Raw genomic sequence first — 55831 nt, 5'->3', positions numbered from 1 at the left:
GGCGACGGCTCGCGTCAGCTCGACGTCGTCGACCGCGCCGAGGGCGTGGTTGCCCGGGAAGGAGGAGCCGTTGCGCACCTCCAGGCGGGTCACGTCGCCGCCTTCCTCGTCGATGGCGACGAGGACGTCGTCGCGCTCGGCCCGCAGCTGGGCGGTCAGGGCGGTCAGTTGGCCGGGGGAGGCGATGTTGCGGCCGAACAGTCCGACGGAGGCGAGGCCCTCACCGAGGCGGCGCAGCAGCCAGTCGGGGGCGGTGGTGCCGGTGAAGCCGGGCTGGAGGACGGTGAGGGCGTCGCGGGTGAGCGTGTCGGTGCCGCTGGCGAGTGTCGTCATCGGGTGGGGTCATCCCTTCACGGCGCCCGCGGTCAGGCCCGCGGCCATCTTGCGCTGGACGAGGAGGAAGAGGGCGACGATGGGCACGGCCATCATCGTGGCGCCGGCCATCATCGGGGCGTATTCGGTGCCGTGCTTGGTGGTGAAGTTGCCGAGCCAGACGGTCGCGGTCTGGTTCTTCTGGCTGAGCAGCATCAGGGCGTAGAGGTACTCGTTCCAGGCCTGGATGAAGCCGTAGACCGAGGTGGCGACCATGCCGGGGGCCAGGAGCGGGAAGACGACCCGGAGGAAGGCGCCCGTGCGGGAGCAGCCGTCGACCATGGCCGCCTCCTCCAGTTCCTTCGGGATGTTGACGATGAAGCCGCGCAGCGTCCACACCGTGAACGGGAGGATGAAGGTCAGGTACGTGATGATGAGGCCGGTCAGCCGGTCGTATTGGCCCAGGTCGTTGAGCAGCAGGAACACCGGGATGATCATGGCGACCAGCGGGACCATCTGGACCGCGAGGATGCCCACGATCACGATCTTGCGGCCGCGGAAGGCGAACCGGGAGATGGCGAGCGCGGCGAGCAGCCCGACGACCATGCCGATGACGACGACCGCCAGCGACACCACCATGCTGCGGCCGACCGGGCCCCAGAAGTCGGCGATGTCCAGCGCCCGGCCGAAGTTGGCGAAGGTGATGCCGGTGGGCAGCAGGCCCGGGTCCGGGTCGATGGCGTCCTTGGCGGGCTTGAACGCCGTGTTGAGCATCCAGTAGAGCGGGAAGCCGGCGACGACGAAGACCAGGAGACCGAGGAGGTTCCAGCCGAGCCGCGACCTGCGGCGGCCGACTGCCTTCCGGCCGCTGGCTGTCCCCCGACGACCGGCTCCGGCGAGCGTGCTCATTCGACCTCTCCGATCTTCAGCATCTGCCGCATGTAGACGGCGACCACGCCGAGCAGCAGCAGGACGGTGATCAGCGCGATGGCCGAGCCCTGGGCGTAGTCGTTGACGACGAACGCCCTGTCGTAGGAGTAGGTGTTGAGGACCTGGAACTCCGGCTCGGGGTGGCCGTTGCGCATAACGAACACCTGAGGGAAGACACCCATGTCCCAGATGACCGACAGGGTCGTGAGCATCACGATGATCGGCTTGAGGACGGGCAGGGTGACGTAGCGGAAGACGCCCCAGGAGCCGGCCCCGTCCAGGCGGGCCGCCTCCTCCAGCTCCTTCGGCACCTGGGTGAGACCCGCGCTGAGCGTGATGACCACGAACGGCACGGCTCCCCACACCACCAGCAGCATGATCACGGCCAGGCCCTCGGGCCCGCTCGCGAACCAGTTGTGGCCGATCATCTCGACGCCGGGCAGCTTGCTCAGCAGCGCGTTGAAGACGCCGTAGTCCGAGTCGAAGAGCCACTTGAAGACCGTGGTCGCCACGATCACCGGCATGCCCCAGCTCGCCACCAGCACGATGTTGATGAGCACCTTCAGCCAGCCGGAGACCCGCTGGAGCAGCAGCGCGAGCGCCATGCCGATCACCATCGTGAAGATGACGGCACCGGCCGCGAAGACGATGGTGCGCAGGACGACGGCCCAGAACTCGCTGTCGCCCAGCACCTTGGCGAAGTTGTCGAACCCGACCGACTCGGCCGGCTGGAAGCCCCACAGCTGGGACTGCCCGAACTTCTGGAAGGAGAGGGTGACCAGCCGGGCCAGCGGATAGCCCATGACCAGGGCGAGGATCAGCAGGCAGGGCGCGAGCAGCAGCCAGGGGGCCGTGGCCCCGCCCGACGGCCGCTTCACCCGTGGCGGCGCGTCGGCTAGGGGTGACGGTGCCTGCCGCGGTGGCGGCACCTTGGCGGGGGTGGTGGTGTCTGCGGCACTCATCGCGTGCTCCTCGGCGCTCCCTCAGGTCTGACGACGGCGGGGCTCCGCGACAAGGGAGCCCCGTCCCCTGGGCCTGTCGTGCGGACCACGCCGCGGACGCGGGGTCCGCACGGCGCCGCGGTATGAGCCCGCGACCTGATCCGCACGACAGGCCCGTAGGTCACTTCGTGTTGATGACCTTGTCGATCGCGGCGTCCGCATCCTTGGCGGCGGCCTCGACCGACTTCTTGCCGGTGCCGATGCTCTGCAGCATGGTCTGCAGGATCTGCGCCTTCTCGACCTGCCCCCAGCCGGGGGCCATCGGGACGAACCAGTTGGACTCGGCCGCGGTGGCGGGGACCGCCGTCGCCGGGTCGTTCTTCAGCGTCGCCAGGTCGGTCTTGTTGTTGGGCAGATTGCCCTTGGCCATCAGGCCCTTCTGCCCGGAGGAGCCGGTGTACGCGTTGATCCACTCGGCGGCCAGGTCCTGCGCGCCGGACTTCACCGGCACGGCGAGGTCGGAGCCGCCCAGGAAGACGGGCATGTTCTTGCCGGACGGGCCGGGCATCACGAAGTTCTCGAGGTTGCCCTTGAGCTTGCCGGTCTTGTCGTTCTTGGGATCCTCGGCGGTCGCGCCCTCCCAGGCGGCTGCGAAGATCATGGCGGACTTGCCCTGGCCGTAGACGATGTAGCGGTCGGACTCGTCCTTGGTCTTGTCGCCGTGCATGTACGAGTCGACGACGTTCTTGAACTCCGTCAGGCCCTTGAGGGACTCGGGCGAGGAGAGGCTCGCCTTCCACTGGCCGCCCGACTCGGTGGCGATGGCGCCGCCGGCGTCGTAGACGAAGGACATGGCCGCGTACCAGTCGCGGGTCGGCTGGTACCAGGCGTTGAACTTGCCGCCCTGCTTCTTCTGGATCTTGTCCAGGGCCGCGGTCAGTTCCTTGTACGTCTTCGGGGGCGTCTTCACACCGACCGAAGCCGCGATGTCCTTGCGCCAGTTGGCGACGCGGCCGCCGGCGTAGTACGGGACGCCGTAGGTCTTGTCCTCGTAGGTGACGGAGGCCTTGAGGCCGTCCAGCCAGGCGTCGGAGTTGTCGAACTTCGCCGGGTCCAGGGGAGCGAAGGCGCCCTTGACCATGTAGCCGAGCATCTCGGTGTTGCCCATCTCGACGACGTCGGGCGCCTTGTCGGTGGCGAGGACGGCGTCGAGCTTGGCGTTCTTGTCGGGCCAGCCGTAGTACTCGTGGTTGATCTTGAGACCGGGGTGCTTCTTCTGCACCGCGGCGTCGGCGGCCTTCACCAGCTGCGGCCAGTTGTTCTGGGCGTCGACGGTGAGCCAGACGGTCAGTTCCTTGGCGTCCGCGCCGCCTTTGTCCGAACCACCGCCCTCGCCCCCACACGCCGCGATGGAGACCATCATGCCCGCGATACCGATCGCGGATATCAGCTTGCGCTTCACGCCACCCTCCTCAGCTGGACCATTGGTGTAGACCAGTAGGGAGGAGCTTGGCCTGGACCACGAGACCTGTCAAGAGGCCCGATAAAGCTCTGACCAGCCGTTATGCGACCTACATATGCAGGAACCTTTAAGTAATAAGCCAGCGAAATACCGGCTGTACACGCCATACTTCAGGTAGACCACTGGATGTTGTGGACTAGACCAAAAGCGGCGCCGACGGTATACAAGTGGGATCGTGTCGGCGGACCGAGCCGGGAAGGCGGAGCATGAGCACCGACGTCAGCAGCGCGGAGAACGAGAACGGGGCGCCCGTCCGTACCGCACGCGTGCCCAAGTACTACCGCCTGAAGAAGCACCTGCTCGACATGACGGACACGCAGGCGCCCGGCACGCCGGTCCCGCCCGAGCGCACGCTGGCCGCGGAGTTCGACACCTCGCGCACGACCGTGCGCCAGGCGCTTCAGGAGCTGGTCGTCGAGGGCCGCCTGGAGCGCATCCAGGGCAAGGGCACCTTCGTCGCCAAGCCGAAGGTCTCCCAGGCGCTGCAACTGACCTCGTACACCGAGGACATGCGCGCCCAGGGCCTGGAACCCACCTCGCAGCTGCTGGACATCGGCTACATCACCGCCGACGACCGCCTCGCCGGCCTGCTCGACATCGCGCCCGGCGGACGCGTGCTGCGTATCGAGCGGCTGCGCATGGCCAACGGCGAGCCGATGGCCATCGAGACCACCCATCTGTCCGCCAAGCGCTTCCCCGCGCTGCGCCGGTCACTGGTGAAGTACACGTCCCTGTACACCGCGCTGGCCGAGGTCTACGACGTCCATCTCGCGGAGGCCGAGGAGACCATCGAGACCTCGCTGGCCACCCCGCGCGAGGCCGGCCTGCTCGGCACGGACGTCGGCCTGCCCATGCTGATGCTGTCCCGGCACTCGCTGGACCGGGAGGGGCAGCCGGTGGAGTGGGTGCGGTCGGTGTACCGGGGGGACCGGTACAAGTTCGTGGCACGGCTGAAGAGGCCCGTCGAGTAGCGCACGCCGCGCGGACCGCTGGTGAGCCCGGTTTCTATTGGGTGTCGCATTGCGGACGAGGGGTTCCGTTCCCGCCGCCCCCTGACCTAGATTGCCTGCGCATTACACAGGTGATCACTGAGGGGACGGAGCCGCCTGATGTCGCAAGCCCCAGAAGCCAGTAGAGGTCCGGTGGTGACGCCGATGCGCGTCGTCATCGGCGTCTGCCTCCTAGCGCCCTTCGTGGCCATGCTGTGGGTCGGCTCGTACGCCAAGACCGACCCGGCCTTCATCGGCATCCCGTTCTTCTACTGGTACCAGATGGCGTGGGTGCTCATCTCCACCGCGCTGACGATGATCGCCTACAAGCTGTGGCAGCGTGACCAGCGCGCCCGTAAGGAAGGTGCGCGGTGAAGGACGGCGTGAACGGCGTCGCACTCGCCGTCTTCATCTTCTTCTTCCTGCTCGTCACTGTCATGGGCTTCCTGGCCGCGCGGTGGCGCAAGGCCGAGAACGAGAACAGCCTCGACGAGTGGGGCCTGGGCGGCCGGTCGTTCGGCACCTGGGTCACGTGGTTCCTGCTCGGCGGCGACCTGTACACGGCGTACACCTTCGTGGCCGTACCGGCGGCGATCTACGCGGCGGGCGCGGCCGGCTTCTTCGCGGTGCCGTACACGATCCTGGTCTACCCGCTGATCTTCACCTTCCTCCCCCGCCTGTGGTCGGTGTCCCACAAGCACGGGTACGTGACGACGTCCGACTTCGTGCGCGGCCGCTTCGGCTCCAAGGGCCTGTCGCTGGCCGTGGCCGTCACCGGCATCCTCGCGACCATGCCGTACATCGCGCTCCAGCTGGTCGGCATCCAGGCCGTGCTGGACGTGATGGGCGTCGGCGGCGGCGAGGACACCAACTGGTTCATCAAGGACCTGCCGCTGCTGATCGCGTTCGGCGTGCTGGCGGCCTACACGTACTCCTCGGGCCTGCGTGCCCCGGCGCTGATCGCGTTCGTCAAGGACACCCTGATCTACATCGTCATCGCGGTGGCGATCATCTACATCCCGATCAAGCTGGGCGGCTTCGACGAGATCTTCGCCAAGGCGGGCGACGCGTACAGCCAGACCAACCCGGCCACGGGGGCGGCGCGCGGTGCGCTGGTGCCGCCGGAGGCGGGGCAGTGGACGTACGCCACGCTGGCGCTCGGCTCGGCGCTCGCGCTGTTCATGTACCCGCACTCGATCACGGCGACGCTGTCCTCGCGCAGCCGTGAGGTGATCCGCCGCAACACCACGATCCTGCCGCTGTACTCGCTGATGCTGGGCCTGCTCGCGCTGCTCGGCTTCATGGCGATCGCGGCCGGGATCAAGGTGCAGAACGGGCAGCTGGCGATCCCGCAGCTGTTCGAGACGATGTTCCCGGACTGGTTCGCCGGCGTGGCCTTCGCGGCGATCGGCATCGGAGCGCTCGTGCCGGCGGCCATCATGTCCATCGCGGCCGCGAACCTCTTCACCCGCAACATCTACAAGGACTTCCTCAAGCCGGACGCCACGCCGGAGCAGGAGACCAAGGTCTCCAAGCTGGTCTCCCTGCTGGTGAAGGTGGGCGCGCTGGCCTTCGTCCTCACCATGGACAAGACCGTCGCCATCAACTTCCAGCTGCTCGGCGGCATCTGGATCCTGCAGACCTTCCCGGCCCTGGTCGGCGGTCTGTTCACCCGCTGGTTCCACCGCTGGGCACTGCTCGCGGGCTGGGCGGTCGGCATGATCTACGGGACGGCCGCTGCGTACGGGGTCGCCTCGCCGACCCAGAAGCACTTCGGCGGCTCCTCGAAGGAGATCCCGGGCATCGGCGAGATCGGCTACATCGGCCTCACGGCGTTCGTCCTGAACGTGGTGGTGACGGTGGTCCTCACCTTCGCCCTGAGGGCCCTCAAGGCCCCCGACGGCGTCGACGAGACCAAGCCGGAGGACTACACGGCGGACGCGGGCGACCCCGGGGTGCAGGTGGAACTGCCGCCGGCCACGGCGGGTACCTCGCACTGATCCCAGCGCAGCACGGGCCGTCGGGAGAGCACCCGGCGGCCCGTCGGCGTATCCGCCCGCCGTCCTAGTCGCGGGTGCGCGCGGCCATCGCATGCCAGAAGCGGTCCAGCTCACGGACGCGCATGCTCACCCAAGGCGGTGTCTTCCGGCGCAACAGCCTGGGGAACCAGCGGCGCAGGCGTCCGGGCAGCAGGGCCTGCTGCTGGCGGCAGAACGGCTCCCGGATCTCTCCACGGGGCACGGAGTCCTGGGGAGGGTACGGGCAGAGCTGGAACTTGCAGTCGGGCAGGCATGTGGTGCCGGGTGCGGGCGGGTTCGCGGTACCGACCCGGGCGCCGGGCCGCAGCGGCTCGCGGTCGGTGCGCAGGCACGGTGGGAGAGGCATGCCGGACTGCTCGGCGCGGGCCATGCGCTCCTCGACCTCGTCGGGCTTTCCCTCCCGTTCGATGAGGTTCAGCATCACCAGCACGTCGGCGACGAGACGTTGGGCCCTCCCGTCGAGGGTGCTCCAGCCGACCGAGGGCGGGATCCACAGGTTGTGCTTGCGGTAGGCGCCGGAGTGGTCCGTACGGGAACCGATGTTGTCGGCGACGCCCTTCTCGTCGATCCAGAGGAAGCGCTCGGGCTGTCCGGTCTCCAGGGCGAGGGCCACCAGGTCACCCGCCTCGGCGACGAACGGGTGCAGCAGCCGCCGCGGCGAGTCGCCGTTCGCAACGGGCGGGCCGGGCGGTGCGTTCACCGTGCCGGCCATCGCCAGCCAGCGCCGGACGGTCTGCACGGCGGTCGAGCCACCGATCGTCAGGAGCGGCTCGCGCGACCCGTGGTGATCGTCGCTCGGCGCTGCCGTGGTGTCGCCGTCCCGCTCATGGTGGCCGAGCCGGTCCGGAAGCTTCCACAGGCACAGCGCCTGGAGCAGGCTGAGCTGCGAGTACCAGCACCGGGTCTGCTGCAGTACGGTCTCCGCCTGCCGGATCAGGTCGACGCTTCTGCCGGGGTCCGTGTTCGGATGACGTTGGCGCCGGTTGGCCGCGTACTTGAAGCCCTGGGCCAGCGCCGCCTCCAGGGCGAGCGGCATATCGGGGGCGCCGTCCGTATGGGCCGGGTCGAGGTGGAGCAGCCATTTGGTGAGGCGCTCCCGGGCCTCGCCGCGGTGGGAGTCGTCGACCGACCCCAGCAGCATGGGCAGCATCCAGGCCCGCATCACGAACTCACGCAGCAGTTCGACCCGTTGGTTCTCGTACCGCTGGTTGAGTTCCTCCCGCTCGATCTGCAGCCGGTCGATGGCCTCGAAGGACGCGGCGGGCGAGGACGCACGGGCGGACCTGGCCCGCCCCATTCTCGAGGTCCACTCTTCGAATTCCCTCGTGTTCTCGGCTTTCATGTCGCGGATCTTGGCGTTGTACTCCCCTATGGGGTCGCTGTTGAGACCGACCCGCTCACGGATCACGGCGAACGCCTCGTTGCCGCCGCTGCCGAACTCCTGGGCGACGGCCAGGCGGATGGAGTACGAGGGCTCGGCGATGCCCAGCTCGAAGATCTTCTCGTACATCGCGGTGGTGTCGATCTTCTTGGAAGCCTCCCGCGACGCCGCGCCCAGCTGCTTGAGCAGCCGCAGTTTCGCGTCCTCGAGAGTGCGCTGATCGCCCTGGATGCCCGACCAGTCGGCCGCCACCTTCTCGACGATGTCGCCCAGCCGTCCCGGGTCGGCTTCCACACTCTCGACTTCGAGGGCAGCCGCGTAGAGGTCGAGGGTCTTCGGGTCGTCCGGCCGGTGTTGCGCGGCCGCGCAGAGCCGCTCGGACAGGGCGCGCCCACGCACGGGGCTGCTCCGCGACAGCTCGTCCTTCCCCTCCTGGAACCCGGCCCCGACGCCGCCGGCTCGGGGAGGACGTCTGGCCACCCGCCCGCGGGACATGAACACGACCGCGACCAGCAGCTCACGTCCGGGGCCGGGCGGCCGCAGCGCCTGCTCGATCAGCTCGCCGGCGTCGGCCTCCTCCAGGTGGCTCAGCAGACGGAAACCGAAGTAGGCCTGCAGGATGCTGTGCGGGAAGCGCGCCTTCATCTCGGAGCTCTCCAGCAGCCCGAGCTTGTCCGCGTTGCCCACCAGACGGGCTAGCACGGCGTGACACTGCGCCATGTTCCCCCTGTGCAGCCGCCTCCCCTCCTGGTCGCCGAGCCTTTCGCGGAGCGCTGCCCAGATCTGTTCCCGGTGCCACTCGCAGAAGGCGTCCCCGTTGTCGCCGTACCGGTCGGTGCCGGGCACCCTGACCCACAGAGGCCCACCGGGGTGACTGTCCGGGCCGAGCAACTCGGCGCAGTCCACCTCCAGCTTGTCCTGGAGCAGTCCCACACAGGCCAGTGCGGACACCACCTCGAGGGTGTCGCGGCGCTCTTGCGGGGCGAGCGCGACGTCCTCGCGCAGCCTGCCTTCGAGCAGGGCACGGCCCCAGGTGTCCAACAGCCACAACCGAAGCGTGCTCCGGTCCCGGCTGCGGGTGTTCAGACGCTTCGGGTCGTCGGTCGGGCGGTCACGTTCGAGGGCGCCGTGCCGGTGCAGTTCACGGGCGATCTGCAGGTAGACGGGTGATTCGGTCACCTCCGCCGTCTCCACGATCCAGTCCACGCGGCGCTCGTCCGTCTCCGGTACGGAGGCTTTGACGAATTGCAGCGCCTCCTCCTCGCTCAGCGGTTCCAGCTCCACGATCGCGGCGGGCGTGGTGTCCAGAGGACTGTGCGGCCGGGAGGCGATGACCACCGGCAGCCGCTCCTCATAGGCGCGTTCGATGGCACACCGGATGATGTTGTCACGGTTCTGCTGAAGACCGCCGTCGAGAAGAGCCTCTTCGAGTCCGTCGGCGATGACGACCAGCTTGTCGTCGGCGAGCAGTTGCTGCCAGACCCGCTCGATCTTGGTACGGGCCAGAATGCCCTGCGGCGCCACCTCGGCGAAACGCTGCTTGGCCATGCGCTCGAAGTTCAGATCGGTCCCGCCGTCGGCGTCCCGGAGCCGGATCGGCACGGGCACGGCACGCTGCCGGGCCAGTAGTTCGGTGAGCCGCACAAGGACGGCGGTCTTCCCCGTGCCGACACCGCCCACGAGCAGATAGGGCCGACGGGTGCCGCGCTCCCTCAGCCGTTGGGCGATGACCTGCGCGAGCTCCTCGCGACCCACGATCTCGGTGGAGTCCTGCCCCGCCGTGAGCACGAGCTTGTGCGGGTCCTTGCGGGCCTTCACGAGGTATCGCCGTTTGTTCCAGCTGTACCACCAGAACAGGAAGAGCGCGGCGGCGACCGAAGCGGTGAGGGCCGGGCCGATGAAACGCACCAAGGCGTCGAGCCCCGGCTCCTTCTGCCATCTCTCGACCGACGTCTCCCCGTCGGTGACCAGCATGTGCACGCCGGCCCCGATCCAGCCGAAGACAACGAGGGCGCCGACCGCCCACACCATCCGGAGCACGTTGGTGTAGGAGAACCACCTGCGCCACTTCCTGGGCCGGGTGGTGCCGCGGCGTGCCTCGAGGCGGATGGTCACGCTGTGCCAGTAGCCGACGACGACGCGGCTGGTCCATCTCGCCGCCCGTCGCAGATCCAGCGTGGCCATCGGCGCGTTGTGGGGCCGCTCCTTGCCCGGTGTGCGACGGACGACCCTCGTCATGGTGAGTACTCCCTCCGAGGGCGATCTTCTTCCCAGTACGGAGGACCCGCGGACGTCGGCACCTACTTCCATGGAAGCACTCCCCGCACGCCGCGCAACCCGATGGAGAAACGCCGACAGGGCATCACTCTTCTCGCCTGTCAGCTGACGCTCCGACACCAGCGCGACACAACATCTGGGGGTGCCACCCGAACCCAGCACAAGATGTATGCTCGTGCTCGCTGTCGCCGCAGGGGAATCCGGTGCGAATCCGGAACTGTCCCGCAACGGTGTACTTGTGCATGTTTCGTGCACGAGCGTCAGTCCGAGGACCTGCCGACAGCGCACCCGGCCGTCCGGCCGGGGTGCCCTGACGTCCGGGCCTCGTGGAATGGGCCGGTGGACGCGACGCCGTGTGCGCTCGTGTGCTGCCCCTGCCCTGCGCGAGGCCCCTTGCCGAGCGAGGGAGAGCCCCACGTGACCATCGCGCCAGCCGAACCGGTCTCAGCTTCCGAAGACGAGCACGACGGTCCCGGTGCCGCGCTGCTGCGGACCCTGACCGAGCTGACCGCCGATCTCCCCGACGCCGACCCCGGCCGGGTCGCCGCCGCCGCCCTGCGCGGCCGGTCCGCGCGGGCGGACGAGACGGAGCTGCGCGAGCTCGCGACGGAGTCGGCCGCCGGCCTCATCTCCGAGGACCCCGCCTACTCCCGGCTGGCCGCGCGCCTGCTGACGATCGGCATCCGCGAGGAGGCCGCCTCCCAGGGCGTCACGTCCTTCACCGAGTCCGTCGCGGCCGGCCACCGGGAGGGCCTGATCTCCGACCGGACCGCCGAGTTCGTGCGCGTCCACGCCGCCCGGCTCGACGCGCTGATCGACCGGGCCGCCGACGACCGCTTCGGCTACTTCGGCCTGCGGACGCTGCACAGCCGCTACCTGCTCCGCCACCCGATCACCCGCAAGGTCGTCGAGACGCCCCAGCACTTCATGCTGCGCGTCGCCGCCGGCCTCGCCGAGGACGACACGGCACATTCCGTCGACGAGGTCGCCGCGCTCTACGGCCTCATGAGCCGCCTCGACTACCTCCCCTCCTCCCCCACCCTCTTCAACTCCGGCACCCGGCACCCCCAGATGTCGTCCTGCTACCTCCTCGACTCCCCCAAGGACGAGCTGGACTCGATCTACGACCGGTACCACCAGGTGGCGCGGCTGTCGAAGCACGCGGGCGGCATCGGTCTTTCGTACTCCCGTATCCGTGCGCGCGGTTCGCTGATCCGCGGCACCAACGGCCACTCCAACGGCATCGTCCCGTTCCTGAAGACCCTCGACGCCTCGGTCGCCGCCGTGAACCAGGGCGGTCGCCGCAAGGGCGCGGCCGCGGTCTATCTGGAGACCTGGCACTCCGACATCGAGGAGTTCCTGGAGCTGCGCGACAACACCGGCGAGGACGCCCGCCGTACGCACAACCTGAACCTGGCGCACTGGGTGCCCGACGAGTTCATGCGGCGGGTGAACGCCGACGGGCAGTGGTCGCTGTTCTCCCCCTCGGACGTGCCCGAGCTGGTCGACCTGTACGGCGAGGAGTTCGACGCCGCGTACCGGGTGGCCGAGGCGAAGGGCCTGGCGAAGAAGAACCTGCCCGCCCGTGAGCTGTACGGCCGCATGATGCGCGCCCTCGCGCAGACCGGCAACGGCTGGATGACCTTCAAGGACGCCGCCAACCGCACCGCCAACCAGACGGCCGAGCCGGGCCACGTCGTCCACTCCTCCAACCTCTGCACGGAGATCCTCGAGGTCACCAGCGACGGGGAGACGGCGGTCTGCAACCTGGGCTCGGTCAACCTGGGTTCCTTTGCCGACACATCGACCGGCGACCTCGACTGGGAGCGTCTGGACGAGACCGTCCGTACGGCCGTCACGTTCCTCGACCGGGTCGTGGACATCAACTTCTACCCGACCGAGCAGGCGGGCCGCTCCAATGCCCGCTGGCGTCCGGTCGGCCTCGGCGCGATGGGCCTTCAGGACGTCTTCTTCAAGCTGCGCCTGCCCTTCGACTCGCCCGAGGCCAAGGCGCTCTCCACCCGTATCGCCGAGCGCATCATGCTCGCCGCGTACGAGGCCTCCGCCGACCTCGCCGAGCGCAACGGACCGCTTCCCGCCTGGGAGAAGACCCGTACGGCCCGGGGCGTGCTGCACCCCGACCACTACGACGTGGAGCTGACCTGGCCGGAGCGCTGGGCGGCCCTGCGCGAGCGCATCGCCACGACCGGCATGCGCAACTCCCTGCTCCTCGCCATCGCGCCCACGGCCACCATCGCCTCCATCGCGGGCGTGTACGAGTGCATCGAGCCGCAGGTGTCCAACCTGTTCAAGCGCGAGACGCTGTCCGGTGAGTTCCTCCAGGTCAACTCCTACCTGGTGGACGAGCTGAAGCGGCTCGGCGTGTGGGACGCCCGCAGCCGGGAGGCCCTGCGCGAGGCGAACGGCTCGGTGCAGGAGTTCGCCTGGATCCCCGAGGACGTACGGGCGCTCTACCGCACGGCGTGGGAGGTCCCGCAGCGCGGCCTGATCGACATGGCGGCGGCCAGGACACCGTTCCTGGACCAGTCCCAGTCCCTGAACCTCTTCATGGAGACGCCGACGATCGGCAAGCTCTCCTCGATGTACGCGTACGCCTGGAAGGCCGGGCTGAAGACGACGTACTACCTGCGTTCGCGCCCGGCGACCCGCATCGCCCGCGCGGCACAGGCCGCTGTCCCCGCGCAGGCCACCACCCCGGACCCCGAAGCGGTCGCCTGCTCCCTGGAAAACCCCGAGTCCTGCGAGGCCTGCCAGTAATGACCACCCAGAACCTTCTCGACCCCGGCTTCGAGCTCACCCTGCGCCCGATGCGCTACCCGGACTTCTACGAGCGCTACCGGGACGCCATCAAGAACACCTGGACCGTGGAGGAGGTCGACCTCCACTCGGACGTCGCCGACCTCGCCAAGCTGTCACCGGAGGAGCAGCACCTGATCGGCCGGCTGGTCGCGTTCTTCGCGACGGGCGACTCGATCGTCGCGAACAACCTGGTGCTGACGCTGTACAAGCACATCAACTCCCCCGAGGCGCGGCTGTATCTGAGCCGGCAGCTCTTCGAGGAGGCCGTGCACGTCCAGTTCTATCTGACGCTGCTCGACACCTATCTCCCCGACCCGGAGGACCGTGCCGCCGCGTTCGACGCGGTGGAGAACATCCCCTCCATCCGCGAGAAGGCCGGGTTCTGCTTCAAGTGGATGGACTCGGTGGAGAAGCTGGACCGGCTGGAGACCCAGGCCGACCGCCGCCGCTTCCTGCTCAACCTGATCTGCTTCGCCGCGTGCATCGAGGGCCTGTTCTTCTACGGTGCCTTCGCCTACGTCTACTGGTTCCGCAGCCGGGGCCTGCTGCACGGCCTGGCCACCGGCACCAACTGGGTGTTCCGGGACGAGACGATGCACATGTCCTTCGCCTTCGACGTGGTCGACACCGTCCGCAAGGAGGAGCCGGAGCTGTTCGACGACCAGCTCGAGCAGCAGGTCACGGACATGCTGCGGGAGGCCGTCGAGGCCGAGCTGCAGTTCGCGCGCGACCTGTGCGGTGACGGCCTCCCGGGCATGAACACCGAGTCGATGCGGCAGTACCTGGAGTGCGTCGCCGACCAGCGGCTCACCCGGCTCGGCTTCGCTCCGGTCTACGGCTCCGAGAACCCCTTCTCCTTCATGGAGCTCCAGGGGGTTCAGGAGCTGACCAACTTCTTCGAGCGGCGCCCCTCGGCGTACCAGGTGGCGGTGGAGGGCACCGTCGACCTGGACGAGGACTTCTGAGCCCGCTCGCTCTCCCGGGCCTCCTGGGCCTCCCTGATCTGACGGTCGACGCGCCTGTCGCGCACGATGCCGATCACTGACGGGAGGACCAGGAGGACCAGCGTCCCGAGTACGAAGATCATTGCGATGAGTGTCTGTGCCTGGTTCGTTTCCATGGACACCACTGTCGCGCCGATGACTCCTTACCGTCAGTGGCAGTACTGCCGTAGACCCTCGAATTACTGCCACCGGCGAGGCACACTGGAGACATGCTCCAGAACGTGGCCGTCGCCCTCCTCGACGGCGTGAACCCCTTCGAACTGGGTGTGGTGTGCGAAGTCTTCGGCACCGACCGCAGCGACGAAGGCCTGCCGGTCTACGACTTCGCCGTCGCCTCGGCCGAGGGCCCGGCCCTGCGCATGAACTCGGGCTTCTCACTCCAGGTCGAACACGATTTGGAGCGCCTGGAGACGGCCGACCTGATCGCCGTGCCGGCCGGGCACACCTACGCGTCCCGGGACTTCCCGCCGGAGCTGCTGGACGCCCTGCGGCGCGGTGTCGACCGCGGCGCCCGGGTGCTCAGCGTCTGCTCCGGCGTCTTCGTGCTGGCCGCGGCCGGGCTGCTGGACGGCCGCCGCTGCGCCACGCACTGGAAACATGCGAAGGATCTCGCCCGGCAGTACCCACGCGTGATCGTCGAGCCGGACGTGCTCTACGTCGACGAGGACCCGGTGATCACCTCCGCCGGCACGGCCGCCGGGATCGACGCCTGCCTCCACCTGGTACGCAAGGAGCAGGGCTCCGAGGTCGCCAACAAGATCGCCCGGCGGATGGTGGTGCCACCGCACCGCGACGGCGGCCAGGCCCAGTACATCGAGCGCCCGCTGCCGCACCCCGAGGGCGACACGATCGGCGAGGTGCTGACGTGGATGGAGCACCATCTCGACGACGAGGTCACCGTCGAGCAGCTCGCCGCCCACGCCCACATGTCCCCGCGCACCTTCGCCCGCCGCTTCCAGCAGGAGACCGGGACCACTCCCTACCGCTGGGTCCTGCGCCAGCGGGTGCTGCTGGCCCAGCGACTGCTGGAGGCGACGGACGAGACGATGGACGCGATCGCCGGCCGAACGGGGTTCGGCAACGCGGCCACGCTGCGGCACCACTTCGTCCGGGCGGTCGGGACCACGCCGAACGCCTACCGGCGCACGTTCAGGGGCCCCGAAGCGGCCTGACGATCACGGCCCGTCACCTCGGCACCGGCCGCACCCGCAGGTCGTTCGGCCGAAGCGTGATGCCGACCCTCGTGGCGTCGTCCGAACCGGCCACCTGCTCGAACCGGTACTTCGTGGCCAGCGCCGCCGTGATCAGCGTCAGCTGGGCCATCGAGAAGTGATCACTCGGGCACTTGCGGTTGCCCGTGCTGAACGGGCTCATCGCGTGCTTCGGGATGTCCTTGACCCGGTCCGGCAGCCACCGGTCGGGGTCGAAGTCGAGATGCCCGTCGTACGACTTCGCGTCGCGCTGGATCGCGTACGGGCTGTAGACGATGTCCGCCCCGGACGGAATCCGGTATCCGCCGAGTTCCGTGTCCCGTACCGCCCGGCGCGTCAGAATCCAGACGGCGGGGCGCAAACGCATGGCCTCGACGACGACATTGTTGGTGTGCCTGAGTCCCCGGACGTCCTCGAATGCCACCGGCCTCCCACCGGTGACGGCTTCTACTTCGTCACGCACCCGGTCCGCCTGTTCAGGGTGTTCCGCGAGCATATGCAACAGCCACATGATCGTGGAGGCGATGGTTTCGCTGCCGGGGGTCAGGATCGCGACGACCTGATCGTGGATCTCCTGTTCCCCGATGGGGTCGCCATTCTCGTCCTTCGCCTCCAGCAATGCCGTCAGCAAATCGTCCGGCTTTTGACCGGATGCCCGGCGCTCGGCGACGATCTCGTCGACCAGGAGATGCAAATCGGCCAATGCCCGGTTGAATTCGCGGTTGGCCGGGAGCGGGAGCTTGTAGAGCGGCCCGAGCGGGACCACCATCCGCCGGTACATCCCGCGGAACACGGTGGCGAGCGCGACGCACAGCCGCTCCGCCCGCTCGTCCATGGAGGCGCCGCGCAGCAGACAGCGGGCCGCGACGCGCACGGCCACCCGGAAGGACTCGGAGGTGCAGTCGACGGTCTCGCCGGGCTTCCAGCGCTCGGTCAGCGCGTGCGCCTCCTCCTCCATGATCGGCCCGTAGGCGGGGATGGCGTCGAGCCGGAAGGCGGGCTGGATGGTGCGTCGCTGGCGCCGGTGCCGCGGCCCGTTCGCCGTGGCCACCCCCTCCTTGCCGAGCAGGCCCTCCAGGGACTCCCAGAGCGGTCCGGCGATGATGAAGTCGTTGCTCAGCGCCAGTGCGCCGGTGAGGTCCGGGGTGGTGACGGCGTACACGGTCTTCGGCCCGAGCTTCAGGCGGACCACGTCGCCGTGGTCGCGCAGCCGGGACATGAACGCCAGCGGGTCGCGCACGAGCTTCCAGCCGTGACCGAGGCCGGGGACTCCGCCGCCCGCCCGGGGCGGCTCACGCAGATCCGGTGCCAGGGCTTCGGGTTGCACAGACTCGACGGTCATTTCTCACCTGCCGCTTCGTTGTTGACGTACGGGGGCGTGGACCGGTCGTCCCAGCTGTCGACCATGTACCGGCCGGACTCGTGGTGGAACCAGTAGACGGAACTGAACCAGTTGCGCATATTGCTCAGACAGGCCCGCACGGCGGCGCTCAGTTCCTTTCCCCGCACGGTGCCGTCGGCGAGTTCGTCGGCGAACCGTAATGCTTCCTGTTCGACATCGAGGAATTCATTGATGCAATTCTCGACACGACACCTCAGGTCCACGACCGCCTGCTCCAGCGTCAGCCCCTCATGGGTGATGAGGCTGATTCCGAGATTGTGCACCTCGTCGCCCGCTATTTCCTTGGGAAGGGAGCAGAGGTCGTTGTACCAGGCGGCGAATTCCTGACTCAGCAGCGCCGCCCGCCGGTATGCCGGATGCTTCCGGACGGGGTCGGGTATTTCACATCCCGCGGCCGGCTCCAGTAGGTCCGTCCATATCCAGTGGGCGAAGGTGAGCCGGCGCAACCGGAGATATTCGTCGACCGTGGGCACGATTCCGTGGGTACGGTTGTGGAACTCCCGGTCGTACGCGTCGACCACCGCGTGGAAGTGCCGGGCGAACCGGAGGTTCCACGTCCTCGGCAGGAACGCGTAGAGCCGCAGCACGCTGTCCGCGAACCCGGCGACCAGTGGGTCCTCGTGGTGCAGGTGCGCCCCGGGGAAGTCGAGGGCCGTGTGCAGTTGGTCCCGCAGCCGCCGCCAGGCGACCGCACGGCCGTGCACGATGTCGCGGTCGTGCCGGTCGTCCCAGACGAAGAACCAGGCGCTGTAGTCCGCGATCGCCTGGAGGACCTCGTCGGGGGCACCGATGTAGTACCCGGCCATGAGGTCGGTGTAGCAAAGGCCGTCGGCATATTCCTCCACCTTGTCAGCGGGCATGAGCCGCTTTTCGAGCAGCCAGGCCCGGGTCTTCTCCTGGCACTTCGGCCAATACGGGTGGAGTTGCCGGGGAAACGCCGCCTCGATCACCGGTAGAGAGAGCGACGGTGGAACTGCGATGGTGGTCGGTGTCGATGTGGTGCCGTCTGGCAAAGCATGCACGAACTAACCCCTCTCAGCCGCCAGTTGGCGCGGGCGCCCCTCCCTTCGTGCCGGGCGTGCGCCGTTGCATACCCCGCTCATCCCATTCAGCACTACAACTGACCGTTCTGGGAACGCATTTGCTTCATTCACTACCCCACAGTGCCGGGATCCTCCCGGTGTGTGGCTGGTAACGGATCACCAGGAGAGCAGAAGCGATCGAACGTGCGACGGACAGACGAACGGCACAGGCGAACGGCGCCTGTTCGGGACGGGAATCCCGAACAGACGCCGTTCGCCTGGTGCTCGTGAGGTCTCAGTCGTTCGCGACCACGGGGTAGCGGGGCTCGTTCTCGGCCATCTGCCGCAGCGCGTCCTTGCGCTCCCGCTTGGAGAGCCGGTCGATGTACAGGTAGCCGTAGAGGTGGTCGGTCTCGTGCTGCAAACACCGAGCGAAGTATCCGGTGCCGCGCACCTTGATCGGGTTGCCCTTCTCGTCCTGCCCGGTCACCTCGGCGTAGTCGGGCCGGGCGAGCGGCGCGTACGCGGTGGGCACGGACAGGCAGCCCTCGTTGCTGTCGTCCAGCCGGCGCTTCTCGGCGGGCAGTTCGACGAGCCTGGGGTTGCAGACCACGCCGGTGTGCCGGACGCCCTCGTCGTCGGGGCAGTCATAGATGAAGACCTTCAGGTCGACACCGATCTGGTTGGCGGCCAGGCCCACGCCCTCGGCGGTGCGCTGGCTGGCGAACATGTCCGCGACGAGCTGCTGGAACTCCTCGCCGAAGTCGGTGACGTCCTTGCACTCCTTGTGCAGCACCGGGTTCCCGACCACCGTGATCGGCCGCGAGCTCCCCCGCTCCCGCCAGGCCGCCTCGCGCTCCTCGCAGTCCTCCGTGTCGATCACGTACCCCTCGTCATCGACGGGGAGCACGCCCGCGTGCTGCTGATCGGTGTCCTGCTGAGCCATGACGTTACGTACGCCTTCCTGAACAAATCCAAGCCGGGATGCTGATACAGGGTACGCGGGTACCGGCTCTCGGGGGCGCGGGGAACTGCGCGACCAGCCACGCACCCGCACCCGACAACGGCGCTAACAGACCTCTTCCAGATCCCGCCAGTCACGAGAATCCGGGCTGTCCGCCACCCACCCGTCCAGCAACCCCCTCACCAGCGAAGCCGGCGCAGCCAGCCCGCACTCCCGCTCGGGAACCCACAGCTGCCCGTCCGTCCGGTGCCCCAGCGGCCCGGGATGCCCGGGCTCACTGTGATCATGCGGATCGAGATGCTCCCCGTCACCCTCGTCCGACGGCATCCGGGACTCGGAACACATCCGGCACAGCAACCGCACCGAGGAGGACCAGTCCTCCGCGGCGAACCCGGCATCCCCGGCCAGCTGCTCCAGTGCGTCCCGGTCCGCCTCGGTCGCCGCCTCCAGCAGCACCACCCACGTAGGCACCGGCGACGGCGCCCACAGCTCGATCTCGTCGAACACCGGGTACGTGTGCCCCGCGGCTGTGGTCCGCTCCCCGTGCGGCACCCCGTCGTGCAGCACGACCTCGCCCCAGCGCCGCCCCGACGACGGCAGCGGAATGGACAGCACCTCGATCCGCGCGGGATCCAGCCGCCGCCCCCACACGACCTCGGCCTCCCCCTCCGGGGACAGCCGTACGGCCGCGCTGCCGAGGTCCATGCCGACGGGCTCGCCGGCGGCCGTGGCGGAACCCGGCATCCGCAGCCCGTAGGCCTGCCAGGCGCGCCGGGCCAGCGGCCAGTCCTGGAGGGCGGTCGCCGCGATGCCCACGTTCCACCAGTCGGGCGCACCGGTGTCCCGGTCGAGCAGGGCCACGGCCCTGAGGCCCGCCGCCCTCGCCTGCTCCCAGTCGTGCCGGAACTTGTGCAGCAGGGCCAGGTTGAACCATGACTCGGACAACCAGGGCTCCAGGTCGGCGGCACGTGTCAACAGTGCGCCCGCGTCCTCGTACCGGCCGTCGCCGATAAGTGTGAACGCCCGGTCTGTGGCCTGCCGCCAGGAGGCGGAGGGCCGGTGCCGTCCCTTGCCGAAGATCCTCACGATTCCCGCCTGCCAGTTCCGTGCGGTGGGCTGGCCGTAGCTGTGTTTCGAGCCCCCGGACACCTTCTCCTTCGCATCCAACCACGTACGGCCTCCGAGGCGCTCATTACCCATGGGTTACCCAGCCACGGGCAGAGTCAGACTGCTCCTTGCCAGTACCCGGGCCAGTGATTCCACCACCTCCGGCGCGTACTTCCCGGCGGTGGCGAGCCTGAGTTCCTCCAGCGCCGTCAGCGGCCCGCCGGGCCCGCCTTCCCTGGACTTCTCCTCGTACGCGTTCACGACCCGCACGATTCGCGCGGCCGGCGGCTGCTCGGCGTAGGGGTCGGCCTGCCGCTCCACGACCACGGCGACCGCCTCGTCGACCCCCGTATGCCGTACGACGGCGCCGCCGAGCAGCGCGATCCGCCGCTGTTCCGCGGCGGGCAGGTCGGCGGTGGCGCCCGCCGGCACCGGGTCGACGAGGCTGAGCTGGCCGATGTCATGCATGAGCGCGGCGTACTCCAGCACGGCCAGTTCGGGCTCGGTGAGGCCGAGATCACGTCCCACTGCCTGGCTGAGCGCGGCGACCCGGCGGGCGTGCCCGCAGGGGGTGTAGCCGGCGACCTCGGTGGCCCGCGCGAGGGAGGCGATGGTCTGCCGGTAGGTGGCCCGGACGGCGGCGTACCGCCGGAACGACATCTGGGCGAGCAGCAGCGGCACGGAGAAGACGGGCAGCGCCCACAGCCCCACCACGGCGACCGCGAGCGCCATCACGGCCCCGGTCGCGATGACGGCGGACCCGATGCCGCACACGGCCCGCAGCTCGTCCCGCAGCACCGGGCCGAAGGGCCAGCCGGTGCGGGAGTGGGCCAGGGCGGCGGCGAGCACCGCGTCGCACAGCGCGGTCAGGGACAGCAGCGCGAGCAGCAGCAGCGCGTAGGCGGGTCCGCCCCAGTCGTCGAACATCCCCCGGTTGTAAGGGGGCTGGAAGCACACGGCGACGAATCCGACGGTGAGCATGCGGCGCGCCAGGTGGTCGAGCGTGGGCCCCTGCCCGCGCGCGACATGCGGCACGCTGCCGAGCAGTGAGGCGGCCAGTACGACGGCGACGACCTGGGCGAGGCCGTGGTGCGTGGCCCGCCCGCCGGCCTCTCCCAGCAGTGCGTACGACAGCGCCGCCGCGGCCCCGAGCGGTGCCGGTTCCCGGATCCGCGCGCCGTTGCGCCGGGTGAGCTCCCCGACGGTGACGAGGACCCCGAAGGCGAGGGCGACGCGGCGTTCCTCGAGTCCGTCGTAGAGGGTGACGGCGAGGGAGCCGGTGGCGAGGAGGGCGGCGGAGGCGTGGACCAGGGTGCGCAGGAGCGGCGCCCCGCACGCGCTCATCGGTGTGCTCCCGGCCGGCTGGAGACGGGTGCGCCGGGCGCGGGCACCCGGGGCGTGTGGGCGTCGTCGGCGGTCACCGCGGGGTGCCAGCCCGCCCGCCGTACGGCCGCGGCCAGGGCCGCGACCATCACGGGGTCGAAGTGGCTGCCCGCACACCGCTCCAGTTCCTCCAGGGCCACCGGGACGGGGCGGGCCCTGCTGTAGCTCCGGGTGGAGGTCATGGCGTCGAACGCGTCGGCGACCGCCACGACCCGTGCGGACTCCGGGATCTGACGGCCCATCAGCCCGTACGGGTACCCGCTGCCGTCCAGCCGCTCGTGGTGGTGCAGCACGGCGGCACGGGCCTCCCCGAGGAAGCCGATGCCGCGCACCATCTCGTGCCCGTACTCGGGGTGCAGCTCGATCACGCGCCGTTCCTCGGGGGTCAGCGGCCCGTTCTTCCTGAGCAGCCGGGTGGGCACGCCCAGCTTGCCGACGTCGTGCAGGATCCCGGCGAAGCGGAGCACCTCGACACGCTCGTCGTCCATGCCCAGCTCGCGCGCGATCATCATGGAGGCCTGCCCGACGCGCTCACTGTGCCCGCGCGTGTATCCGTCCTTGATGTCTACGGCCTGGACCAGCGCCCGGATGGTCGCCTGGTGGGCGGCCCGTTCCCGGTGGTACTGCGCGAACGCCCACCAGGAGACGCACATCGGCAGGAGGACGAGCAGCGCGGCCACGGGACCGTACGGGCTGCGCCACAGGACGGCCATCATCAGCCCGGCGAGCCCGTGCACGGCGATCGGCGCGAGTGAACGCGCCACCAGCCCCCGCCAAGCGCGCCGCACCGGTACCCGCTCGGCGGCGGCGAGGATCCCGCCGTCCAGCAGCGCGAGCACCAGGCAGAAAGCCAGCACGGCGGCTCCGGCCGGCCCGAGCGCGTAGGGGACGTCGCCCGCGACGACCGCGTCCCGCCCGCCGAGCACCCAGTGCACCTTGGCGGCGGCCCACACCCCGAGGACGAGCTGGGCGGCCCGCCAGATCCGCCGCAGCGCCACGGGCCGCTGCCCGACGGGCGAGAGCAGCGCGGCGGGCACGGCGACCAGGGCGGCGGCGGGCGCCGGCAGCAGGAAGGCGCCGGCGAGGAGCACGGGGTAGAAGGTCCCGGCCGGGTGCGAGATGCCGACGAACCGGGACCGGGCGACGCGCTCGCACCCGGCGTACAGCGCCGCGAGCAGAGCGACCGCCCACCAGGGCGTACGGACGCCCGGCAGCGGGAGCAGACAGCACAGGGCGGCGACGGCGACAGTGGCGACATACACACGTGCCCGCGCCGATACCGCTTCCATGAGCCCCTCCCCGGCCATGTCCGTCAGGCCCGGAGCCTAGGACGGCGGTGGGGGGCTCCACGGGCCGATAGCCCGTGGATTAGCACGTTCGAGTGACGCGTTCGAGGGTGCCTCGGAGAATGACTACCCCTGGAGATGCGGGGTAGTTGAAAAGCGCAGGAGTGTCAGGACTCCTGGGGCGAGGCAGGCGAGGCCGTGACGTCCTGCTCGGGGACCGCCTGGCCGGAACGGATCAGGTCGATCCGCCCCATGACCTTGGCCCGCAGGTCGCCCGGCACGTCGTCATGCCCGCAGCAGCGCTTGACCAGCTTCTTCACGGCCTGCTCGAGCCCGTACTTCTCGAGACAGGGCGAGCACTCCTCGAAGTGGTGCTCGAACTTCACGCAGTCCGAGTCCGGCATCTCACGGTCGAGGAACTCGTAGAGATGATCGAGGATTTCGCTGCAATCCGTCTCGTGCGGCTCTCCGCAGCTCATGACCCCGAGCCTTTCGCTTCGTTCGACTCTCCGGCGCCGGCCGGGACCATCCCGCGGTCACGGGCGTAGTCCTCCAGCATGCCGCGCAGCTGACGGCGGCCCCGGTGCAGGCGGGACATCACCGTACCGATGGGTGTCCCCATGATGTCGGCGATCTCCTTGTAGGCAAACCCCTCGACGTCCGCGAGATACACGGCGATACGGAACTCCTCGGGGATCGCCTGGAGCGCTTCCTTCACGTCCGAGTCGGGCAGGTGGTCCAGCGCCTGCGACTCCGCGGAGCGCAAGCCCGTCGACATGTGCGACTCGGCGCGGGCGAGCTGCCAGTCCTCGATCTCCTCGGCTGCGGAGCGCTGAGGTTCGCGCTGCTTCTTGCGGTACGAGTTGATGAAGGTGTTGGTGAGGATCCGGTACAGCCACGCCTTGAGGTTGGTGCCCTCACGGAACTGGTGGAAGGACGCGTACGCCTTGGCGTACGTCTCCTGCACCAGGTCCTCGGCGTCGGCCGGGTTGCGCGTCATGCGCAGCGCGGCCGAGTACATCTGGTCGAGGAACTCGAGCGCGTCCCGCTCGAAGCGCGCGCTGCGCTCCGCGGCCGTCTCCGCGCCCGTGCCGCCCTGGCCCTCGGGCTGCTCCGCCTGGCCGTGTTCGGTCCCTGCGTCGGTCCCAGTGACCGGACCCACCTCCTCGAGTGTTCTCGTGAGACCGAGACCGGTCTCACCCGAATCGGAGGATAGACGACGATCCGGTCCGCCCGCCGCCCGAATCGGGGCGGTCCTGGCCGCGTGCAGCACCGTCCACTCCAGGTCGGCACGGCTGCTGCGGCTCGGGCAGATGGTCGAACCCATGCGGCGGACTTCCTCTCCTACGGCGTCTGCGCTGGTCTCCAGCACGTACGTCCCGCACAACAGCGCTCGCCGCCCCGGCATTCCCGGAGCTTCACCCGAGTGACCCGGTCCACTCCACGACCGCGTCCGTGATGAGCGCCACGGCCTCCTCCTGCGAGATCTCCGCGCGCTTGGGAACGGCGAAGCCGTGATCGCCGTACGGCACCTCGACGAGTTCGTACGAACCCGCGGGGAACTCCTCCGGCTTCCCGAACGGGTCGTTCCCGCCCTGGACGACCAGGGTGGGCACCCCGGAACCCAGCAGTTCGTCCGCCCGGGACTTCTCCGGCTTGCCCGGCGGGTGGAGCGGGAAGCTGAGGGCGAGGACGGCGTGGGCGCCCAGTTCGACGGCGGTACGGCAGGCGACCCGGGCCCCGGCGCTGCGGCCGCCGGACACGACGGGCAGTCCGGGCCCGGCCAGCGCGGGCCAGATGCCGCGCCAGCCGACGTCCAGCGTCCTGGGCGCGGGCGCCAGCTTCTTCCCGGCCACCCGCCAGGGCTGCTCCACACGGGCCACGGTCACGCCGTGCGCGGGCAGGACGGTGGCCAGGGCCTTCAGGTCACGGGCGTCGATGCCGCCGCCGGCTCCATGGCTGACGGCGAGCACCAGCCGTGCCTTCTTCGCCTCGTGCCAGGTGATACGGGCGGGACCGGCGTCGGTCTCGACGGTGTCCGTCGTCGCGTTCGTCACATGCGTCACGTCAGAAGAGTGTGCCCTCTTCGGGCCCTTCCAGCTCCTTCAGCAGCTCCGGCCCGTTGTTACGGACGTTGCTGACGGCCGTGGTGACGGGGTAGGCGCGCATCAGCCCGGGGGGCGGCGGGGCGAGCAGCTCGCGCAGGTCGCCGGGGTCCGTGCGGGAGGGGTCGAGCCAGGCGTCCCAGCGGTCGGGCGTCAGCATCAGCGGCATCCGGGGGTGGATCTCGGCCAGGGCCCGGGGACCGTCCGCCGGGGACACCGCCAGCGGGCTCGTCTCGGCCTCGGTGGTGATGACGGAGCACGTCACCCACCAGGACTGCGGGTGGTCGTCCGGCAGCGTCCTGTCCCGCCAGAACTCGTACAGCCCGGCCATCGCGAAGACGGACCCGTCCGCCGGCGTCACGAAGTACGGCTGCTTGCGGGGGCGCTTCTTCTTCCCCTCGACCTCCAGCTCGCGCTCCTGCTGGCCGGTGACCCACTCGTAGTAGCCGTCGGCGGGCAGGACGCAGCGCCGGGAGGCGAAGGCGCGACGGTAGGACGGCTTCTCGTGGACGGTCTCCGCCCGGGCGTTGATCATCCGGGCGCCGCCCTCGGGGGTCTTCGACCAGGACGGGACGAGCCCCCACTTCAGCTTGCGCAGCTGCCGAACCGGCCGCGGGTCGTCCACGTCTTTCAGAGGGCGGTCGAGGACGGCGTAGACCTCCTTGGTGGGCGCCACGTTGTAGTCCGGCTCGAGGGTCTCCTCGGGCTCCCACTTCTCGACCTCAAAGATTCCTGCGAGATCCTCTGGCCTGCGACTCGCTGAATACCGTCCGCACATACGTGCCACACTGCCAGATTCCATCCGACCACAGGGAGCCAACGCCTTACATGGACAGCACCGCTACCGCCTCGCTCGCCTCCCTCTGGGACGAGGTTTCCGGCACGCAGCCCGACCCCGACCTGTGGGTGGTGCTCGCGACCCTGGCCGCCGCGCTCGCCGTGGTGATCCCGCACGGCCTGTGGCGCATCTCCCGCAACGCCATCACCATCGCCCACGAGGGCGGTCACGGGCTCGTGGCCCTGCTCACCGGCCGCACCCTCACCGGCATACGGCTGCACTCGGACACCAGCGGCCTGACCGTGAGCCGCGGCAAGCCGCACGGCATCGGCATGATCCTCACGGCCGCCGCCGGCTACACCGCCCCGCCCCTGCTGGGCCTGGGCGGAGCGGCCCTGCTGGGCGCCGGCCGCATCACGCTCCTGCTGTGGCTGGCCACCGCCCTGCTCCTGATCATGCTGGTGATGATCCGCAACGCGTACGGCGCCCTGACCATGATCGTCACCGGCGGCCTGTTCGTCCTGGTGTCCTGGCTGGCCGGCCCTCAGGTGCAGGCGGCGTTCGCCTACGTGGTGGTGTGGTTCCTGTTGCTGGGCGGGGTGCGCCCGGCGTTCGAACTCCAGGCGAAGCGGTCGCGCGGCGGCGCGGGTGATTCGGACGCGGACCAGCTGTCGCGACTGACGCATGTGCCGGCGGCGCTGTGGTTCTTCCTGTTCCACGCGGTGTCGCTGTGCTCGCTCATAGGCGGGGGCAGGTGGCTCTTGGACCTGTGATGCGCCCCGACGGGGCAGCGTCACAGGGGCGCGGGGAACGGCGCGCGCAACCACAACGGTGCCGCACCCGAAGAACTACTCGCCTCCCTGCCTGCTTATAAAGTAAAGGCATGGCCCCGAACACCGCAGAAACCGCCCTCTGGCCCGCCCCGCACGCGAGCGGAGCCGTCGACGCGACGGTCCACGTGCCCGGGTCCAAGTCGGTCACCAACCGCGCCCTCGTCCTCGCCTCCCTCGCCTCCGAGCCCGGCTGGCTGCGCCGCCCCCTGCGCTCCCGCGACACCCTGCTGATGGCCGGAGCCCTGCGCGCGATGGGCATCGAGATCGAGGAGGGCGTGGGCCCGGACGGCACCGGCGAGGCCTGGCGGGTGCTCCCCACGGGCCTGCGCGGACCGGCCACGGTCGACGTCGGCAACGCCGGCACGGTGATGCGGTTCCTGCCGCCGGTCGCCACGCTCGCCGACGGTCCCGTCCGGTTCGACGGCGACCCTCGCTCGTACGAGCGTCCCCTGAACGGAGTCATCGACGCGCTGCGTCACCTCGGCGCCCGGATCGACGACGACGGCCGCGGCGCACTGCCGATGACCGTGCACGGCAGCGGTGCCCTGGAGGGCGGCCAGGTCGCGATCGACGCGTCCTCCTCATCGCAGTTCGTGAGCGCGCTGCTGCTGTCCGGGCCGCGCTTCAACCAGGGCGTCGAGGTCCGCCACACGGGCAGCACGCTGCCCTCCATGCCGCACATCCGGATGACCGTCGACATGCTGCGCGCGGTCGGCGCCCAGGTGGACACGCCCGAGTCGGGCGGCGAGCCGAACGTCTGGCGGGTCACGCCGGGCGCCCTGCTCGGCCGGGACCTGGTCATCGAGCCGGACCTGTCCAACGCCCAGCCGTTCCTGGCGGCCGCGCTGGTGACCGGCGGCAAGGTCGTCGTCCCGGCCTGGCCGGCCCGCACCACCCAGCCCGGTGACCGGCTGCGCGAGATCTTCACCGAGATGGGCGGCTCCTGCGAACTGACCGAGTACGGTCTCGCGTTCACCGGCTCCGGCTCGATCCACGGCATCGATGTCGACCTGAGCGAGGTCGGCGAGCTCACGCCGGGCATCGCCGCGGTCGCGGCCCTCGCGGACTCCCCCTCGACCCTGCGCGGCGTGGCCCATCTGCGGCTGCACGAGACGGACCGGCTGGCCGCGCTGACGAAGGAGATCAACGAGCTCGGCGGCGACGTCACGGAGACCGCCGACGGCCTGCACATCCGCCCACGCCGGCTGCACGGCGGGATCTTCCACACGTACGACGACCACCGCATGGCCACGGCCGGCGCGATCATCGGCCTCGCGGTCGAGGGAGTACAGATCGAGAACGTGGCGACGACGGCCAAGACCCTGCCCGACTTCCCCGATCTGTGGACCGGGATGCTCGGGGCGTAGGACGCAGGGATCACGTCATGCGCCGCTACGGCAAGCACACCGACGAGGACGACATCCGCACCCGTCCCGGCCGCCGGAACACCCGGCCCCGGACGAACATCAGGCCCAAGCACGAGGACGCCGCCGAGGGCCTCGTCCTCACCGTCGACCGGGGCCGGCTCACCTGCCTCGTCGATGACCATGTGGTGATGGCGATGAAGGCCCGAGAGCTGGGCCGCAAGGCCGCCGTGGTCGGCGACCGCGTGGCCCTCGTGGGCGACCTGTCCGGCAAGAAGGACACCCTCGCCCGGATCGTCCGCATCGAGGAGCGCACGTCCGTGCTGCGCCGTACGGCGGACGACGACGATCCGTTCGAGCGCGTGGTCGTCGCCAACGCGGACCAGCTGGCCATCGTCACCGCCCTGGCCGACCCGGAGCCCCGCCCACGCCTGATCGACCGCTGTCTGGTCGCGGCCTACGACGGTGGCCTGGACCCGCTGCTGGTGCTGACCAAGTCGGACCTCGCCCCGCCCGACAAGCTGCTGGAGCTGTACGGCGACCTCGACATCCCCTACGTCGTCACGAGCCGCGCGGAACTGAACAGCGGTGTCGCCCTCGCCCGGGTGCGCGAGCAGCTCGACGGCAAGATCACGGCGTTCGTCGGGCACTCCGGGGTCGGCAAGACGACCCTGGTCAACGCCCTCGTGCCGGAGGAGCGGCGGCGTACGACCGGGCATGTGAACGCGGTGACGGGACGCGGCCGGCACACCACCACCTCGGCGCTGGCGCTGCCGCTGTCGGACAGCGACGGCTGGGTGATCGACACCCCGGGCCTGCGGTCCTTCGGGCTGCACCACGTGGACCCGTCCCGGGTCATCCACGCCTTCCCCGACCTGGAGCCGGGCACCGAGGGCTGCCCGCGCGCGTGCAGCCACGACGAGCCGGACTGCGCGCTGGACGCCTGGGTGGCCGAGGGGCACGCGGACCCGGCGCGGCTGTACTCACTGCGACGGCTGCTGGCCACGCGGGAGCGGAAGGAAGGCGACTGACCTCAGCGTTGTTTGTCATGGCGTGCGGACGGTAAGTGCATACTCGCACGAAGCGGGCGGCAAGCGGTCACTGAACGTGGGATACGGGAGGAACGGCTCATGGCGTGGCTGCTGGTCATCGTTGCCGGGTTGCTGGAGACCGGCTTCGCCGTGTGTCTGAAGCTGTCGCACGGCTTCACACGGCTCTGGCCGACGGTCGCGTTCTGCGTCTTCGCCCTCGGCAGCTTCGGGCTGCTGACCCTGGCACTGCGGAGACTCGACGTGGGTCCCGCGTACGCGGTGTGGACCGGCATCGGGGCGGCCGGGACGGCGATCTACGGCATGGTGTTCCTGGGCGACCTGGTGTCGACGCTGAAGCTGGTGTCGATCAGTCTCGTCATCGTCGGCGTGATCGGGCTGCAGTTGTCGGGCTCGGCGCACTGACGCCCTGTCACCCGGGCTGCCGGTGCAGGGCGCTGCGGACCAGGTCGGTGACGCCGCCCTCGGCGGGTGGCGCGGCCACGCACGACAGGGCGAGCCGGACGGCGAGTTCGCAGGAGCGGGCCAGGTCGGCGGCGTCGGACTTGGGAGTGCCGGGCCCGGACAGGACGGTGACGGCCCGGTCGCGGATGAGGGTGACGAGGTCGCCGGGTGAGGGCAGCGGGCCGTCGGCGCGGCGCTGGGCCGGTACGGCGGAGGTGGAGGGCACGGCCGAGAGGGTCGGCGAGGGCAGCCGCTCGCTCCAGCAGCCGGTGAGCATGGCGCGGACCAGGGCGTTCTCGCGGGCCGCCGAGGTGGTCCACTCGGCGGTGGCGGTGAGCCGGTCGCGCAGGTCGCTGTGTCCGGCGAGCGCGCGGTCCACGCCGGCGAGATACCCGTCGGCCTCTCTCCTCACGAGCGCCCGGGCGAGGCCGTCCTTGCTGCCGAACTCGTTGTACAGCGTCTGCCGGGACACTCCGGCCGCCAGGGCCACGTCCACCATCCGCACGGCGGACCACGACCGGCGCGCCAGCGCCGCATAGGCGGCGTCCAACAGAGATTCCCGCGCTGCAGGCATCGTTGCCTCCCCTTGGGGCCAGCGGCTCTGCGCCCAGATTTGACGCGCGCGCAACCACTGTCAAGGGTTCACGAGGGCATGCGGGGGGCGCCTTTAGGCCGACCTGCGCGGGTGCCTCCGGCGTTCGAGCCGGGACCGCCTCCCTGCGCGTCAGGCGACCACAACGCCCCCACACCCCGGCACAAACCCCCTGTAGCCCCACCCCCACCTCGGCAGATAGGTTCGTTACATGCCCGACTACCTCGACGATCTGCGTCTCGCCCACGTCCTCGCCGACGCCGCCGACGCCGCGACGACGGACCGGTTCAAGGCCCTCGACCTCAAGGTCGAGACCAAACCGGACATGACGCCGGTGAGCGAAGCGGACAAGGCCGCGGAAGAACTCATCCGCGGTCAACTCCAGCGCGCCCGCCCGAGGGACGCGATCCTCGGCGAGGAGTACGGCGTCGAGGGCACCGGCCCCCGCCGCTGGGTCATCGACCCGATCGACGGCACCAAGAACTACGTACGCGGCGTCCCCGTCTGGGCCACCCTCATCTCCCTGATGGAGGCCGGCGAGGGCGGTTTCCAGCCCGTCGTCGGCGTCGTCTCCGCCCCCGCCCTCGGCCGCCGCTGGTGGGCAGCGAAGGGTCACGGCGCCTTCACCGGCCGCAGCCTCACCAAGGCCTCCCGCCTGAGCGTCTCCCGCGTCAACAAGCTCGCCGACGCGTCCTTCGCGTACTCCTCGCTCAGCGGCTGGGAGGCGCAGGGCCGCCTGGACGGCTTCCTGGACCTCACCCGGGAGGTGTGGCGCACGCGCGCGTACGGCGACTTCTGGCCGTACATGATGGTCGCCGAAGGCTCCATCGACATGTGCGCCGAGCCGGAACTGTCACTGTGGGACATGGCCGCCACCGCGATCATCGTCACCGAGGCCGGCGGCACCTTCACCGGACTCGACGCCCGCCCGGGCCCGCACAGCGGCGACGCCGCCGCGTCGAACGGTCTGCTGCACGACGAGTTGCTCGGATATCTCAACCAGCGCTACTGAGTGCGCCCGCTATCACCGAGCGCGCCCCGCTGTTACCGAGCGCCCCCTTGTTGACCCTCCCTTTGCCTGCCACCCTGAGAGTCCCCCCAACTTGTGAATTTGTGAAACGCTGAACAAACGGAGGGGGCACTCCCAGGAGGTGGCTCGATCCATGCTCGTCCGTGACGCCATGAGCACCGTCGTCCTCACCATCGGCCCTACCCACACCCTTCGCCAGGCCGCCGCGCTGATGTCCGCGCGGCGGGTCGGGGCGGCCGTGGTCCACGACCCCGACGCCGGCGGCATCGGCATCCTCACCGAACGCGACATCCTCAACTCCGTGGGCAAGGGCCAGGACCCGGACACGGAACGCGCCCACGCCCACACCACGACCGACGTCGTGTTCGCGGCTCCGGCCTGGACCCTGGAGGAGGCGGCACGAGCCATGACGCACGGCGGCTTCCGCCATCTCATCGTGCTGGACGACGACGAACCCGCCGGCATCGTCTCGGTCCGCGACATCATCCGCTGCTGGGTACCGGCTCGCCAGCAGGTGCCCGCCTGACAAAGCTGGACAGCATCTAAAACAGGTGCGATTCTAAACTCACACCTGTTCGGGACCTGGTCCCTTTTGCTGTTAGGCTGGTGGCCATGAGTGACCTTCTGGAACGGCTGCGCGGACGCGGATGGCGGATGACCGCGCAGCGGCGTGTCGTGGCCGAGGTCCTCGACGGCGAACACGTCCATCTGACGGCCGACGAGGTCCATGCCCGGGCCGTCGCCAAGCTGCCCGAGATCTCCCGGGCGACCGTCTACAACACGCTCGGCGAGCTCGTGACCCTCGGCGAGGTGCTCGAGGTCTCCACCGACCAGCGCGCCAAGCGGTACGACCCGAACGCCCACCAGCCGCACCATCACCTGGTCTGCGCCCGGTGCGGCGCGATCCGGGACGTCCACCCGATCGGCAACCCACTGGCGGACCTCCCCGACTCGGAGCGCTTCGGCTTCACCGTCTCGGACGTCGAGGTGACATACCGCGGCGTCTGCCCGAACTGCGCGGCCGCCTAGCCCCTCTCCTTCCCGACAGCCCCGGCACCGATGGATGCCGGGGCTCGTCCACATCTGCGCACTTCCCGTATCTGACGGGCCGTCATATGGTCAACGGCACCCACCAGTCCGTGCCGCACTCCGCGAGGAGACCGAAGCGGGAGAGCCGTATCCAAGACTCACCCGGCGAGTTCGTCGGCCTCGTAGGCCCCTCCGGCTGCGGCAAATCCACCTTGCTGCGCATCGCCGCCGGCCTGCTCCGGCCGCGTCCTGGACGGACCCCGCCGACCGCGCCCCCGACCGCACCCCGGCCCCGCAACGGCTCACCGAGCCCCGGAAGCTGACGATCGCCACGGGCATGCTGAGCGCGGAGTGCGTGGCACCTCTGCGGGTCGCCCTCGGCAAGGGCGAGTTCGACAAGGAGGGCCTGGACGTCACGCTGAAGGTGCTGCCGACGCCCGAGGCCCTCCCGCTGCCGGCCAAGGGCGAGGTCGACGCGCTCTGGGCGGCCCCGGAGGCGGCGGTCATGAACGGCATCCGCGGCGGCTTCGTCATCCTGGGTCGCGGGGAACTTCTCGCATGGAGCAGGCGCTGGAGCAGCACGACGGCCCGCCTCCAGGCGGTCTACCGGGCACAGGGCGTGGCGAAGGGCGACGCGCTCCCCGAGTCCCGGACCGTGAGCCGTTCCTTCTACGAGGAGGCGGTGGGGCACCGCCCCTGAGCGCACATGCCTTCTGAACACAAACCGAGGGCCGGAACCCTTTCGGATTCCGGCCCTCGGCCTTCAGTAGCGGGGACAGGATTTGAACCTGCGACCTCTGGGTTATGAGCCCAGCGAGCTACCGAGCTGCTCCACCCCGCGTCGGTGAATGCAACGTTACGTGAACGGGGAGGCCGGACGCAAATCACTAACCCAGACCATGCAGCTCGCCTGGGTATCAGGCAGACAGCTCCTGCCGCAGCGCGTCCCGCAACCGAGCCGCCCGCTCCGCCACAGACGCCGGCCCCAGAGACACCGCACGGTCGGCCCACCGCTGCCCCTCCGCCAGCTCCCCCCGACGCGCGTAGACCAGGGCCAGCCGCAACGCCGCCCGCCCGTGCCCCGCATCGGCCGCCCGCGTCCACCACACCGCCGCCTCGGGCTCGCTGCCCTCCCGGGCCAGCAGCAGCCCCAGATTGAACGCGCCGTTGCGGGACCCGGCCTCGGCCGCCTCCCGGTACCACCGGGCCGCCTCGACGAGGTCCCCCCGGGCCGCGGCGTGCATGCCGACCCGCACCTGCGCCCGCCGGTGCCCCTGCGAGGCCGCCCGCTCGTACCACTCCTCGCACTCGCTCCGCCGGTGCACCGGCTCCCCGAGCTCGTGTGCGGGCTCCGGCGGCCGGCGCGCGTCGAGCACGGTCGCCAGCCGGTACGCGGCCTCGGCGCTCCCGCCCCCGGCCGCGCACCGCAGGTGCCGCTCGGCCTCCTGGTCGTCACCGTCCCGCAGCAGCGCCATGCCGACCTGCAGCGCGGCCTCCGTGTGCCCGGCTGCGGCCGCCCGCTCGTACCAGCGCAGCGCGGCCTGCTCCTCGCCCCGTCCGGCGTGGAGGATGCCCAGGTTGAAGGCGGCGTCCACGCTCCCGGCCTCCGCGGCCTTGGAGAACCACGGCTCCGCACCCGTCTCGTCCCCGGCCCTCAGCAGCAGGATCGCCAGCGCGTTCGCGGCCTCCTGGTGCCCGGCGTAGGCCGCGCGCCGGTACCACTGCTCGGCGTGCGGGGTGCGCCCCTGCTCGACGCAGAGCAGCCCGAGGTTGTACGCGCCGTTCACGTCGCCCGCGTCCATCGCGGCCCGGTACCACCGCTCGGCGGTCTGGGTCTCGCCCCGCTCGGCGTGCAGCGCGCCCAGCGCGTTCGCCGCGTTGCCGTCGCCGTCCTGAGCGGCCCGCAGCCACCACACGGCGGCGTTCTCGGTGTCGCCCGCGTCACGCAGCAGGAATCCGAGCGCGCAGGCGGCCCGCGCCTCGCCGTCCTTGGCGGACGTCAGGTACCAGCGCCCGGCCTCCTTGAGCTCGCCGCGCTTCTCCAGGATCGTCCCGAGGTGCAGCGCGGCCCGCCGGTGCCCGCGCGCGGCAGCCTGCCGGTACCACTGCTCGGCCTCGTCCGGCACGGGTGCGCCGTCGTCGCCGGCCTCCCGCGCCGCCTTGCGGTCCAGTGCCCGCGCCAGCCGGTACGCCGCCTCCCGGTGCCCGCGCTCGGCCGCGGCCCGCATCCAGTGCTCGGCCCCGGCGTCACCGCGGTGCTCCAGCAGGTCGGCGAGGGCGTACGCGCCCAGGGTGTGGCCCTGTTCCGCGGACTGGCGCAGCCAGTACTCGGCGGCGGGTTCGTCGCCGCGCTCGCGGTGGTGCCGGCCGAGGGCGTGCGCGGCGGCCGTGGATCCGGCGACGGCGGCGATCCGCCACCATCCGGCGGCCTCGTCTGCGTATCCCCGCTGGTGGAGAAGGACTCCCAGGTTGTTGGCGGCGGCCCGGTCGCCCGCGGCGGTGGCGGCACGCAGATGAGGTTCGGCACCGTCGAGATCGCCACGGCGCAGCAGCATGGCCCCGAGGACACTCATCGCCTCGACGTCGCCGGCCTCCGCGGCGAGCCGCTGACGCAGCTCCTCGGCTGCCTCATCGGCGATTTCCCCGGTCTCGTCCGGGGTGTCGGTGTCCTCCCGGCTGGAAGGCTGCACAAAACGCCCTGTCTCGAACAGAGTTGCCTTGTCCCCCATAACGTCCATCGTCGCACCACCTGCAACCTGGGTACACCTGGTATACCGCAGCCATTGAGGTCACTACAGCGTTTTGTCGACATGCCCACAGAGAGACAAGTCAAACACAGATTTCCCAACTCCCCCCGGCGGCACGGCCGCAGCCCGCACCAGCACATGCGTTCACACATCACGAAGGCCCGGATTCCTTTGTGGAATCCGGGCCTTCGATGCCGCTCCGTCACTCGGACTTCGCGATTTCAGTAGCGGGGACAGGATTTGAACCTGCGACCTCTGGGTTATGAGCCCAGCGAGCTACCGAGCTGCTCCACCCCGCGCCGTTGTGTTCACAACCGTATCACGGCGCGGGTGGAGCGTTTGACCAGGCCGGAGGCCTAGCTGCTCGGCTTCGGACTCGGACTGCCGCTCGGGCTCCCGCTCGGACTGGCGCTGGGCTTGCTCTCCCCGCCCCCGGCACCGCCGGCCTTGTCCGCCGCCGCCTGCGCCTCCTCGGCGCGCCGCAGGGCGTCCTCCAGGTCCTTCTGCGCCTGGCCGTACGCCTCCCAGTCGTTCTCCTTCAGGGCGTCCTGGCCCTCGGTGAACGCCTTCTGGGCGTCTTCCAGCGCCTGCTTGACCGTCGGGTCCTCGGACGTCGGCGGTGGCGTCGTATCGCCGTCGTCCGGTGGCTCAGGCGTCGCACCCTCCGCTCCGAAGACCTTGTTGAGGGCCTCCTCGAGCGTGTTCTCGAAGGCTGTCTGGCCTCCGTAGGTGACCAGCACCTTGCGCAGCAGCGGGTACTTCAGTCCACCACCGCGTACGTAGACCGGCTCCACGTACAGCAGTCCTCCGTCGAGGGGCACCGTCAGCAGGTTGCCGTACTCGACCTCGGAGTCACCGCCTCTCAGGAGCCTGATGGACTCGGCGATGTCCTCTTGGGAGTTGAACTGGCTCTGGACCTGCTTGGGTCCGTTGACCGTGGTGTTGGTCGGCAGTTTCAGGATTCTGATCTTGCCGTAGTCGCTGGCGCCCGCTTCGGCGTCGACGGCCATGAACGCGCTGAGGTTGTCCCGGCCGTTGGGCGTGAAGGTCGTCGTCAGCGAGAACGCCTGCGCCTGCTGGTCGGGCATCTTCATGCTCAGGTAGTACGGCGGCACCGCGTTGCCCGACCGGTTCGTCGGGTCGTCCGGCACCTGCCACACCTCGCTGCCGCTGAGGAACGTCGTCGCGTCCTTCACGTGGTAGCGCGTGAGCAGCTCCCGCTGGACCTTGAACAGGTCCTGGGGGTAGCGCAGATGGTCCATCAGCGGCTTGGAGATCTCGCTCTTGGGCTCCACCGTGTCCGGGAAGGCCTTCATCCAGGTCTTCAGGACCGGGTCTTTGGTGTCCCACTGGAAGAGCTTGACCTCGCCGGTGTACGCGTCGACGGTCGCCTTCACCGAGTTGCGGATGTAGTTGACCTGGTTCTGCTGAGCCACCACCGCACGGTTGTCGTTGGTGGCGGTCAGCGAGTCGGCCGTGGTGTCACCGAGGGTCGTACGCGAGGAGTACGGGTAGCCGTTCGTCGTCGTGTACGCGTCGACGATCCACTGGATACGGCCGTCCACGACCGCCGGGTAGGCGTCGCCGTCGATGGTCAGCCAGGGGGCGACCGCCTCGACACGCTCCTTGGGCGTGCGGTTGTACAGGACCCGCGAGCCCTCGCCGATGGCGCCGGAGTAGAGGATCTGCGGTTCGCCGAACGCCACCGCGTACGCGGCCCGGTTGACCGGGTTGGAGAGGTTGACCCCGCTGTCGCCCTTGTAGCTGGTGGTCTTCTCGCCGTTGTCGTCGGAGTAGTCGATCTCCTTCTGGGGACCGCCGACGATCGAGTACGTGGTGGTCTTCTCGCCGTAGTAGATCCGCTGCTCGTACGTGCCGAGGTCGCCCTCGGAGGGCAGGTCGGACTCCGTGAAGTTCGGACGGCCCTGGGCGTCCGCGCTGGTGCCCTCGGCGGCGACCGCTCCGTACCCGTGGGTGTAGCGGAAGTGGTTGTTGATCCAGTTCTTCTTGGGGATGCCCGCGAGGTTCAGCTCACGCAGGCCGATGACCGTGTCCTGGTCCTTGCCGTCCTTGGAGTAACGGTCCACGTCCAGGTTGTTCGGGAACGCGTAGTAGTTCCTGATCTGCTGGAGCTGCTGGAACGTCGGCGAGACGACGTTCGGGTCCATGATCCGGACGCTCGCCGTGGAGTCGACGTCATCGCGGAGCTTGGTCTTGTCCTCGGTCTTGCTGGTGCCCGTGTAGTCGGTGACCTTGGTGCCGTCGATGCCGTAGGCCTTGCGCGTCGCCTCGAGGTTCTTCTCGACGTACGGCGCTTCCTTGGCCTGCTCGTTCGGCTGGACCTGGAACTTCTGCACGATCGCCGGGTAGAGGCCGCCGATGAGGATCGCGGAGAGCACCATCAGGCCGAAGCCGATCACGGGCAGCTGCCAGGTGCGCCGCCACAGGGTGGCGAAGAACAGCAGCGCGCAGATGACGGCGATGCAGAACAGGATCGTCTTGGCCGGCAGGTAGGCGTTGGCGTCGACGTACCTCAGGCCCGTCCAGTTGTCGGTCGCCCTGAAGTCGCTGGACTTGACCGCGAGTCCGTACCGGTCGAGCCAGTAGGCGACCGCCTTGAGGGCCACGAAGACGCCGATGAGCACCGACAGGTGCCCGGTGGCCGCCGCCGTGGCGCGGGCGCCGGGGCTGGTGACGCGCAGCCCGCCGTACAGGTAGTGCGTGAGCGCGGCGGCGATCACGGACAGGATCGCGGCGGCGAAGCCGAAGCCGAGCAGGAACCGGTACCAGGGCAGGTCGAAGGCGTAGAACGAGACGTCCAGCTTGAACTGCGGGTCCTTCTCGCCGAACGGAACGCCGTTGATCCACATCAGCCAGGTCCGCCACTGGCCGGAAGCGGAGGCGCCGGCGATCAGGCCCACCAGGGCGGTGATCCCGAACAGCAGCCACTTCTTGTAGGGCGCGATGCCCATCCGGTAGCGGTCGAGGTTCTGCTGCTCCATCGACATGGCGCTCAGCGGTGGCCGCAGCCGGTGCGCCAGCCAGATGTTGAGGCCGACGGCGACGGCCATGAGCAGGCCGAAGACGAAGAAGAGACCGATCTTGGTCCACAGGGTCGTGGTGAAGACCGATGAGTAGTTCACCGACCGGTACCAGAGCCAGTCCGTCCAAAAGCCCGCGAACATGGTGAACGCCATGCCGAGGACGGCCAGGACGCCCAGCGTCATGAGCAGGGTGCGGACACGCCGGGACGGGCGGCCCACTCTCATCCGCGGCCCTGTCGGGCCTCCGCCGCGGTCCGGCATCTGGAAAGCCAAGGTGCGCACCTCGAAGTTCGCTGTTGATCCGTCAGGCCCGCGTCTTCACGGACCGTGCGTGGCCCCCGGTGATCGTGGGCCCCCACCTATGCAACTTACTCACCGTTTACTCGGTTCCCGATTCCGGCCGGGAACGAGGCAGGATTGTGACCATGTCCAACACTCCCATGGCTGCGAACCCGCTCACCCGGGCCGTTCTCGAGATCGACGAGTACGTCTCCGGCCTCGGCTGGGACCAGCCCGCCCGCCTTTTCGCCCTCGTCGACACCGCACGGCTGCGGGCCGAACAGCCCTCGCTCGCCGACCGGCTCGGTCTCGGCGACGAGTCGGAGAACGCCGGCCTCACCCCGATCGAGCAGGACGAGGTTCCCACGGGCAAGCCGCTCGACGAGTTCCTCGCCACCATCGCCTGGCCCGACGCGGTGGTCGGCTGCGCCCTCGCCGTGGAGCGTCTGATGCTGCCGCCGTCCGCAGAGGCACAGGTTCCGCAGGGACTGAGCGGGGCCGCGCTGACGAAGTGGGTGGCTGACCACCCGGACCGTCAGGAGGTGCGGATGACGGTCGCGGTCCTGCGCGACGGCGCCCGCGAGTCGGCCCTGCGGCTGCGCGAGAAGGACTCCGCCACGGAGGTCCTCACCGGCTCCGACCTGGTCCCGGGCCTGGCGGAGGCGCTGACGGCGACGTTCGCCGAGTAGAGCCGGAGCCGGCGTGGCGTGAGGGGGCTCGCCGGTCCCGCGGGACCCGGGCCCACCGGCCCCGCAAGTCCCGTCGGTCCCACCGGTCCCGCAGGTCCCCTCAGCCGCGCCGGTTTCGTTGCCCCGACTCGTCCTCGATCCCGCGGACTACTTGCCGCACTTCGGCAGATCCGCGGTGTCGCCGCTGCGCAGGTCCTTGAGGGCGCCGAGGGCGTCCTGGATGGTGTCCACCTTGATGAGGGTGAGGCCCTCGGGGGTGTCCTTGGCGGCGGCGGCACAGTTGTCGGCGGGCGTCAGGAAGTACCGCGCGCCCTTGGCCCGGGCACCGACGGTCTTCATCTCGATGCCGCCGATCGGACCGACCTTGCCGGTGTCGTCGATCGTGCCGGTGCCGGCCACGAACTTGCCCCCGGTCAGATTGCCCGGCGTGAGCTTGTCGTAGATGCCGAGCGCGAACATCAGCCCGGCGCTCGGCCCGCCGACGTCGGCCAGCTTGATGTCGACGGTGAACGGGAACGTGTGGTCGGTTCCCGCGGAGATCCCCACGATGGCGCGCTTCTCGCCGCCGTCGTCCGAGGTCGTCGTGGTGATGGTGATGTCCTGCGTCTTCGTCGGCGTCCGCTTCTCCTTCTCCGCGGCAACCTGCTCCTTGGCCGGCACGATCGTGAAGCGGACGTCCTGGCCCGGCTTGCGCTGGGTGACGAGCTTCGCGACGTCGGCCGGCTCCTTGACCGTCGTACCGTCGACGGCCTTGATCACATCGCCGGCGTGCAGCTTGCCCTCGGCCGGGGATCCCTTGACGACCGTCGAGACGATGACCCACGACTTCACCGGAACGTCGAGTTCCTTCAGGGCGGCGACCTTGGCGCTCTCCTGAGACTGGCTGAACTCCTCAGCGTTCTCCTGGGTCGACTGCTCCTCGGTCTTGCCGTCCGGGTAGAGCGTCTCGCGCGGCACGACCTTGTTGTCGTGCGCGAGCCAGCCGTAGACGGCTTCGACCAGGTTCATCCGGTAGTCGGCGCTCGTGACCCGGACCGTGGTCATGTTCAGGTGGCCACTGGCCGCATAGGTCTTGCGCCCCGAGATCTGCAGCACCGGCTCGCCGTCATGATCGCCGAGTGTGTTCACCGTCGGCCCCGGGGACATCTCCGCGTACGGGACGGGGATGAACACTCCCGCGCACAGGAGCGCGATCAGCATCAGGGTGGAGGCGAGCATCGTCGCGGTGCGGCGTGGCATGACTCGACAGTACGGGACGGGCCTGTCAGCGCACCGTCAGGGCCGCCCGTCCGAGGCGACCCTGTGGGCTATACCGTCTGTGACCTGCTGTTTCCTTGGCCGTCAGCTACCCGGCCGGGGCTTCTCCATGGCCTCGCGGAAGCGGGCGTATCCGGTGAGCTCCGGGCCGTCGCCGCGGGCCTTACGAGTCCGGTTGGCCCAACTGCCCCAGAGCCCCGCGCCGATGGCAGCCACAAGCGGAATCAGCAACCAGGCGAGAGCCGCCATGCCGACCTCCAACCCCATTCAGCGTCCGCAACTGACTGATCAGCAGATTAACCATCCGCAGTGACAACGCTCACGCCAGGGGTGCGGTTACGCAACCGGAGAGCGGTTCCGGGATCAGCAGGCGCCGACCCATTCCTCGGTGCCGTCGGAGAACTTCTGGTGCTTCCAGATGGGCACTTCGTGCTTCAGATCGTCGATCAGCTTCCGGCAGGCCTCGAAGGCCTCTCCCCGATGCGGACAGGAGACGGCGACGACGACGGCGAGGTCTCCGATCCGGAGGTCCCCCACGCGGTGCACGGCCGCCAGCGCGCGCACGGGGAACTCCGCGACGACCTTCTCGGCGATCCGCCGCATCTCGGCCTCGGCACTGGGGTGGCAGGAATACCCCAGCTCCGCGACATCGACACCCCCGTCGTGGTCGCGCACGGTCCCCACGAAGAGCGCGGTGCCGCCGGCCGCGTCGTCCCCGACGGCCCGGAACACCTCGTCCACAGAGAGGGCCGTGTCCCGAATCCCGATCAGCTTGATCGGGTCCTGCGCGGCCTGCTCACCGGGGTGATCGCTCGTGGATGCCATGCCTCCATCGTGCCGCACGCGGCTGACAGCACGGAATAGAGGTATCGACCTGCACGCGCGCGTACGCGTTGGAGCCTCCTACAGGGGCGCGTCTCTCAGATCCGCCGCCGGGCCTTGCGGGCCCGTCGTACCACCGCGGCCGCACCCAGCAGCGCCACCGTCGCGCCCGCGGCCCCGGCGGCCGTCGCATCCTTGCGGCCCAGTCGCCGCCCGGCCACCGTGTGCCGACCGGACACCTCCTCCAGGAGCTCCGCCAGCACCTCCTCGTTGGTGTACTGCGGCCGCCACCCGGAGTCGTGCAGCCGGCTCCCGCTCACCACCCAGGGGTACATCGTGTACGCCAGGTCCCCGGCCGGAGACGGCGTGAGCCCGATCCGGTGCAGTCGCGCCGCCGCGCCCAGCGCGACCGCCGAGGGCAGCTCCATCCGCCGGATGCCGCTGAGCTCCTCGACCTCCTCCTGCTCCAGCCACCCGTCGCAGCCGACGGCCAGTTCCCCGTCGACCTTCTCCAGGACGGCGTATTCGAGAGCGCTGCACAGGTCCTCGACATGGCAGAACTGCCACGCGGGCCGCGACCCGGCGACCACGAGCAGCCGCGGGGACTCGAAGTACCTGGTCAGCGCCGTGTCCGTGCCTCCCACCAGCACGGCGGGCCGGACCACGGTGACGTTCAGCCCCGGGTGCGCCCGGGGCGCACGCCGTGCCAGCCGCTCGATCTCCAGCAGGTCGCCGACGCCCGTCGCCTCGGCCGTGGCCCGCAGCTCGGCGTCCTCGGACAACGGCAGCTCGTTGTCCGGCAGCGCCCCGTAGACCATCGCCGAGGTGCACAGCACGACCCGGTGCACCCCGGCCGCCGCGGCCGCCGTCAGGACGGTCTGTGTCCCCCGTACGTTGTAGGCCGTCCGGGCGGCGCCGTCGGTCTCCAGATCGAGGTCCAGCGCCAGGTGCACCACCACGTCGGCGCCGCGCAGCTTGTCCGCGATGGCCGGATCCCGTACGTCCAGGATGTGCCACTGCGCCGCCGCGCACTCGCCACGCCGCTCGTCGATGGCGACGACCTGCTTGACCTCATCGGACGCGGCGAGCTGCTCGGTGAGCAGCGCCCCGATGCCGTAAGCGGCGCCGGTGACCGCGACGACGGGCCCGCGCGCCGCGGGACTCGCGGAACTGGTTGACTGGTTTCGCGCTGCGCGAACCTGCGGATCTGGGGAACTCACCGGGCGTCTCCAGCGGTTGTCTTCAGTACGAGCACGAGTGAAGCGTGCGTACCAGGTGGCATCCATCCTGCCGCAGGCCGTCAGTCGGCGAAGCACCGAGGCCCGATCCGCCCCGAGGTGTCTACGCTGGGTGGTGATGTCGGGCAGCCGTGCCGCCGGAAAGAACCGGCGGCCCTACAAGCCGAGGAATCCCGTGAGTGACACCCCATTCGGATTCGGCCTTCCGCCGGAGGAGCCGGACGACGGCGACGAGGGCAAGAAGAAGGACCAGCAGAGCGGTGGTGGTCAGGGACCGGCCAATCCGTTCGGTTTCGGCGGCCTGCCAGGAGCCGGAGGCTTTGGCGGCGGTCCTGGTGGCCCCGGTGCGGACAATCCGTTCGCTGCCATGTTCGGTTCCCTGAACCCCAACGACCTGGGCGCCGCGTTCCAGCAGCTGGGCCAGATGCTCTCCTACGAGGGCGGCCCGGTGAACTGGGACATGGCCAAGCAGATCGCCCGCCAGACGGTCTCCCAGGGCAGTCCTGACGGCACCAAGGACGCGAGCGTCGGCCCCGCCGACCGCAAGTCCGTCGAGGAGGCCGTCCGCCTGGCCGACCTCTGGCTCGACGACGCCACGTCCCTGCCGTCCGGCGCCGCCTCCGCGGTGGCCTGGAGCCGCGCGGAGTGGGTCGAGGCCACCCTGCCCGCCTGGAAGGAGCTCGTCGACCCGGTCGCCGAGCGCGTGGGCACCGCCATGGGCGATGTCCTGCCGGAGGAGATGCAGGCCATGGCCGGCCCGCTGATCGGCATGATGCGCTCGATGGGCGGCGCCATGTTCGGCACGCAGATCGGGCAGGCCGTGGGCGTGCTCGCGGGCGAGGTCGTCGGCTCGTCCGACATCGGCCTGCCGCTCGGCCCGGCCGGCAAGGCCGCGCTGCTGCCGGTCAACATCGAGACCTTCGGCAAGGACCTGAGCGTTCCGCAGGAGGAGGTGCGGCTGTACCTCGCCCTGCGCGAGGCCGCACACCAGCGCCTCTTCGCGCACGTGCCGTGGCTGCGCTCGCATCTGTTCGGCGCTGTCGACGGCTACGCCCGCGGGATCAAGGTCGACACCGCCAAGCTGGAGGACGTGGTCGGCCAGTTCGACCCGCAGAACCCCGAGCAGCTCCAGGAGGCTCTCCAGCAGGGCATGTTCCAGCCGGAGGACACGCCGGAGCAGAAGGCCGCCCTGGCGCGTCTGGAGACGGCTCTGGCGCTCGTGGAGGGCTGGGTGGACGCGGTTGTCCACGCCGCCGCGAAGCCGCGTCTGTCGTCCGCCGACGCCCTGCGCGAGACGCTGCGCCGCCGTCGCGCCTCGGGCGGCCCGGCCGAGCAGACGTTCGCCACGCTGATCGGTCTGGAGCTGCGCCCGCGCCGCCTGCGCGACGCCTCCCGTCTGTGGGCCTCTCTCACGGACGCGCGCGGTGTCGACGGCCGGGACGCCCTGTGGCACCACCCGGACATGCTGCCGACGGCGACCGACCTGGACGACCCGGACGGCTTCGTGCACCGCGAGCAGATCGACTTCTCCGAGCTGGACAAGATGCTCGGCGAGGCGGCGGACAAGCCCGATCTGAAGAAGAAGGACGACGCCGACGCCGAGGGCGAGGGCGAGGGCGAGGACAAGAACAAGGGCGACGACGCCGGGTGAGCCTGTACGACGACGCGGTCCTCGTGCTGAAGGGGTACGAGGACCAGACGGAGCTGTGCCAGGCCTATCTGGACCATCTGGCGGAGCACCCGGACGGCCTGTGGAAGCCATGCCGGGCGGGTCACATCACGGCCAGCGCCCTGGTGATCGACCCCGAGGGCGGCCGGGTGCTGCTGACCCTGCACAGGAAGCTGCGGATGTGGCTGCAGATGGGCGGCCACTGCGAACCGGGCGACTCCTCCCTGGCCGCCGCCGCCCTGCGTGAGGCGACGGAGGAGTCCGGCGTCTCGGGGCTCTCGCTGCTGCCCGGCGGCCCGGTCCGCCTCGACCGGCACCCGATCCCGCCACCGTGCCACTGGCACTTCGACGTCCAGTTCGCGGTCGTGGCACCACCGGACGCCGCGCACATGGTCAGCGACGAGTCGCTCGACGTGCGCTGGTTCGGCTACGGCGAGGTCGCGGACGTGGCGGACGAGTCGGTCGTGCGACTGCTGGCGGCGACACGCGCGAGGCTCGGAGCCTGAAGACCGGTAAGGGGCGGCCGCTCATGTGGCCGCCCCTTACTTTCGATCCTGGCAGTGGGCTGCGCCCCGTCAGGGGCGCGGGGAACCGCGCGAGCGAGCGCAGACGGCCCGCGGCCTGGACGAGACCGCACAGCCCCCGAACCCGATTCGGCCGAACCCGCGCGGAGCGCTCAGCTCCAGACGTTGCCCTGGTTCTGCCCGCGCGCTCCCTGCTGGCCCATGCCGTACTGCGCGGAGAGGCCCGAGCCGACCTGGGCGTTCTGCGGCGGCAGCAGCTCGCTGGGCTGGACGAGCGCGTAGCCGTTGCCCATGAAGCTGAGCTCCCAGCCCTCGCCGGTGTTGCCGCGGCGCCGCCACACCCCGGAGGAGTGCGTCTGGGCCTGCATCTGCACACGCAGGCTCGTCGACCAGGCGACGATCGCGTCGGCGTCGCAGTTGACGTACTTGTCGGGGGTCACCTGCATCAGCAGCGGCATGCCCGAGGTCATCAGGGCGACCTTGCCCCGGCCGGTGATGTTGAGCTGATACTTCCCGGAGCCGGAGATGCCGTACAGGCTGTCGACGGCGATGACCTCGTGGTGCAGGGAGGAATCCATCGCCAGCACGTAGCTGCTGTCGACGGTGAGGCCGTCCTGCTCCACCTCCATGACGTGGACGTGCTGCTTGAGGTTGGCGAGGTAGACCGTGCCCTGCCCGTGGCAGCGCATCAGGTCGAGTCCCTCACCGGTGTGCGCACGCGCGCGTGACTGGTCGTTGCTCTGGTACTCGGCGTCGAACTCGACGAGGCCCTGGTAGGCGACCATGGTGCCCTTGCGGGCCAGGATGTCGTCGTGGCCCTCCAGGGCGACGCGCAGCATCTGCTTGTTCTGCAGGCTCCAGCGGTCCTGGGTCTGCTGCTCGTTGTAGGCGAAAATCGGGCTCTGCATGACGTGTTGCTCCCCCTCAGCCCCGGACCCGGAGACGGTCGGTGCTGTCCTCGCTGGGCTGGACGACGACGATGCCCTGACCGGAGAAGGCCATCTGGTAGGCCTCGCCGCTGCCGCGGCCGATCAGCGACTGGGCCCTGAAGCTGCGCTTGCCCTTGACCTTGAGGTTCGGGGACCAGGCGACGAGCGCGTCGGGGTCGACGTACGTCTCGTCCTCGCCGCCTCCGCAATCGACGACGATGGGCTTCCCCCGGGAGGTCAGCGCGACCCAGCCCTGCCCGGAGATCTTGGTGTTCCACAGGCCCTGCCCGGCGAACTTCGCCAGGCCCTTCACCCGCTCGACACCCCATGTGAGGTGGGCGTCGAAGGCGAGCAGGTTGGTGGCGTTGACGGAGATGCCGTCGCCGTTGAGGTTGATGACGACGACGTTCGCTCCGTAGTCGGAGAGGTAGAGCAGGCCGTCTCCTGAGCACTTCATCAGGGGCGCGCCCTCGCCGGTCATCCAGTCCTTGGCGATCTGGCGCACGGCCGGCGGGTTGGGCTCGTACTGCACGAACCCTTCGTAGGCGACCATCGACCCCACGCGCGCGAAGAGGTCGTTCCCGGTCTGCATGGCGACCTTCAGCATGTGGTTGCCGTGGTTCTCCATGCGGGCGGTGACGGGTGCGGGGGCGTGGCCCGCGAGCTGCTGTGTCATGACGGGCTCCCTCAGACCTCGTACGGCTGGACGACGATGAAGTTGCCGGGCGCACCCCGGAACTGGAGGTTCACGCTCTCCCCGGTGTCACCGGGGTAGGCGTTGCGGCGCATCCGCACCTGGCTGGAGACGACGACCTGGGCGGCGGCCGACCAGGCGACCACGGCGTTGCAGTCGGCGAACGTGGTGGGCGTGACGGGCAGCACCACGGGCGTGCCGTGCGTCTTCACGACGATCGTGCCGGTGCCCTGGAACTGCATGGTGAACAGCGCGCCGCCGGGGATGCCGTGGCCCTCGATGCGGCGGATCTCGTACTGGAGGCTCTCGTCGAACGCGAGGACGTTCTCGGCGGAGACGCAGACGGCGTCGCCTTGGAGCTCGATGGGGTGCAGCATGGTCGAGTTCTCGGCGAGGAACACCTGCCCCTGGCCCGTACAGCGCATCAGCTGCATCTCCTGGCCGGTCGCGTTGCCCACGATCCGGCCGGCGAAGCCGGCGCCCTTGTAGCTGAAGTCGACCTTGCCCTGGTAGAGCACCATGCTGCCCTGCCGGGCCAGCACTGGCTGTCCGCCGATACCGAGGTCGACGCGGACGAGCTTCTTGTTCTGCTGCGTCCAGCGCTGTCCGGTGGGCGTCTCCTTGAACTGCTGGAGCGCGGCGGACACACCGGCGCCCTGGGGAGCGGCGGCCTGCGGGGCGGCACCTTGCTGCGGGGCGCCGTAGGGAGCCTGTCCGAACGGCGGCTGCTGGCCGTAGCCCGGGGGCGGGGTGGGCTGGCCGTAGCCCGGGGGCGGGGTGGGCTGGCCGTAGCCCGGGGGCGGGGTGGGCTGGCCGTAGCCGGGGGGCGGGGCCGGGGCCTGGGGTGCCTGGGGTGCCTGGGGGTGGCCGTAACCGGGAGGCAGCGGGGCCGTCTGGCCCGGGACCTGGCCGGGTGGCGGCTGCTGCTGGCCCGGCTGGCCGTAGGGCGCGGGCGCCGGGGCCGGGGGTGGCACCGGGGAGCCGCCCGGTTGGGTGTTCATGGGCGCGGCGATGGTCGGGGCGCCATGCACTCCAGGCGCGGGCGCCTGAGGCGGCGCGAAGCTCTGTGCGGCGGGCTGGGGAGCGGGCGGCGGCACGGGAGTGGGGGCCGGAGGCGCTGCCGGGGCAGGGGCCGGTTCCGGAGTGCCGGGGACGCCGAACGCGGGCGGGGCGAAGCCCGGGGCCGCGCCCGCCTGCGGCTGCTGCGGGGCGGGCTCGGGCGCTTCCTCCTCGGCCACCTCGCCGCCGAAGTTCTTCAGCAGCGCGTCGAGACCGCCGTCGAAGCCCTGCCCGACGGCGGCGAACCGCCAGACGTCCTTGAGGTAGAAGTCGCCCAGCATCACGGCCCGTTCGGTGGAGAACTCCGAGCCGTTGAAGGAGTAGCGGGCCACCTCCTCGCCGCCCGCGACGATGCGGATGTACCCAGGGGCGATCTGCGACATCTGGCCGGCGCCGTCGATCGTCGCCGTGAAGGACAGCTTCTGGATCTGTGGCGGGATCCGGTCGAGCGTCACCCGGAAGGACTCCGTGTCGCCCGCCTGGGCGCCCAGGAGCTGAAGGGACTCCTCGGGAGACTTCGGCTGGTTGAAGAAGACGAAGTAGCGGTCGTCCGAGAGCCGTTCGTCGGCGTCGAGGCCGAAGCAGCTGATGTCGAAGCTCAGTCCGGGGCCCGAGATCTGCACGCCTACGTACAGATCCGTGCCCGCGGTGAGGTCACTGATCCTGGCCTTGTGGCCGCGTTGGAATTCCCTGGCCATGCGTAACGACCGTCCCCCATCCAGAGCGTGATTGCGTCGCGCCAGGCTAACGGCAAACTCCGACACCGGACGTAGTCGGTACAGACCCGGTACAGAACCCGCGCGCGGCCGTATCGGCTGCTCGCTCACGCAAAGCGGTCACTCACTCCGTAGGGCGTTCGCCCCGCGCGCCGGGCACATGCGGCAACCGCTCGGCGGCGACCACGCCTTCGAGGTAACCCCGGGCCCGCTCCGTCCGCGGATAGGCCTCCAGCAGTTCCCAGAAGCGGGGGCCGTGTCCGGGGACGAGCAGATGAGCGAGTTCGTGGACGAGGACGTAGTCGACCACGTACTCGGGCATGCCCTGCAGACGGTGCGACAGACGGATGCTGCCCTCGGACGGGGTGCAGGACCCCCAGCGGGTGTTCTGGTTGGTGACCCAGCGCACCGAAGCGGGCCGCGCCCGCCCGCCGAAGTACTGGTCCGAAAGGCGCCGGGCCCGCTCGGCCAGCTCGGTGTCGCCGAGGGTCCGTTTGCTCTCCTGGGCGGCCAGCTTGTCGAGCATGACGGTCACCCAGCGCTGCTCCTCCGCCTCGGACATCCGGGCGGGGATGAGCACGACGGTGCGATCGCCCTCGCGGTACGCGGAGACCGTTCGGCGTCGGCGGGTGCTTCTGCGGACCTCGATCGCGCTCGCCCTCGAGCCGCTCGGCGGCTGGCTCGTCGTGCTGCGCTGTGGCTTTCCGGCGCGGTGCAGTGGGTCGGCGGGCACGCCCCGACGTTACCCGCTGCACACGGGGAAGTCCCGGCTCCGGGACGGTTCGGTGCCGATGCCCCCACCGGCAGCCGGATTTGTACGACGAATGCCCGTGCCTGTGGACAACTTTCGGCGGCCGACGGCGGGGTTGGGCATGCTGGCTCATGTCGGCGAAGCGATGGGCGGGTTCGGTCCAGGACGAGGACCACGACCAGGGCCGGGCCTGTGGCCAGTCTCGGGCTGCTCCCGCACTCGACCGGCGCACGGGGACGATCTATGACATACGGGGGCCTGTCATGCATCCGATGGTGAAACCCGCGCTCAGGCGCGGCTGGCGCGACCTCAACACGGTGCAGTTCGGGATGACACCGGCGCATGCGATGACGCTCGGTCCGATGGACCAGGCGACGGGCAGTTTCCTGGACCTGCTGAACGGCACGCGGGGGCTTGAGCTGCTGCGCGAGGAGGGACGCCGGATGGATCTGCCCGACGGTCATGTCGACGGGCTGGTGCGGCGGCTCGCGCGGGCCGGGCTCCTGGACGACGCGCGGGGCGGCGGACCGGCCGCCGACGCCCTGCGCCGGAAGAAGGAGGTCCTCGACCGGCTGCGCCCCGACCTGGCCTCCCTGTCTTTGACCACCTCCGCTCCCGGCGACGCGATCGGACGGCTGGCCGCCCGCCGCGCGCAGCGGGTTCAGGTGCGGGGCGCGGGCCGGGTCGGCGCCGTGCTGGCTTCGCTGCTGGCGGGGGCCGGCGTCGGCGAGATCGATGTGCGCGACCTCGGGCGGGTGGAGCCTTGGGACGTCGCGCCGGGCGGGCTGCCCGCCGATGCCGTCGGCGACCGCCGCGACGAAGCGGCCCGACGTGCCGTGCGCCGGGCGGCCCCGGACCGGCCGCCGCGCCCCGCGACAGCGCAGTCGCAGGCGCACCCGGAGGAAGGCGATCCCGGTTTCTCGCTGGTGATCGTCGCCCCGCGGGACGATGTGGCCATGTACGCGCCGGACCCGTCCGCCGCCGAGTCGCTGATGTCCGCCGGGACGCCCCATCTGTACGCCGGTGTCGTGGAGGGGACCGGCATGGTCGGCCCTCTCGTCCTGCCCGGGGAGACGGGCTGCGCGGGTTGTCTGCATCACAGCCGCGCCGACCGGGATCCGACCTGGCCGCGCCTGGTCGCCCAGTGGCGTTCCGGCAGGCAGCGGCAGGTGCGGCCCTGCGACCTGACACTCGCCACGACCGTGGCCGGACTGGCGGCCGCCCACGCGCTGGCCTTCCTCGACGGCCGGGTTCCGTCGAGCGCCGGGGCACGCTGGGAGGTGTCCGTCCCCGGTCTCCACTGGCATGCGCGGCCGATCTGGGCGCATCCTGCATGCCCGTGCGCTGCGGCGGAGAGAGGAAAGGGGGAGCGCCTCTCGGAGGAAGGGCAGTCACACGAGACAATGGCGGTGCAACGGCCGTCGGAGCAGTGCCGTGAGGCAGAGGCGGAGCGGCCGGCTGGGACTTGGAGGGCGCATGTCTGATCTTCCCCGGAAGGCGGTCACCCGGACCGCCAAGCTCGCCGCACTCCCGCTCGGTATCGCCGGGCGGGCGACCTGGGGATTCGGCAAGCGGATCGTCGGCGAGTCCGCGGAGCTGGTCGGCCGCGAGCTTCAACAGCGCACGGCGGAGCAGCTTTTCAAAGTGCTCGGCGAGCTCAAGGGCGGCGCGATGAAGTTCGGCCAGGCCCTGTCCGTCTTCGAGTCGGCACTGCCCGAGGAGGTGGCCGGCCCGTACCGGGCGGCACTGACGAAGCTCCAGGAGGCGGCGCCGCCGATGCCGACGCGCACCGTGCACGCGGTGCTCGAGGAGCGGCTCGGCGAGGGCTGGCAGAAGCTGTTCCTGGAGTTCGAGGACAAGCCCGCCGCGGCGGCCTCGATCGGCCAGGTGCACCGGGCGGTGTGGCACGACGGCCGTGAGGTGGCGGTCAAGGTGCAGTACCCGGGTGCCGGCGAGGCCCTGCTGTCCGATCTGAACCAGCTGAGTCGCTTCTCCCGCCTGCTCGGTCCGCTGATCCCCGGGATGGACATCAAGCCGCTGATCGCGGAGCTGAAGGACCGCGTCTCGGAGGAGCTGGACTACGACCTCGAAGCCCAGGCCCAGCAGGCCCACGCGGAGGAGTTCACGGACGACCCGGACGTCGTCGTCCCGCAGGTGGTGCACCAGTCCGACCAGGTCCTGGTCACCGAGTGGATCGACGGCATCCCGCTGTCGGAGATCATCTCGGACGGCACCCAGGAACAGCGTGACCGCGCCGGCCAGCTCCTGGCCCGTTTCCTGTTCTCCGGCCCCGCCCGCACCGGCCTGCTGCACGCCGATCCGCACCCGGGCAACTTCCGGCTGCTGCCCGGCGGCCCGGAGGGCGAGGACGACTGGCGCCTGGGCGTCCTGGACTTCGGCACGGTCGACCGACTTCCGGGTGGTCTGCCGGCCACCATCGGCGAGTCGCTGCGGATGACTCTCGACGGGGAGGCCGAGGCGGTCTACGAGCTTCTGTGCGCGGAGGGGTTCGTCAAGGAGACCATAGAGCTCGACCCCGACGCGGTCCTGGACTATCTGCTGCCGATCATCGAGCCGGCCCAGGTCGAGGAGTTCACTTTCACCCGCGGCTGGATGCGCAGCCAGGCGGCCCGTGTCGCCGACCCCCGCTCCCCCGCCTACCAGCTCGGCAAGCAGCTCAATCTGCCCCCGTCGTATCTGCTGATCCACCGGGTGACCCTGAGCACGATCGGGGTGCTGTGCCAGCTGGGGGCGGCGGTTCGTCTGCGCGAGGAGTTGGAGGAGTGGCTGCCGGGGTTCGTCCCGGAGGGCCCGGCGGACGGTGAGGAGTCGGCGGCGGAGGCGTGAGCCCCGGGCGGGTACCACGGCTGTCCCGCTGCCCGCGCTCTACCACCAGTTCGAGTCCAGCCGTCCCTCGATCGCCCTGAGATTCTCCCGGGAGCAGGTCTCGCAGAAGTCCCGGCGAGCGCCGTGCTCCACGGAGAAGGTCCAGGTGAGCTGCGGGCCTTCGGCCCAGGTGCCGCAGCGGGCGCACACGAGGCGTTCGGGCTCAGCGCCGGGGCCGTCGTCGTTTCCGTTTCCTCCGGGAGGACTCGTCACACGCCGACGATATCGCCGTGCCCGGCGGCTTCGCTGACACAACGCACCGCGGGGGCTGGTCCGTTCGGCACGGACCGGCCCCCGCGGGGTGAGCTCGGCCTCCCGGTCCGGGAGGCCACCGCTTCAGTTGGGGTCGGTTACTGCATGACCGCCATGGCGAGCGCCCGGCGGGCACGCCGTGAGGCGCGCTCCGCCTTGCGCTGCATGCGGCGGGCGGCCACCAGGCGCGCGGCCCGGCGGTCTCGATCCGCCTCGTGCAGTCGCTCGTGCATATGTGCACGTGCCATGGCTTCTGGGATGAGTTGCATCTCTCGGGTCCTGTTCTGGCGCGAGTCCTTCGCGCCGTGCGGGGTGCGGTCTTGAGTCGCGGAGCCGGCGGGCTCGGTGGACGGCTTCATCGGGGCCTGCTTCTGGGGGTCGTGCGTGAGAGGACGGTCGATCGTTCCTGCGGTGTTCATGCCGTGACCGGGTTCTTGCGCGGGCGGCCACGCGGCCGCTTCCGGGCGACGACGACACCCTGCACGAACAGCTCGCCACCCCAGACGCCCCAGGGCTCACGCCGCTCCTTGGCGCCGGCGAGGCAGGCCTCGACCAGCGGGCAGGTGCGGCAGAGGGACTTGGCGTACTCGACGTCCGCGGGCGACTCGGCGAAGAAGACCTCCGGGTCGTAGGAGCGGCACGGGACGGGTACGCCGAGGTTCTCGATGGCGTCGTCGAGCGCGGTGAGCGCGGTGAGCGGGGTCAAGGTGGAGTCCTCCGTGGTGCCGGGCTTGGGGATCGTGTCGGAAGGCGGTACGGACGGGGCGTGCGCTTCGAGTTGCACGGTTCGTCTTCCTCGTCTGGTCGTTCCGGCCTGTTGGCCGGGGGCGGCTGGTACCCGGTTCTCTTGTTGTCCCGAGGCTCCTTCGGTCCGTCGTCCCTGGTCAAGGACAAACAGAAGGGCCGCGGATCCCGGATGGGGTTCCGCGGCCCTGAAGGCGCCGGCCTGATTTGATCAGGCTGGATCACTCCAGGGTTCTGGCCCACGGAAGGCCCACATCTGGTGGTGCTGCGTCGTCTGCTTCCGGAATCCGGCACCGGTCGCCGCAAAGGCATAGGCCCGCGCCTGCGCCTTTACTGCTGCTTCCAGTGCCTTGGTCGGTCGCTCATTGCGCTCACGGACGGGAAGGCCCGCGGGAGCAAGGGAGGAGGACGCCGGACGGACGGCACGAATGCCGGACAGACCGGTGCCCAGGTTCAAAACGCCGAGCATGCACGCGGAGACGGCCGAGCGATCGGTCATTTTCACGGTGCTGATGGAGCTGGTGTTGATGCTGATCACTGGACTCGCCTCCTCTCGGCGTCTCGGGGGACTGGGTGAACCAGTCCGACGGATATGCAAGTACAACACGGAATCAGGGCCTTCGAGAAGGCCGCTGCTCTCGTGCCTAAGAACCTATGGGGATTGCTGGGGCATGCGCAAACTATTTTTTCGACGAGTTGGGATCAGTCCTGATCTGAGTCCCCGCCGGTGTACTGGCCTGCGCAGATGGCCAGGACATCCGCTCCGTAGCGGGTGAGCTTGCGTATCCCGACGCCCGGGATGCGTGCCAGCTCGTGCTCGTCGTCGGGCGCGGTCTCGGCGATCGCCACCAGTGTCCGGTCGGTGAAGACGCAGAAGGCGGGCTGACCGCTGCTCCGTGCCTGGTCGGCGCGCCATTCGCGGAGACGCTCGTAGAGGTCCTCGTTCATGTCGGAGGGGCAGTCGTCGCAGCGCATCAGCTTCATCTCGCCCGCGTCGGTCAGCGTGCGGCCGCAGACGCGGCAACGGGCGGGCGTTCGCTGCGCTCGTCGCGGGGCGGAGCCCCTGGTTCCGGGGATTCCGCGCTCGATACCGCCCGCGGCACCGTTGCCTGTACGGCCCTTGGTGGCCGTCGAGCCGGGGCGCAGCCCGTCGAGGAAGCGGCTGGGGCGGCGGTTGGGGCGGCCACCGGGTGAGCGGGAGAGGGACCAGGAGACATGGAGGTGTTCCCGCGCGCGGGTGACGCCGACATACAGCAGGCGGCGCTCCTCCTCGATCTGCTCGTCGGTCTTCGCGTAGGTGATCGGCATCATGCCCTCGGCGACGCCGACCAGGAAGACGACGTCCCACTCCAGGCCCTTGGCCGAGTGCAGGGAGGCGAGGGTGACGCCCTGCACGGTCGGGGCGTGCTGGGCGCTGGCCCGTTCGTCGAGCTCGGCGACGAGGTCCGCCAGGGTGGCGCCGGGTTTGGCGGCGGCGAAGTCCTGGGCGAGGTTGACCAGGGCGGCCAGGGACTCCCAGCGCTCTCTCACGGCGCCGGAGCCGGCCGGTGGCTGCGGTGTCCAGCCCTCGCCCGACAGCACGGCACGCACCTGCGAGGGCAGGTCGACGACGTCGTCCAGGAGGGAGTCGTTGCCGCCGAAGCGGGCCGCGCCGCGCAGGGCGATGCCCGCCTTGCGCACCTCCGGGCGGTCGAAGAACCGCTCGGCGCCGCGCAGCTGGTAGGGCACTCCGGCGTCGGCGAGGGCCTGTTCGTAGGTCTCGGACTGCGCGTTCGTCCGGAACAGGATGGCGATCTCGGCGGCCGGGACCCCCGAGTCGACGAGTTCACGGATGCGGCGGGCCGCGCCCTCCGCCTCGGCGGGCTCGTCGGTGTACTCCGTGTAGGCCGGCTCGGGCCCCGGCGCGCGTTGCGAGACGAGCTCCAGGCGGTGGTCGGCCGCCCGGCCCCTGGCCTGGGCGAGCAGACCGTTGGCGAGGCGGACGACCTGGGGCGTGGATCGGTAGTCCCGGACCAGCTTGACGACGGTGGCGCCGGGGTGGCGGGTGCGGAAATCGAGCAGATGGTCCGGCGTCGCGCCGGTGAACGAGTAGATCGTCTGGCTGGCGTCTCCGACCACGCACAGGCTGTCCCGCTCGCCGAGCCACAGTTCCAGCAGGCGCTGCTGGAGGGGGCTGACGTCCTGGTACTCGTCGACCACGAAGTGCTGGTACTGGGCGCGGACCTGTTCGGCGATGTCGTGCCGGTCCTGGAGAACGGCCACGGTCAGCAGCAGCACGTCCTCGAAGTCGATGACGGAGCGCTCGCGCTTGACGTCCTCGTAGGCGGCGTAGAGCTGGGCGATCTCCGCGGGGTCGCGCGGGGCCTCCCGGCCCGACTTGGCGACGGCGGGCGCGTAGTCCGCGGGGACGGTCTGGGTGACCTTGGACCATTCGATCTCGGCGGTGACGTCCCGCAGCTCGCCCCGGTCGAGCCGGATGCGGCAGGCCGCGGCCGCGTCGGCGACGAGCTGGATCTTCCGGTCGACGAGCCGAGGCATGGAGCCGCCGATCGCTTTCGGCCAGAAGTACTGGAGCTGACGCAGGGCCGCCGAGTGGAAGGTGCGCGCCTGGACGCCTGCGGCGCCGAGCTGGCGCAGCCGGCCGCGCATCTCTCCGGCGGCGCGGTTGGTGAAGGTGACGGCGAGCACGCTGGAGGGGTGGAGGACTCCTGCGCGCACCCCGTAGGCGATGCGGTGGGTGATCGCCCGGGTCTTGCCCGTGCCCGCGCCCGCCAGGACGCACACCGGACCGCGCAGGGCGGTGGCCACTTCGCGCTGCTCGGGGTCGAGCCCGTCGAGCACCGCGTCGGCCGAGTCCGGTACCTGCGGGAACAGGGTGGAGTGCGTTGCTGCTGTCACACAGCCATGCTGCCAGGTCGCGGGAGACGGCCGTGCCGGTTGTCCACAGGCGGGCCCCGATAGTCGTACTAATGCGGCAGGCGTCACGTCCCGCGGGGCCCGGACCCCGGGAATGGCGGCCCCTTCACGTACGTTCCATCTCTGCGACCACCCGCCCCCGAGCCACCGAAGGAGCACGAGAGACATGCTGGGCACTGTGACGATGTACAGCACCACGTGGTGCGGCTACTGCCGCCGGCTGAAGAGCCAGATGGACCGCGAGGGCATCGCGTACACCGAGATCAACATCGAGCAGGACCCGGAGTCCGCCGCGTTCGTGGAGAAGGCGAATGGCGGAAACCAGACGGTGCCCACCGTTCTGTTCCCGGACGGCTCCACCCTCACCAACCCGTCGCTGGCTCAGGTGAAGCAGAAGGTCGGCGCGTAGGGCGCCGCGCGGTTGTGCGGGGAAGGCGGTTCCTGAGGCGGCTCAGGAACCGCCTTCTCCGTCTCTGAGGTCAGAGCGTGTGCGCGGCTCGCCCCGGCGTCAGGCCACGCTCCTCATCGGGAGCGGCTTGCCGTACCAGAGCTCGATCAGGCGGGCCGCGATCGAGATGCCGTACGGCGGGAGCACCTCGCCGGATTCGAAGGCGGCACGCAGGTCCTCCCGGGAGAACCAGCGGGCCTCGTGGATCTCGTCACCGTCGACCTCGATCTCGGTCGAGGTGGCACGGGCCAGGAAGCCCAGCATGAGGCTGGACGGGAAGGGCCAGGGCTGGCTGGCGACGTACTCGACCTGGCCGACGCTGATGCCGACCTCCTCCAGGACCTCGCGGCGCA

52 protein-coding genes, 2 tRNA genes, 1 pseudogene and 1 riboswitch (2 of these 56 only partly in view) are annotated in these 55831 nt (G+C 70.2%); of the genes and pseudogenes, 21 read left to right on the top strand and 34 right to left on the bottom strand.

Annotated features, from left to right (window positions below):
- The 4 genes from AC07DF_RS04255 to AC07DF_RS04240 form a co-directional block, all read right to left on the bottom strand.
- Positions 1–333, bottom strand: partial view of a glycoside hydrolase family 3 protein gene (locus tag AC07DF_RS04255; protein ID WP_478966741.1) — the 5' end (the start) only. 1242 nt of this gene lie to the left of the window's left edge; the window shows 333 of its 1575 coding nt (coding positions 1–333); it begins with the start codon at positions 331–333; its stop codon lies beyond the left edge, outside the window.
- A 9-nt stretch (positions 334–342) separates the two neighbouring features.
- A complete protein-coding gene (locus tag AC07DF_RS04250; protein ID WP_478966739.1) occupies positions 343–1221 on the bottom strand; it encodes a carbohydrate ABC transporter permease in 879 nt (292 codons plus the stop codon).
- Positions 1218–2204 (bottom strand): carbohydrate ABC transporter permease, encoded by a 987-nt coding sequence (locus tag AC07DF_RS04245; protein ID WP_478966738.1) that lies wholly within the window; start codon positions 2202–2204, stop codon positions 1218–1220. The genes AC07DF_RS04250 and AC07DF_RS04245 overlap by 4 nt, the downstream gene beginning before the upstream one ends.
- A gap of 160 nt (positions 2205–2364) precedes the next feature.
- On the bottom strand, positions 2365–3645 hold the full coding sequence (locus AC07DF_RS04240; RefSeq protein ID WP_478966736.1) for an extracellular solute-binding protein: 1281 nt from the start codon (positions 3643–3645) through the stop codon (positions 2365–2367).
- A 266-nt stretch (positions 3646–3911) separates the two neighbouring features.
- On the opposite strand from AC07DF_RS04240, the gene AC07DF_RS04235 reads away from it, so the two are divergent.
- The 3 genes from AC07DF_RS04235 to mctP all read left to right on the top strand — a co-directional run bounded on the left by AC07DF_RS04235 (position 3912) and on the right by mctP (position 6694).
- Positions 3912–4676, top strand: coding sequence for a GntR family transcriptional regulator (locus AC07DF_RS04235; protein WP_215118602.1), 765 nt, complete (start codon positions 3912–3914; stop codon positions 4674–4676).
- A gap of 138 nt (positions 4677–4814) precedes the next feature.
- On the top strand, positions 4815–5069 hold the full coding sequence (locus AC07DF_RS04230; RefSeq protein WP_454360328.1) for a DUF3311 domain-containing protein: 255 nt from the start codon (positions 4815–4817) through the stop codon (positions 5067–5069).
- Positions 5066–6694: a monocarboxylate uptake permease MctP gene (mctP, locus tag AC07DF_RS04225; RefSeq protein ID WP_478966733.1), complete on the top strand. Its 1629-nt coding sequence runs from the start codon at positions 5066–5068 to the stop codon at positions 6692–6694. The genes AC07DF_RS04230 and mctP overlap by 4 nt, the downstream gene beginning before the upstream one ends.
- 64 nt (positions 6695–6758) lie before the next feature.
- Here the strand turns inward: mctP and AC07DF_RS04220 are convergent, their stop codons facing one another.
- Entirely contained in the window at positions 6759–10352 is a 3594-nt protein-coding gene (locus AC07DF_RS04220) for an NACHT domain-containing protein (protein ID WP_478966731.1), read from the bottom strand.
- A gap of 208 nt (positions 10353–10560) precedes the next feature.
- Positions 10561–10686: riboswitch (cobalamin riboswitch) on the top strand.
- 122 nt (positions 10687–10808) lie between these two features.
- Here AC07DF_RS04220 and AC07DF_RS04215 point away from each other — a divergent pair.
- The 3 genes from AC07DF_RS04215 to AC07DF_RS04205 all read left to right on the top strand — a co-directional run bounded on the left by AC07DF_RS04215 (position 10809) and on the right by AC07DF_RS04205 (position 15387).
- Complete coding sequence (locus AC07DF_RS04215; RefSeq protein WP_478966729.1) at positions 10809–13169, top strand: ribonucleoside-diphosphate reductase subunit alpha; 2361 nt, start codon at positions 10809–10811, stop codon at positions 13167–13169.
- Positions 13169–14176, top strand: coding sequence for a ribonucleotide-diphosphate reductase subunit beta (locus AC07DF_RS04210; RefSeq protein WP_478966727.1), 1008 nt, complete (start codon positions 13169–13171; stop codon positions 14174–14176). The genes AC07DF_RS04215 and AC07DF_RS04210 overlap by 1 nt, the downstream gene beginning before the upstream one ends.
- Positions 14177–14424: 248 nt before the next feature.
- Entirely contained in the window at positions 14425–15387 is a 963-nt protein-coding gene (locus tag AC07DF_RS04205) for a GlxA family transcriptional regulator (RefSeq protein ID WP_478966725.1), read from the top strand.
- Positions 15388–15400: 13 nt separating this feature from the next.
- Here AC07DF_RS04205 and AC07DF_RS04200 read toward each other — a convergent pair whose 3' ends face one another.
- The 10 genes from AC07DF_RS04200 to AC07DF_RS04155 all read right to left on the bottom strand — a co-directional run bounded on the left by AC07DF_RS04200 (position 15401) and on the right by AC07DF_RS04155 (position 25473).
- Positions 15401–16768, bottom strand: coding sequence for a bifunctional albaflavenone monooxygenase/terpene synthase (locus tag AC07DF_RS04200; protein ID WP_478966723.1), 1368 nt, complete (start codon positions 16766–16768; stop codon positions 15401–15403).
- Complete coding sequence (gene cyc1 / locus AC07DF_RS04195) at positions 16765–17850, bottom strand: epi-isozizaene synthase (protein ID WP_478966721.1); 1086 nt, start codon at positions 17848–17850, stop codon at positions 16765–16767. The genes AC07DF_RS04200 and cyc1 overlap by 4 nt, the downstream gene beginning before the upstream one ends.
- A 295-nt stretch (positions 17851–18145) precedes the next feature.
- Entirely contained in the window at positions 18146–18796 is a 651-nt protein-coding gene (gene def, locus AC07DF_RS04190) for a peptide deformylase (RefSeq protein ID WP_478966720.1), read from the bottom strand.
- 123 nt (positions 18797–18919) lie between these two features.
- Positions 18920–19900 (bottom strand): tetratricopeptide repeat protein, encoded by a 981-nt coding sequence (locus tag AC07DF_RS04185; protein WP_382490761.1) that lies wholly within the window; start codon positions 19898–19900, stop codon positions 18920–18922.
- Between the two features lie 117 nt (positions 19901–20017).
- Positions 20018–21265: an HD-GYP domain-containing protein gene (locus AC07DF_RS04180; protein WP_478966718.1), complete on the bottom strand. Its 1248-nt coding sequence runs from the start codon at positions 21263–21265 to the stop codon at positions 20018–20020.
- Positions 21262–22593 (bottom strand): HD-GYP domain-containing protein, encoded by a 1332-nt coding sequence (locus AC07DF_RS04175; protein ID WP_478966716.1) that lies wholly within the window; start codon positions 22591–22593, stop codon positions 21262–21264. Before AC07DF_RS04175 ends, AC07DF_RS04180 begins: the two co-directional genes overlap by 4 nt.
- 164 nt (positions 22594–22757) lie before the next feature.
- On the bottom strand, positions 22758–23069 hold the full coding sequence (rsrA, locus tag AC07DF_RS04170) for a mycothiol system anti-sigma-R factor (RefSeq protein ID WP_478966715.1): 312 nt from the start codon (positions 23067–23069) through the stop codon (positions 22758–22760).
- The gene (gene sigR / locus AC07DF_RS04165) at positions 23066–23752 is read right to left on the bottom strand and encodes an RNA polymerase sigma factor SigR (RefSeq protein ID WP_189723136.1); all 687 of its coding nucleotides are present in this window, start codon (positions 23750–23752) and stop codon (positions 23066–23068) included. Before sigR ends, rsrA begins: the two co-directional genes overlap by 4 nt.
- Positions 23753–24008: 256 nt before the next feature.
- Positions 24009–24647 carry an alpha/beta hydrolase family protein gene (locus tag AC07DF_RS04160; RefSeq protein ID WP_478967587.1) on the bottom strand — a complete coding sequence of 213 codons (639 nt, stop codon included), beginning with the start codon at positions 24645–24647 and terminating at the stop codon, positions 24009–24011.
- A gap of 10 nt (positions 24648–24657) precedes the next feature.
- Complete coding sequence (locus AC07DF_RS04155; RefSeq protein ID WP_478966713.1) at positions 24658–25473, bottom strand: SOS response-associated peptidase; 816 nt, start codon at positions 25471–25473, stop codon at positions 24658–24660.
- A 50-nt stretch (positions 25474–25523) separates the two neighbouring features.
- Between AC07DF_RS04155 and AC07DF_RS04150 the strand changes: the two genes are divergently transcribed.
- The 4 genes from AC07DF_RS04150 to AC07DF_RS04135 all read left to right on the top strand — a co-directional run bounded on the left by AC07DF_RS04150 (position 25524) and on the right by AC07DF_RS04135 (position 29124).
- Entirely contained in the window at positions 25524–26246 is a 723-nt protein-coding gene (locus AC07DF_RS04150; protein ID WP_478966711.1) for a M50 family metallopeptidase, read from the top strand.
- 110 nt (positions 26247–26356) lie between these two features.
- Positions 26357–27673, top strand: a complete 1317-nt coding sequence (gene aroA / locus AC07DF_RS04145; protein ID WP_478966709.1) for a 3-phosphoshikimate 1-carboxyvinyltransferase — start codon at positions 26357–26359, stop codon at positions 27671–27673.
- A gap of 17 nt (positions 27674–27690) precedes the next feature.
- Positions 27691–28701 carry a ribosome small subunit-dependent GTPase A gene (rsgA, locus tag AC07DF_RS04140; RefSeq protein ID WP_478966707.1) on the top strand — a complete coding sequence of 337 codons (1011 nt, stop codon included), beginning with the start codon at positions 27691–27693 and terminating at the stop codon, positions 28699–28701.
- 99 nt (positions 28702–28800) lie between these two features.
- Entirely contained in the window at positions 28801–29124 is a 324-nt protein-coding gene (locus AC07DF_RS04135; protein ID WP_193481056.1) for a DMT family transporter, read from the top strand.
- A gap of 7 nt (positions 29125–29131) precedes the next feature.
- On the opposite strand, the gene AC07DF_RS04130 is transcribed toward AC07DF_RS04135, so the two are convergent.
- A complete protein-coding gene (locus AC07DF_RS04130) occupies positions 29132–29737 on the bottom strand; it encodes a TetR/AcrR family transcriptional regulator (protein ID WP_478966705.1) in 606 nt (201 codons plus the stop codon).
- A 229-nt stretch (positions 29738–29966) separates the two neighbouring features.
- Here AC07DF_RS04130 and hisN point away from each other — a divergent pair, with 229 nt between their 5' ends.
- The 5 genes and pseudogenes from hisN to AC07DF_RS04105 form a co-directional block, all read left to right on the top strand.
- Positions 29967–30767 (top strand): histidinol-phosphatase, encoded by an 801-nt coding sequence (gene hisN / locus AC07DF_RS04125; RefSeq protein ID WP_478966703.1) that lies wholly within the window; start codon positions 29967–29969, stop codon positions 30765–30767.
- Positions 30768–30918: 151 nt separating this feature from the next.
- Positions 30919–31311, top strand: a complete 393-nt coding sequence (locus AC07DF_RS04120) for a CBS domain-containing protein (protein WP_478966701.1) — start codon at positions 30919–30921, stop codon at positions 31309–31311.
- Positions 31312–31397: 86 nt separating this feature from the next.
- Positions 31398–31814: a Fur family transcriptional regulator gene (locus AC07DF_RS04115; protein WP_382490476.1), complete on the top strand. Its 417-nt coding sequence runs from the start codon at positions 31398–31400 to the stop codon at positions 31812–31814.
- A gap of 86 nt (positions 31815–31900) precedes the next feature.
- Positions 31901–32137 (top strand): ATP-binding cassette domain-containing protein, encoded by a 237-nt coding sequence (locus AC07DF_RS04110; RefSeq protein WP_478966698.1) that lies wholly within the window; start codon positions 31901–31903, stop codon positions 32135–32137.
- Positions 32059–32371, top strand: a pseudogene (locus tag AC07DF_RS04105) (ABC transporter substrate-binding protein); the annotation flags it as partial. The gene AC07DF_RS04110 and the pseudogene AC07DF_RS04105, both read left to right, overlap by 79 nt.
- Positions 32372–32581: 210 nt before the next feature.
- Here AC07DF_RS04105 and AC07DF_RS04100 read toward each other — a convergent pair.
- The 4 genes from AC07DF_RS04100 to AC07DF_RS04085 all read right to left on the bottom strand — a co-directional run bounded on the left by AC07DF_RS04100 (position 32582) and on the right by AC07DF_RS04085 (position 37866).
- A tRNA-Met gene (locus tag AC07DF_RS04100) sits at positions 32582–32655 on the bottom strand.
- Positions 32656–32731: 76 nt separating this feature from the next.
- A complete protein-coding gene (locus AC07DF_RS04095; protein WP_478966696.1) occupies positions 32732–34552 on the bottom strand; it encodes a tetratricopeptide repeat protein in 1821 nt (606 codons plus the stop codon).
- 234 nt (positions 34553–34786) lie between these two features.
- Positions 34787–34860, bottom strand: a tRNA-Met gene (locus AC07DF_RS04090).
- Positions 34861–34917: 57 nt separating this feature from the next.
- Positions 34918–37866: a UPF0182 family membrane protein gene (locus AC07DF_RS04085; RefSeq protein WP_478967585.1), complete on the bottom strand. Its 2949-nt coding sequence runs from the start codon at positions 37864–37866 to the stop codon at positions 34918–34920.
- 164 nt (positions 37867–38030) lie between these two features.
- Here AC07DF_RS04085 and AC07DF_RS04080 point away from each other — a divergent pair, with 164 nt between their 5' ends.
- Positions 38031–38573, top strand: a complete 543-nt coding sequence (locus tag AC07DF_RS04080; RefSeq protein ID WP_478966694.1) for a PPA1309 family protein — start codon at positions 38031–38033, stop codon at positions 38571–38573.
- Positions 38574–38720: 147 nt separating this feature from the next.
- Here AC07DF_RS04080 and AC07DF_RS04075 read toward each other — a convergent pair whose 3' ends face one another.
- The 4 genes from AC07DF_RS04075 to AC07DF_RS04060 all read right to left on the bottom strand — a co-directional run bounded on the left by AC07DF_RS04075 (position 38721) and on the right by AC07DF_RS04060 (position 41872).
- Positions 38721–39812, bottom strand: a complete 1092-nt coding sequence (locus tag AC07DF_RS04075; RefSeq protein ID WP_478966692.1) for a YlbL family protein — start codon at positions 39810–39812, stop codon at positions 38721–38723.
- 102 nt (positions 39813–39914) lie between these two features.
- Positions 39915–40097 carry a hypothetical protein gene (locus AC07DF_RS04070; RefSeq protein WP_478967617.1) on the bottom strand — a complete coding sequence of 61 codons (183 nt, stop codon included), beginning with the start codon at positions 40095–40097 and terminating at the stop codon, positions 39915–39917.
- Positions 40098–40193: 96 nt separating this feature from the next.
- The gene (locus AC07DF_RS04065) at positions 40194–40655 is read right to left on the bottom strand and encodes a molybdenum cofactor biosynthesis protein MoaE (protein ID WP_478966690.1); all 462 of its coding nucleotides are present in this window, start codon (positions 40653–40655) and stop codon (positions 40194–40196) included.
- 95 nt (positions 40656–40750) lie between these two features.
- Complete coding sequence (locus AC07DF_RS04060; protein ID WP_478966689.1) at positions 40751–41872, bottom strand: SDR family oxidoreductase; 1122 nt, start codon at positions 41870–41872, stop codon at positions 40751–40753.
- Positions 41873–42065: 193 nt separating this feature from the next.
- Here AC07DF_RS04060 and AC07DF_RS04055 point away from each other — a divergent pair, with 193 nt between their 5' ends.
- Positions 42066–43541 (top strand): zinc-dependent metalloprotease, encoded by a 1476-nt coding sequence (locus AC07DF_RS04055; RefSeq protein ID WP_478966687.1) that lies wholly within the window; start codon positions 42066–42068, stop codon positions 43539–43541.
- Positions 43538–44065: an NUDIX hydrolase gene (locus AC07DF_RS04050; RefSeq protein ID WP_478966685.1), complete on the top strand. Its 528-nt coding sequence runs from the start codon at positions 43538–43540 to the stop codon at positions 44063–44065. The genes AC07DF_RS04055 and AC07DF_RS04050 overlap by 4 nt, the downstream gene beginning before the upstream one ends.
- Positions 44066–44235: 170 nt before the next feature.
- Here AC07DF_RS04050 and AC07DF_RS04045 read toward each other — a convergent pair whose 3' ends face one another.
- The 4 genes from AC07DF_RS04045 to AC07DF_RS04030 all read right to left on the bottom strand — a co-directional run bounded on the left by AC07DF_RS04045 (position 44236) and on the right by AC07DF_RS04030 (position 48214).
- Positions 44236–44991, bottom strand: coding sequence for an AIM24 family protein (locus AC07DF_RS04045; protein WP_478966683.1), 756 nt, complete (start codon positions 44989–44991; stop codon positions 44236–44238).
- A gap of 16 nt (positions 44992–45007) precedes the next feature.
- Positions 45008–45688, bottom strand: coding sequence for an AIM24 family protein (locus tag AC07DF_RS04040; RefSeq protein ID WP_189723114.1), 681 nt, complete (start codon positions 45686–45688; stop codon positions 45008–45010).
- A gap of 11 nt (positions 45689–45699) precedes the next feature.
- Positions 45700–47463, bottom strand: coding sequence for a TerD family protein (locus AC07DF_RS04035; protein ID WP_478966680.1), 1764 nt, complete (start codon positions 47461–47463; stop codon positions 45700–45702).
- Between the two features lie 142 nt (positions 47464–47605).
- On the bottom strand, positions 47606–48214 hold the full coding sequence (locus AC07DF_RS04030) for a M48 metallopeptidase family protein (RefSeq protein WP_478966678.1): 609 nt from the start codon (positions 48212–48214) through the stop codon (positions 47606–47608).
- A gap of 281 nt (positions 48215–48495) precedes the next feature.
- On the opposite strand from AC07DF_RS04030, the gene AC07DF_RS04025 reads away from it, so the two are divergent.
- Positions 48496–49716, top strand: a complete 1221-nt coding sequence (locus AC07DF_RS04025) for a ThiF family adenylyltransferase (protein ID WP_478966676.1) — start codon at positions 48496–48498, stop codon at positions 49714–49716.
- Positions 49709–51079: an ABC1 kinase family protein gene (locus AC07DF_RS04020; protein ID WP_478966674.1), complete on the top strand. Its 1371-nt coding sequence runs from the start codon at positions 49709–49711 to the stop codon at positions 51077–51079. Before AC07DF_RS04025 ends, AC07DF_RS04020 begins: the two co-directional genes overlap by 8 nt.
- 39 nt (positions 51080–51118) lie before the next feature.
- Here the strand turns inward: AC07DF_RS04020 and AC07DF_RS04015 are convergent, their stop codons facing one another.
- The 5 genes from AC07DF_RS04015 to AC07DF_RS03995 form a co-directional block, all read right to left on the bottom strand.
- Positions 51119–51331 (bottom strand): hypothetical protein, encoded by a 213-nt coding sequence (locus AC07DF_RS04015; RefSeq protein ID WP_478966672.1) that lies wholly within the window; start codon positions 51329–51331, stop codon positions 51119–51121.
- 137 nt (positions 51332–51468) lie between these two features.
- Complete coding sequence (locus AC07DF_RS04010; protein ID WP_478966670.1) at positions 51469–51789, bottom strand: hypothetical protein; 321 nt, start codon at positions 51787–51789, stop codon at positions 51469–51471.
- Entirely contained in the window at positions 51786–52154 is a 369-nt protein-coding gene (locus AC07DF_RS04005; RefSeq protein ID WP_478966668.1) for a WhiB family transcriptional regulator, read from the bottom strand. The genes AC07DF_RS04010 and AC07DF_RS04005 overlap by 4 nt, the downstream gene beginning before the upstream one ends.
- Before the next feature lie 171 nt (positions 52155–52325).
- Positions 52326–52652, bottom strand: coding sequence for a hypothetical protein (locus tag AC07DF_RS04000; RefSeq protein WP_478966666.1), 327 nt, complete (start codon positions 52650–52652; stop codon positions 52326–52328).
- 164 nt (positions 52653–52816) lie between these two features.
- Positions 52817–55012 (bottom strand): ATP-dependent DNA helicase UvrD2, encoded by a 2196-nt coding sequence (locus AC07DF_RS03995; RefSeq protein WP_478966665.1) that lies wholly within the window; start codon positions 55010–55012, stop codon positions 52817–52819.
- Between the two features lie 184 nt (positions 55013–55196).
- Between AC07DF_RS03995 and AC07DF_RS03990 the strand changes: the two genes are divergently transcribed.
- Positions 55197–55439 (top strand): mycoredoxin, encoded by a 243-nt coding sequence (locus AC07DF_RS03990; protein WP_031132359.1) that lies wholly within the window; start codon positions 55197–55199, stop codon positions 55437–55439.
- 99 nt (positions 55440–55538) lie between these two features.
- Here the strand turns inward: AC07DF_RS03990 and nudC are convergent, their stop codons facing one another.
- Positions 55539–55831, bottom strand: partial view of an NAD(+) diphosphatase gene (gene nudC, locus AC07DF_RS03985; RefSeq protein ID WP_391110501.1) — the final stretch only. Its footprint extends 652 nt past the window's final position; the window shows 293 of its 945 coding nt (coding positions 653–945); its start codon lies beyond the right edge, outside the window; it ends in the stop codon at positions 55539–55541.

This window comes from Streptomyces sp. NPDC044719 (assembly GCF_056433405.1).
The sequence above is the reverse complement of the archived record's forward strand: the minus strand, read 5'-3'. Positions and strand labels throughout refer to the sequence as shown.

Coding starts and splice junctions, on each gene's coding strand:
- AC07DF_RS04250 (WP_478966739.1), bottom strand. CDS start 1,221: ATGAGCACGCTCGCCGGAGCCGGTCGTCGGGGGACAGCCAGCGGCCGG.
- AC07DF_RS04245 (WP_478966738.1), bottom strand. CDS start 2,204: ATGAGTGCCGCAGACACCACCACCCCCGCCAAGGTGCCGCCACCGCGG.
- AC07DF_RS04235 (WP_215118602.1), top strand. CDS start 3,912: ATGAGCACCGACGTCAGCAGCGCGGAGAACGAGAACGGGGCGCCCGTC.
- AC07DF_RS04230 (WP_454360328.1), top strand. CDS start 4,815: ATGTCGCAAGCCCCAGAAGCCAGTAGAGGTCCGGTGGTGACGCCGATG.
- AC07DF_RS04220 (WP_478966731.1), bottom strand. CDS start 10,352: ATGACGAGGGTCGTCCGTCGCACACCGGGCAAGGAGCGGCCCCACAAC.
- AC07DF_RS04210 (WP_478966727.1), top strand. CDS start 13,169: ATGACCACCCAGAACCTTCTCGACCCCGGCTTCGAGCTCACCCTGCGC.
- AC07DF_RS04205 (WP_478966725.1), top strand. CDS start 14,425: ATGCTCCAGAACGTGGCCGTCGCCCTCCTCGACGGCGTGAACCCCTTC.
- AC07DF_RS04200 (WP_478966723.1), bottom strand. CDS start 16,768: ATGACCGTCGAGTCTGTGCAACCCGAAGCCCTGGCACCGGATCTGCGT.
- def (WP_478966720.1), bottom strand. CDS start 18,796: ATGGCTCAGCAGGACACCGATCAGCAGCACGCGGGCGTGCTCCCCGTC.
- AC07DF_RS04180 (WP_478966718.1), bottom strand. CDS start 21,265: ATGAGCGCGTGCGGGGCGCCGCTCCTGCGCACCCTGGTCCACGCCTCC.
- AC07DF_RS04175 (WP_478966716.1), bottom strand. CDS start 22,593: ATGGAAGCGGTATCGGCGCGGGCACGTGTGTATGTCGCCACTGTCGCC.
- rsrA (WP_478966715.1), bottom strand. CDS start 23,069: ATGAGCTGCGGAGAGCCGCACGAGACGGATTGCAGCGAAATCCTCGAT.
- AC07DF_RS04155 (WP_478966713.1), bottom strand. CDS start 25,473: ATGTGCGGACGGTATTCAGCGAGTCGCAGGCCAGAGGATCTCGCAGGA.
- AC07DF_RS04150 (WP_478966711.1), top strand. CDS start 25,524: ATGGACAGCACCGCTACCGCCTCGCTCGCCTCCCTCTGGGACGAGGTT.
- aroA (WP_478966709.1), top strand. CDS start 26,357: ATGGCCCCGAACACCGCAGAAACCGCCCTCTGGCCCGCCCCGCACGCG.
- rsgA (WP_478966707.1), top strand. CDS start 27,691: ATGCGCCGCTACGGCAAGCACACCGACGAGGACGACATCCGCACCCGT.
- AC07DF_RS04135 (WP_193481056.1), top strand. CDS start 28,801: ATGGCGTGGCTGCTGGTCATCGTTGCCGGGTTGCTGGAGACCGGCTTC.
- AC07DF_RS04130 (WP_478966705.1), bottom strand. CDS start 29,737: ATGCCTGCAGCGCGGGAATCTCTGTTGGACGCCGCCTATGCGGCGCTG.
- hisN (WP_478966703.1), top strand. CDS start 29,967: ATGCCCGACTACCTCGACGATCTGCGTCTCGCCCACGTCCTCGCCGAC.
- AC07DF_RS04120 (WP_478966701.1), top strand. CDS start 30,919: ATGCTCGTCCGTGACGCCATGAGCACCGTCGTCCTCACCATCGGCCCT.
- AC07DF_RS04115 (WP_382490476.1), top strand. CDS start 31,398: ATGAGTGACCTTCTGGAACGGCTGCGCGGACGCGGATGGCGGATGACC.
- AC07DF_RS04110 (WP_478966698.1), top strand. CDS start 31,901: ATGGTCAACGGCACCCACCAGTCCGTGCCGCACTCCGCGAGGAGACCG.
- AC07DF_RS04095 (WP_478966696.1), bottom strand. CDS start 34,552: ATGGACGTTATGGGGGACAAGGCAACTCTGTTCGAGACAGGGCGTTTT.
- AC07DF_RS04085 (WP_478967585.1), bottom strand. CDS start 37,866: ATGCCGGACCGCGGCGGAGGCCCGACAGGGCCGCGGATGAGAGTGGGC.
- AC07DF_RS04080 (WP_478966694.1), top strand. CDS start 38,031: ATGTCCAACACTCCCATGGCTGCGAACCCGCTCACCCGGGCCGTTCTC.
- AC07DF_RS04075 (WP_478966692.1), bottom strand. CDS start 39,812: ATGCCACGCCGCACCGCGACGATGCTCGCCTCCACCCTGATGCTGATC.
- AC07DF_RS04070 (WP_478967617.1), bottom strand. CDS start 40,097: ATGGGGTTGGAGGTCGGCATGGCGGCTCTCGCCTGGTTGCTGATTCCG.
- AC07DF_RS04065 (WP_478966690.1), bottom strand. CDS start 40,655: ATGGCATCCACGAGCGATCACCCCGGTGAGCAGGCCGCGCAGGACCCG.
- AC07DF_RS04045 (WP_478966683.1), bottom strand. CDS start 44,991: ATGCAGAGCCCGATTTTCGCCTACAACGAGCAGCAGACCCAGGACCGC.
- AC07DF_RS04040 (WP_189723114.1), bottom strand. CDS start 45,688: ATGACACAGCAGCTCGCGGGCCACGCCCCCGCACCCGTCACCGCCCGC.
- AC07DF_RS04035 (WP_478966680.1), bottom strand. CDS start 47,463: ATGGCCAGGGAATTCCAACGCGGCCACAAGGCCAGGATCAGTGACCTC.
- AC07DF_RS04025 (WP_478966676.1), top strand. CDS start 48,496: ATGCATCCGATGGTGAAACCCGCGCTCAGGCGCGGCTGGCGCGACCTC.
- AC07DF_RS04020 (WP_478966674.1), top strand. CDS start 49,709: ATGTCTGATCTTCCCCGGAAGGCGGTCACCCGGACCGCCAAGCTCGCC.
- AC07DF_RS04010 (WP_478966670.1), bottom strand. CDS start 51,789: ATGAACACCGCAGGAACGATCGACCGTCCTCTCACGCACGACCCCCAG.
- AC07DF_RS03990 (WP_031132359.1), top strand. CDS start 55,197: ATGCTGGGCACTGTGACGATGTACAGCACCACGTGGTGCGGCTACTGC.